This window comes from Streptomyces sp. WM6378 (assembly GCF_001279695.1).
Classification (GTDB): domain Bacteria; phylum Actinomycetota; class Actinomycetes; order Streptomycetales; family Streptomycetaceae; genus Streptomyces.
In genome coordinates, this window is sequence record NZ_LGDD01000350.1 from 55,853 (window position 1) to 113,287 (window position 57,435).

47 protein-coding genes, 1 tRNA gene and 1 pseudogene (2 of these 49 only partly in view) are annotated in these 57,435 nt (G+C 69.8%); 19 read left to right on the plus strand and 30 right to left on the minus strand.

Going from position 1 to position 57,435, the window contains the following annotated elements; all coding sequences use genetic code 11:
• Positions 1-65: the beginning of a cytochrome P450 family protein gene (locus ADK54_RS40895; protein ID WP_053730994.1), read on the minus strand. Its footprint begins 1,177 nt before the window's first position; 65 of the gene's 1,242 nt are visible here — the first part of the coding sequence; its start codon is at positions 63-65; the stop codon falls past the left edge of the window.
• A gap of 1,217 nt (positions 66-1,282) precedes the next feature.
• On the opposite strand from ADK54_RS40895, the gene ADK54_RS40900 reads away from it, so the two are divergent.
• Positions 1,283-1,798: a hypothetical protein gene (locus tag ADK54_RS40900; RefSeq protein WP_053730940.1), complete on the plus strand. Its 516-nt coding sequence runs from the start codon at positions 1,283-1,285 to the stop codon at positions 1,796-1,798.
• 63 nt (positions 1,799-1,861) lie between these two features.
• Here the strand turns inward: ADK54_RS40900 and ADK54_RS40905 are convergent, their stop codons facing one another.
• On the minus strand, positions 1,862-2,515 hold the full coding sequence (locus tag ADK54_RS40905; RefSeq protein ID WP_078967034.1) for a chaplin: 654 nt from the start codon (positions 2,513-2,515) through the stop codon (positions 1,862-1,864).
• 295 nt (positions 2,516-2,810) lie between these two features.
• Between ADK54_RS40905 and ADK54_RS40910 the strand changes: the two genes are divergently transcribed.
• A complete protein-coding gene (locus ADK54_RS40910) occupies positions 2,811-3,617 on the plus strand; it encodes a hypothetical protein (RefSeq protein WP_159048043.1) in 807 nt (268 codons plus the stop codon).
• Positions 3,618-3,632: 15 nt separating this feature from the next.
• Here the strand turns inward: ADK54_RS40910 and ADK54_RS40915 are convergent, their stop codons facing one another.
• From ADK54_RS40915 to ADK54_RS40950, 9 genes are all read right to left on the minus strand, one after another.
• Positions 3,633-4,352, minus strand: a complete 720-nt coding sequence (locus ADK54_RS40915) for an MgtC/SapB family protein (protein ID WP_053730942.1) — start codon at positions 4,350-4,352, stop codon at positions 3,633-3,635.
• 92 nt (positions 4,353-4,444) lie between these two features.
• Positions 4,445-5,968: a helix-turn-helix domain-containing protein gene (locus ADK54_RS40920; protein WP_053730943.1), complete on the minus strand. Its 1,524-nt coding sequence runs from the start codon at positions 5,966-5,968 to the stop codon at positions 4,445-4,447.
• A gap of 673 nt (positions 5,969-6,641) precedes the next feature.
• Positions 6,642-6,779, minus strand: a complete 138-nt coding sequence (locus tag ADK54_RS46535) for a hypothetical protein (RefSeq protein ID WP_159048044.1) — start codon at positions 6,777-6,779, stop codon at positions 6,642-6,644.
• Positions 6,780-6,800: 21 nt separating this feature from the next.
• A complete protein-coding gene (locus ADK54_RS40925) occupies positions 6,801-7,118 on the minus strand; it encodes a hypothetical protein (protein WP_053730944.1) in 318 nt (105 codons plus the stop codon).
• A 96-nt stretch (positions 7,119-7,214) separates the two neighbouring features.
• Positions 7,215-8,390, minus strand: coding sequence for an FAD-dependent monooxygenase (locus tag ADK54_RS40930; protein WP_053730945.1), 1,176 nt, complete (start codon positions 8,388-8,390; stop codon positions 7,215-7,217).
• Positions 8,387-15,625, minus strand: a complete 7,239-nt coding sequence (locus tag ADK54_RS40935; protein ID WP_053730946.1) for an amino acid adenylation domain-containing protein — start codon at positions 15,623-15,625, stop codon at positions 8,387-8,389. Before ADK54_RS40935 ends, ADK54_RS40930 begins: the two co-directional genes overlap by 4 nt.
• A 54-nt stretch (positions 15,626-15,679) precedes the next feature.
• A complete protein-coding gene (locus ADK54_RS40940; protein ID WP_053730947.1) occupies positions 15,680-16,780 on the minus strand; it encodes an SIS domain-containing protein in 1,101 nt (366 codons plus the stop codon).
• A gap of 70 nt (positions 16,781-16,850) precedes the next feature.
• Positions 16,851-17,792, minus strand: a complete 942-nt coding sequence (locus tag ADK54_RS40945; protein WP_234392418.1) for an SDR family NAD(P)-dependent oxidoreductase — start codon at positions 17,790-17,792, stop codon at positions 16,851-16,853.
• A 45-nt stretch (positions 17,793-17,837) separates the two neighbouring features.
• Positions 17,838-18,905, minus strand: coding sequence for a methyltransferase (locus ADK54_RS40950; protein WP_159048045.1), 1,068 nt, complete (start codon positions 18,903-18,905; stop codon positions 17,838-17,840).
• 643 nt (positions 18,906-19,548) lie between these two features.
• Here ADK54_RS40950 and ADK54_RS40955 point away from each other — a divergent pair.
• On the plus strand, positions 19,549-20,265 hold the full coding sequence (locus tag ADK54_RS40955) for a hypothetical protein (protein ID WP_053730950.1): 717 nt from the start codon (positions 19,549-19,551) through the stop codon (positions 20,263-20,265).
• 7 nt (positions 20,266-20,272) lie between these two features.
• On the plus strand, positions 20,273-22,579 hold the full coding sequence (locus tag ADK54_RS40960; protein ID WP_053730951.1) for an Rv1355c family protein: 2,307 nt from the start codon (positions 20,273-20,275) through the stop codon (positions 22,577-22,579).
• Positions 22,580-22,761: 182 nt separating this feature from the next.
• Here ADK54_RS40960 and ADK54_RS40965 read toward each other — a convergent pair whose 3' ends face one another.
• The 3 genes from ADK54_RS40965 to ADK54_RS40975 all read right to left on the minus strand — a co-directional run bounded on the left by ADK54_RS40965 (position 22,762) and on the right by ADK54_RS40975 (position 25,208).
• Positions 22,762-23,487 carry a dienelactone hydrolase family protein gene (locus ADK54_RS40965; RefSeq protein WP_053730952.1) on the minus strand — a complete coding sequence of 242 codons (726 nt, stop codon included), beginning with the start codon at positions 23,485-23,487 and terminating at the stop codon, positions 22,762-22,764.
• 406 nt (positions 23,488-23,893) lie between these two features.
• Entirely contained in the window at positions 23,894-24,562 is a 669-nt protein-coding gene (locus ADK54_RS40970; RefSeq protein WP_053730953.1) for an ATP-dependent Clp protease proteolytic subunit, read from the minus strand.
• 52 nt (positions 24,563-24,614) lie between these two features.
• Positions 24,615-25,208 carry an ATP-dependent Clp protease proteolytic subunit gene (locus ADK54_RS40975; protein WP_053730996.1) on the minus strand — a complete coding sequence of 198 codons (594 nt, stop codon included), beginning with the start codon at positions 25,206-25,208 and terminating at the stop codon, positions 24,615-24,617.
• A gap of 605 nt (positions 25,209-25,813) precedes the next feature.
• Between ADK54_RS40975 and ADK54_RS40980 the strand changes: the two genes are divergently transcribed.
• Together ADK54_RS40980 and ADK54_RS48080 are read left to right on the plus strand one after the other, a co-directional pair.
• Positions 25,814-27,082 carry a cytochrome P450 gene (locus ADK54_RS40980; RefSeq protein ID WP_324610228.1) on the plus strand — a complete coding sequence of 423 codons (1,269 nt, stop codon included), beginning with the start codon at positions 25,814-25,816 and terminating at the stop codon, positions 27,080-27,082.
• A gap of 264 nt (positions 27,083-27,346) precedes the next feature.
• Positions 27,347-27,715 (plus strand): annotated as a pseudogene (locus ADK54_RS48080) (transposase); the annotation flags it as partial.
• 470 nt (positions 27,716-28,185) lie between these two features.
• Here the strand turns inward: ADK54_RS48080 and ADK54_RS40990 are convergent.
• A tRNA-Pro gene (locus tag ADK54_RS40990) sits at positions 28,186-28,259 on the minus strand.
• 93 nt (positions 28,260-28,352) lie between these two features.
• On the opposite strand from ADK54_RS40990, the gene ADK54_RS40995 reads away from it, so the two are divergent.
• Positions 28,353-28,838, plus strand: coding sequence for a DUF309 domain-containing protein (locus ADK54_RS40995; protein WP_053730954.1), 486 nt, complete (start codon positions 28,353-28,355; stop codon positions 28,836-28,838).
• On the opposite strand, the gene ADK54_RS41000 is transcribed toward ADK54_RS40995, so the two are convergent.
• The 6 genes from ADK54_RS41000 to ADK54_RS41025 all read right to left on the minus strand — a co-directional run bounded on the left by ADK54_RS41000 (position 28,828) and on the right by ADK54_RS41025 (position 34,914).
• Positions 28,828-29,457, minus strand: coding sequence for a LutC/YkgG family protein (locus ADK54_RS41000; protein ID WP_053730955.1), 630 nt, complete (start codon positions 29,455-29,457; stop codon positions 28,828-28,830). The genes ADK54_RS40995 and ADK54_RS41000 overlap by 11 nt on opposite strands.
• Positions 29,454-30,872 (minus strand): LutB/LldF family L-lactate oxidation iron-sulfur protein, encoded by a 1,419-nt coding sequence (locus tag ADK54_RS41005; RefSeq protein ID WP_053730956.1) that lies wholly within the window; start codon positions 30,870-30,872, stop codon positions 29,454-29,456. Before ADK54_RS41005 ends, ADK54_RS41000 begins: the two co-directional genes overlap by 4 nt.
• Positions 30,869-31,624, minus strand: coding sequence for a (Fe-S)-binding protein (locus ADK54_RS41010; protein WP_053730957.1), 756 nt, complete (start codon positions 31,622-31,624; stop codon positions 30,869-30,871). The genes ADK54_RS41005 and ADK54_RS41010 overlap by 4 nt, the downstream gene beginning before the upstream one ends.
• Before the next feature lie 139 nt (positions 31,625-31,763).
• Positions 31,764-32,993, minus strand: a complete 1,230-nt coding sequence (locus ADK54_RS41015) for a cytochrome P450 (RefSeq protein WP_053730958.1) — start codon at positions 32,991-32,993, stop codon at positions 31,764-31,766.
• A 109-nt stretch (positions 32,994-33,102) separates the two neighbouring features.
• Positions 33,103-33,960 carry a class II fructose-bisphosphate aldolase gene (locus ADK54_RS41020; RefSeq protein ID WP_053730959.1) on the minus strand — a complete coding sequence of 286 codons (858 nt, stop codon included), beginning with the start codon at positions 33,958-33,960 and terminating at the stop codon, positions 33,103-33,105.
• 69 nt (positions 33,961-34,029) lie between these two features.
• Positions 34,030-34,914 (minus strand): SIS domain-containing protein, encoded by an 885-nt coding sequence (locus tag ADK54_RS41025; RefSeq protein ID WP_053730960.1) that lies wholly within the window; start codon positions 34,912-34,914, stop codon positions 34,030-34,032.
• A 157-nt stretch (positions 34,915-35,071) separates the two neighbouring features.
• Here ADK54_RS41025 and ADK54_RS41030 point away from each other — a divergent pair, with 157 nt between their 5' ends.
• Positions 35,072-35,851, plus strand: coding sequence for a DeoR/GlpR family DNA-binding transcription regulator (locus ADK54_RS41030; RefSeq protein WP_053730961.1), 780 nt, complete (start codon positions 35,072-35,074; stop codon positions 35,849-35,851).
• A gap of 69 nt (positions 35,852-35,920) precedes the next feature.
• On the opposite strand, the gene ADK54_RS41035 is transcribed toward ADK54_RS41030, so the two are convergent.
• Entirely contained in the window at positions 35,921-36,520 is a 600-nt protein-coding gene (locus tag ADK54_RS41035; RefSeq protein WP_053730962.1) for a TetR/AcrR family transcriptional regulator, read from the minus strand.
• 171 nt (positions 36,521-36,691) lie between these two features.
• Between ADK54_RS41035 and ADK54_RS41040 the strand changes: the two genes are divergently transcribed.
• Together ADK54_RS41040 and ADK54_RS41045 are read left to right on the plus strand one after the other, a co-directional pair.
• Positions 36,692-37,582, plus strand: coding sequence for a phosphatase PAP2 family protein (locus ADK54_RS41040; RefSeq protein ID WP_063802164.1), 891 nt, complete (start codon positions 36,692-36,694; stop codon positions 37,580-37,582).
• Positions 37,579-38,493 carry a DMT family transporter gene (locus tag ADK54_RS41045; RefSeq protein WP_053730963.1) on the plus strand — a complete coding sequence of 305 codons (915 nt, stop codon included), beginning with the start codon at positions 37,579-37,581 and terminating at the stop codon, positions 38,491-38,493. Before ADK54_RS41040 ends, ADK54_RS41045 begins: the two co-directional genes overlap by 4 nt.
• 11 nt (positions 38,494-38,504) lie before the next feature.
• Here ADK54_RS41045 and ADK54_RS41050 read toward each other — a convergent pair whose 3' ends face one another.
• Entirely contained in the window at positions 38,505-39,614 is a 1,110-nt protein-coding gene (locus ADK54_RS41050; RefSeq protein ID WP_053730964.1) for an FAD-dependent monooxygenase, read from the minus strand.
• Positions 39,615-39,840: 226 nt separating this feature from the next.
• Between ADK54_RS41050 and ADK54_RS41055 the strand changes: the two genes are divergently transcribed.
• Positions 39,841-40,788 carry a TetR/AcrR family transcriptional regulator C-terminal domain-containing protein gene (locus tag ADK54_RS41055; RefSeq protein WP_053730965.1) on the plus strand — a complete coding sequence of 316 codons (948 nt, stop codon included), beginning with the start codon at positions 39,841-39,843 and terminating at the stop codon, positions 40,786-40,788.
• On the opposite strand, the gene ADK54_RS48665 is transcribed toward ADK54_RS41055, so the two are convergent.
• The 3 genes from ADK54_RS48665 to ADK54_RS48085 all read right to left on the minus strand — a co-directional run bounded on the left by ADK54_RS48665 (position 40,751) and on the right by ADK54_RS48085 (position 44,620).
• Positions 40,751-40,885, minus strand: a complete 135-nt coding sequence (locus tag ADK54_RS48665) for a hypothetical protein (RefSeq protein WP_324610229.1) — start codon at positions 40,883-40,885, stop codon at positions 40,751-40,753. The two genes, ADK54_RS41055 and ADK54_RS48665, sit on opposite strands and share 38 nt — an antisense overlap.
• Before the next feature lie 126 nt (positions 40,886-41,011).
• Positions 41,012-43,681: a TIM-barrel domain-containing protein gene (locus ADK54_RS41060; protein ID WP_324610230.1), complete on the minus strand. Its 2,670-nt coding sequence runs from the start codon at positions 43,679-43,681 to the stop codon at positions 41,012-41,014.
• Between the two features lie 285 nt (positions 43,682-43,966).
• Positions 43,967-44,620: a hypothetical protein gene (locus ADK54_RS48085; protein ID WP_324610231.1), complete on the minus strand. Its 654-nt coding sequence runs from the start codon at positions 44,618-44,620 to the stop codon at positions 43,967-43,969.
• A 453-nt stretch (positions 44,621-45,073) separates the two neighbouring features.
• Between ADK54_RS48085 and ADK54_RS41070 the strand changes: the two genes are divergently transcribed.
• Entirely contained in the window at positions 45,074-45,811 is a 738-nt protein-coding gene (locus ADK54_RS41070) for an AfsR/SARP family transcriptional regulator (protein ID WP_234392419.1), read from the plus strand.
• Between the two features lie 12 nt (positions 45,812-45,823).
• On the opposite strand, the gene ADK54_RS41075 is transcribed toward ADK54_RS41070, so the two are convergent.
• Positions 45,824-46,816, minus strand: coding sequence for a DUF2156 domain-containing protein (locus tag ADK54_RS41075; protein ID WP_053730968.1), 993 nt, complete (start codon positions 46,814-46,816; stop codon positions 45,824-45,826).
• Between the two features lie 184 nt (positions 46,817-47,000).
• Here ADK54_RS41075 and ADK54_RS41080 point away from each other — a divergent pair, with 184 nt between their 5' ends.
• Genes ADK54_RS41080 through ADK54_RS41110 form a run of 7 tightly spaced genes read left to right on the plus strand, consistent with a single transcriptional unit; the run spans position 47,001 to position 53,583 of the window.
• The gene (locus tag ADK54_RS41080; protein ID WP_234392424.1) at positions 47,001-48,662 is read left to right on the plus strand and encodes an aldehyde dehydrogenase family protein; all 1,662 of its coding nucleotides are present in this window, start codon (positions 47,001-47,003) and stop codon (positions 48,660-48,662) included.
• A 10-nt stretch (positions 48,663-48,672) separates the two neighbouring features.
• Complete coding sequence (locus ADK54_RS41085; RefSeq protein ID WP_053730969.1) at positions 48,673-49,806, plus strand: acyl-CoA dehydrogenase family protein; 1,134 nt, start codon at positions 48,673-48,675, stop codon at positions 49,804-49,806.
• Positions 49,807-49,820: 14 nt separating this feature from the next.
• The gene (locus ADK54_RS41090) at positions 49,821-51,107 is read left to right on the plus strand and encodes an aspartate aminotransferase family protein (RefSeq protein WP_053730970.1); all 1,287 of its coding nucleotides are present in this window, start codon (positions 49,821-49,823) and stop codon (positions 51,105-51,107) included.
• Positions 51,108-51,114: 7 nt separating this feature from the next.
• Positions 51,115-51,633 carry a type II toxin-antitoxin system RatA family toxin gene (locus tag ADK54_RS41095; protein ID WP_053730971.1) on the plus strand — a complete coding sequence of 173 codons (519 nt, stop codon included), beginning with the start codon at positions 51,115-51,117 and terminating at the stop codon, positions 51,631-51,633.
• On the plus strand, positions 51,633-52,124 hold the full coding sequence (locus ADK54_RS41100) for a hypothetical protein (protein ID WP_053730972.1): 492 nt from the start codon (positions 51,633-51,635) through the stop codon (positions 52,122-52,124). Before ADK54_RS41095 ends, ADK54_RS41100 begins: the two co-directional genes overlap by 1 nt.
• Before the next feature lie 14 nt (positions 52,125-52,138).
• Positions 52,139-52,603, plus strand: coding sequence for a flavin reductase family protein (locus ADK54_RS41105; protein WP_159048046.1), 465 nt, complete (start codon positions 52,139-52,141; stop codon positions 52,601-52,603).
• A gap of 5 nt (positions 52,604-52,608) precedes the next feature.
• Positions 52,609-53,583, plus strand: a complete 975-nt coding sequence (locus tag ADK54_RS41110) for a hypothetical protein (RefSeq protein ID WP_053730974.1) — start codon at positions 52,609-52,611, stop codon at positions 53,581-53,583.
• Between the two features lie 36 nt (positions 53,584-53,619).
• On the opposite strand, the gene ADK54_RS41115 is transcribed toward ADK54_RS41110, so the two are convergent.
• The 3 genes in view from ADK54_RS41115 to ADK54_RS41125 are tightly spaced (at most 20 nt apart) and all read right to left on the minus strand, a layout consistent with a single transcriptional unit that may run on beyond the window.
• Positions 53,620-54,330, minus strand: coding sequence for a hypothetical protein (locus ADK54_RS41115; RefSeq protein WP_053730975.1), 711 nt, complete (start codon positions 54,328-54,330; stop codon positions 53,620-53,622).
• A gap of 20 nt (positions 54,331-54,350) precedes the next feature.
• Complete coding sequence (locus tag ADK54_RS41120; protein WP_063802165.1) at positions 54,351-56,426, minus strand: MmgE/PrpD family protein; 2,076 nt, start codon at positions 56,424-56,426, stop codon at positions 54,351-54,353.
• Positions 56,423-57,435 carry the 3' portion of an MFS transporter gene (locus ADK54_RS41125; protein WP_053730976.1) on the minus strand. 580 nt of this gene lie beyond the right edge of the window, so only the last 1,013 of its 1,593 coding nucleotides appear in the window; its start codon lies off the right edge, out of view — the gene reads right to left on this strand; its stop codon occupies positions 56,423-56,425. The genes ADK54_RS41120 and ADK54_RS41125 overlap by 4 nt, the downstream gene beginning before the upstream one ends.

Sequence of the window (57,435 nt, forward strand, 5' to 3'; positions counted from 1 at the left end):
TCGGCGGCTATGTCCGCCCCGAACGGGTCGAGGGGCACACGGGAGCCCTTCCCCGGCGTCTTCACACTCTTTTCCAGTGCGTCCGCCACCTGGCCGAAAAAAGCCGCGTGGGCGCGGGCGCTGCACGGCGATTCGGGGTTCCAGGCCAGGATGCGGGACCCGTTCTCCAGGGCGCGCCACGCCGCGTCGGACCGCAGCTCGTCGAGCGGGGCCGCGTTCGACCGGACGTCCACGAGGGCTATGTCGGGCCGCAGTTCGGCCGCCGTCGGCCATCCGGTCGTGCACCAGTTGGCGCCCGCTCCCGCTCCCGGTTCGACGAGATCCACGCCGTACTGCGCCAGGGCCCGCAGCTCGGGCCAGGCCTGTGGGCGCGCCAGGTGGACCTCGGACGCACTCGCCGGGGAGAGCGCGAGGACACACGGCCGGGGCGTTCGCGCGGCGGCGGCACGCAGCCGGTCCTCGGCGGCGAGCAGCGCGTCGCCGTTCTCCTCCGGAGCCCCCAACGACCGTGCCAGGTCGGCGAATCGGCTCCGTATGCGCGTCGGCGTGTGCGCCTGGCCCACGTCCAGGACGGCCACCGGGACCCGCTCCTCCAGGTGCTTGGCCGTCTCGGGGTCGAGCCCGTACACCTGGCCGCCGCCGTAGCTGACGGCAACGACGAGGTCCGGCCCCGGGGCGAGCAGCGCTTCCACGTCGAGGTCCGCTCCCGCGCCCAGGTAGCCGACCTCGTTCAGCGGCAGCGCGCCGGACTTCGCCGGGTCGGGTTCCGCGCCGTCGTGGAAGGACCCGAACACCGCGACGGGGCGTATCCCCAGGTCCTCCAGTGTTGCGCCGGCCTGTATGTAGGCCACCACCCGGGACGGAGGTGCCGGCGCCGCCGACATCTGTCCGCGGTCGTCCGAGAATCGCCAGGCCGTCTGCTCCATGACGTCATCCGCCCCCAATGCGGTCGCGTTGCCGGCTCGTGCGAAGCCGGTTCACCGCTTGACTTCCCAACGCGCGGGACCGTCACGCAAGTTCCCGCTCTCAGCCGTCAACTGCCGCTCGGGACAAGGAATTTCGCGCCACGGCCCCGAGTGCGGAGCACGCCGTTTCCGCCGGGCTCCCCCGGACCCGGCACAGCGGCGCACGGCCCAGCAGGGGCCGCCGCGATCCCCGCCCTGTAGTGCGGGAACCCGCCTGGGCACAACCCGTTCCACCGGGCCGCCGGGCACGGCCGTTTCGAGCCGTACGCCGAGGATGTGGGCGACGGCGGGCCCGGAGGCTTCTAGTCTGCGGGGCCATGAACACGAAACGCCTCGTAGGTCTCGGCCTCGCCGCGGTCCTCACATGCGCCGGCGCCCTGTTGTTCAGCGTGGACACCCCGGCGAACGCCGACACGGCCGATCTGACGTTCAGCACCGACAGGGACGCGGTCCTTCCCGGCTCCACCGTGGACCTGACGATGACGCTCACCAACACGCAGTCGACCGAGATCCGGTTCGTCTACCAGTCGATCCAGCCGACCTGGGACACCAGCAGCCAGGCGGGCCTCAAGTACGCACTGGTCTCCTGCGAGACGGCGGGCGCCGACTGCAAGGACGCCGCCAAACTGGGCCTCAACTACGGGGTCCCACTGGCCCCCGGGGCGAGCCGCACGGTGACCCTGACGTACCGCATCGCCGCGGACTCCGCCTGCGGGCGCACCCTGGGCTTCTCCTCGTACCTCTACTACGAGTACGGCAGCGGCCTGTTCTCCACGAGCGACACCTACGGCACGCCGGACATCCGGGTCGACTGCCCGCCCGCGCACTCCTAGCCGTCACCCGGCACGGCCGTGGCCCCGGCATCGATGCCGGGGCCACGGGCTGCTACCGGTGCGTCAGCGCGTGGCGCCGCGGAAGCGTCGGTAGAGCACTCCGCCGCCCAGTAGCAGCGCGGCCGAGGCGGGGATCGCGAGGCCGATGCCGTCGGCGCCGGTGTGGGCCAGTTCGGACCCCTGAGCCACAGGCGTCGCGGGAGCGGCCCGAACCGGTGCGGGCCCCGGGAGCGCGGGAGGAGCCGCCGGATGGTGGTGAACCGGCGTGGAGCGGTTCACCGAGGTGTTGCCGACGGCCGGGTTCAGCGCGCCGACGACGCTGACCGAGTTCCCGGAGATGTTGACGGGGAGATCAACAGGGAGCTGGAGGCCGTTGCCCGCGAGCACCCCGGGTGAATCCTTTCCTCGCCCGGAGGCGGAAGCTCCGCCGGTGTTGCCGGAGTGCGCGGAACCCGCCTTGGCGCCGTGGTGGGCGCCCGAGACGTTGGCGCACGTGTTGCCCGCGCTGGGGTTGAGCAGTCCGAGCACGTCGACGGTGTTCCCGCACACGTTGACCGGGACGTTCACCGGAAGCTGCACGGAGTTGCCCGCCAGCACGCCCGGGGAGGAGTCAGCGCTGCCGTCGGCGTTGGAGTCCGCGTAGGCGTAGCCGGTCGCTGCCAGCACACCGCCCGCGGCCACCGCCGTGACCAGGCCTTTCATGGCGACCCGTCTCATTGGTTTCCTGCCTTCCGGAGGTTGTCGCGGGCCACTCGCCCGCACCGCCATCAACGCCGGAGAGACCGGAGGGGTTATGCCTAATACGCCTTTCACCCCATCGAGTGGCCTGATTATCGATTTGAGTCGGGTGTGCAGGTTTACGCCAGTATGGGCGTGTGTATACGCCCGCGGGAAAGCGCCGCACCCATGATCGAACAGGTCCGGGGGCGGCCCCCGACCCACGTGCGTCCCATGGCAGGATCGACCGGAGGTCGGTGGGGAGTCCCTGGCCGGAGCGGTCTGGGGGTTGAAGGTGAGCGGGGACACGGAAGCCCGGGTGCGGGCCGCGGGGCCAAAACCGGCGCTCGCCGGAATTAGGCGACCCGTCGCCGCCCCGGCGCCGCGAACGCTCGGCCGAGCCGAACGCAGTCTCAAGAGCTTCGTACGTTTCCTCGGACGGAATCTGCTCCGCGAATTCCGCTCCATCGTCGCCGAGCCCGTGCGCGAGCTCGTGCGGCGCGGCCTGTCCAGCGTCCTCATCGCGATCCTGGCGTCCGCCGCGGTGCTCTCGCTGCACGCGGTGGACCAGTACCGCACCGGCGCCGTACTGGTGCGGCTCACCTCGCACGTCCGGGGCGACATCCCGATCCCGCTCGTGCTGCTGCGCACGCCGCTCTCGCTGTTCGTCCCCGCCCGCGACATGCCGGCCCTGCCGGGCATCCCCGTGCTGTTCCTCGGGTTCGCGCTGGCCCAGCTGGTGCTGGGGCTCCGGCGGACGCTGGTGGTGGCGTACGCCGTCTCGCTCGCGGGCACGATCAGCGCCCGGGTCATGATCGCCGTGGGGCCCGGTTGGTGGGGGCTGCCGCCGGAGGCGGCCCATGTCGTCGACACCGGCGCGTCGGCCGCGGTCGTGGGCCTCTTCGCCCATGTCGCCACGGTGAAGCGGGCGCCCGTGCTGTTCTTCTTCGCGGTCACCCCGACCGTGATCAGATCCTTCGAGAAGCCGAACCTGGCGGGCCGCGAGCACATCGTCGCCATCACGGTCGCCGTGGTCCTCGGATTCCTCGCCACCCGTAAGCCCAGGAGGACGGCACCCGTCGACCTGGCCTGTACGGCCTGAGGCCGGGGCGCGCTCTCACTCGTCCTCGTTGCCGCCGCGCGTGCACGCCACGACACCGGCCACATCGGCGAACCGGGCGGTCAGGACGGTCGGGTCGGCGCGGCCCACCGCCGAGATCAGCACCTCCGCCGTGTCCCCGGCGCCGCCCACCCTCAGCATCTGGAGCCCCGCGACGGTGAACCCGGCCCGCTCGCACTGCTCCATGAGCTCTTGAAGCAGACCGGACCGCTGCTCGTACGCTATCCGGAAGGTCGACGCCACGGACCGCATCGCGGGCAGCCGGTGGACCATCGGGCGGACCACGTAGGCGGCGACGAAGTACGCGGCGGTCGCCAGGATCGAGAGCAGTGGCAGGCCCGCGGCCGCGGCGGCGCCCACGGCCGCCGTCAGCCAGATCGTGGCCGCCGTGGTGAGGCCCTGGACGGAGCCCCGGTGCACGAAGATGACCCCGGCGCCGATGAAGCCGACCCCCGACACGATCTGCGCCGTCACACGGGACGGGTCGAGCTCGATGGTCCCGGCGTGCAGGACGTCGGCGAAGCCGTACTTGCTGACCAGCGTGAACAGGGCCGCTCCGACGCCGACCGTCGTGTACGTCCGCAGCCCCGCGGCCTTCTGGCGGATCTCCCGCTCCAGGCCGATGGCCGCGGAGAGCAGGAACGCCAGGCCGAACTCACCGGCCTGGAGCCAGCCCTGCCCACTCGGCTCCAGCGCCCCGGCTGCCAGCAGCACCATCTTGTGCCCCTTCCCACTCGGGCCGCGCCCACCTCACGAACAGGCTCTCTCTACCCATACAGCCACGATCCATGACGCCCCGCCCACCTGATTCAGCGGCAGCGCAGCGCGGCGTACAGGTCGAGCTTGTGCTCCAGGCGGGAGAGGTCGCGGCCGGTGAGGACCTCGATGCGCTGGATGCGGTAGTGGACGGTGTTGACGTGCAGGTGCAGGGCCTCGGCGGTGCGCGCCCAGGATCCGTTGTGCGCGAGGAAGGACTCCAGGGTCTCCCGGAGCATCTGCGAGGAGGCGTTGTCGTCGTCGGCCAGGGGCCCCAGGACGCGGTCGTGGTAGGCCGCCCGGACGTCGGCGGGGATGCCGGCGAGCAGCCCCTCCAGCGTGGTGAGGTCCGCTACGGAGCCGAGCCTCGCCCCGTCGGGCGCCTTCGAGCGTGCGGTGGCGAGGGCGTAACGGGCGCCGGTCAGGCTGGAGTTGAGCCGGTCCGGCGAGGTGACCTCGGCGCCGATGCCGCCGTGCAGCGGGACGAGGGGCGCGCAGGCTTGCACCACCGGCCACAACTCCCCCAGTTCCGCGGCCGGTTCGGGGCCGCCCTGGACCACGGCCACCGCCTCGCCGTGCGGGAGCCGGCCGAGGGCGAACGGCCGGTCCGGAGTGTGGCGCAGCGCCTCGGCGAGGGCGTCCGCCGCCACGTCCTGGTCAGCGTCGGTCCTCGCGGCGGCGGTGACGACGCGGAACGGGCCGTCGTGGGACAGCCCGCAGGCGGTGAGCGCGGCTCGCAGCGAGGAGGGATCGGCGGTCCGCGCGTCGATGAGCCGGACCAGGTCACCGGCCCTGCGCCGGGCCTCCTTCCGCGCCCGGTCCCGGCCGTACCTGTGGTCGGCGAACACGTCGGCCGTCTCGTGCAGGAGGCGGGGCGGGGCGGTGGCCGCATCGGCGAGGTGCAGGTGCCAGCTGTCGTACGCCGAACTGTCGGTGTCTATCCGCAGGGTGAGCCCGTCGGGTGCGCGGCGCAGCAGCTCCCGGGCCCGCTGTGCGGGGATCTCGGGGGCCTTGGGGGTGCGCGCGACGGTGCGCCCGGTCGGTGTCAGTACGTAGCAGTCCGGGGTGCCGAGGTGGGCGAGCGCGCGGTCGAGCAGGACGTCGGGTTCCGCGCCCGCCCGGACGAGGTCGCTGAGCTCGCTGCGGACGTTCTCGGGCAGGGCGTAGCGGTGTGAGGTGGGCCGCCTGCTGAGGTCGCCCCACTGGCGCAGATAGACGGCCTCGGTGATGGCGCGGAAGTTGGTGCGCGAGGGCACGGCGAGAAGCGGGATGCCGTACTCGCGGCACGACCGGGTCAGCTCGTCGGGCACTGCCCCGTGCGTCTCCTCGCCGGCCAGCAGGGCCGCCGCGCCCGCGGTCGCCAGCGCCGAGACGAAACGGCTGATTTTCTCCGTCCCGCCCCCGGGGCTCCACCACACCAGACCGCTCAGAACGACCTCGCCCGGCCGCAGGAAGCGGGTCGGGTCCTCCAGGTCGGTGGCGGTCACCCCGGTGATCTCCCGGACGAGCTGCTTCTCCTCGCCCCAGAGCAGTTCCAGGTCGAGGGATTCGAGACGCAGGAGGTCTTCGACGTGCATGAGTGGCTCCTTGGTGCGGGTGCCGGGCCGCTGGCACCGGTTCTCGCATTCACCAGGTGAATATGAGTATCTGCATCGTAGATGCAAGGCGAGCTGGCCGATATACCTCTTGTTTGATCCTCCAGAGATGGCTCTGCCCAATGGTGGTTTTCCGTGTGACGCACCAGTCGCGGCGGACCCGGCCCCGTTGCTTCACTCATCCTGTGAACGGGCCGCGGGCAACCGCGGCCGAGGGTGTGGATGCCCCCGGACCGTCAACGCCACTCCGCACGGCGGGGGTTCCCGATGAGCGGGGGATCAGAACCGCCCCGGAAACGGCGAAAGGCCGCATCGGAATGATTCCGATGCGGCCTTCGACTACGACTCCTTCGTGTCGGGACGACAGGATTTGAACCTGCGCCCCCTTGGCCCCCAGGAGTGAGGGCCGCAGGAACCACCTGCACATATCAGGCAGAACCAGGATGCGGGGCGTGCGTCCGCGCGCGTGCTGTTCAGGGTCGCGAGTACCGTGCGGTCCCCAGGGACGAGGTCGAAGCGGTCGAAGAACGCCGGGAGCGCCATGTGCGCCTCAAGGCGGGCCACCACACAGAAGTGGGGGCCGCGCCCGAAGGACAGGTGACGGGTGTCACGCGCGACGTCGAACGACGTGGCAAGCGAACCGTGTTGGGCGGGGTCATGCCCCGGAGACACGTACGACATCATTAATCGGCTCGCCGGCGCGCACCCGCGCCAGTTGCTCGGGGTGGGTCATGAGAGCGAGGAGGGAGTTGGTGAAGAAGTTGATGGTCGTCTGGTGTCCGGCGGTCAGCACCAGAATGAGGGTGTCGACGAGTTAGTCGTGGGTGATGGAACCGCTGGTGTGCTGCTCGACCAGCACGGAGGTGAGGTCGTCGCCAGGATCGGCGGCCTTGCTCGCGGCCGGTTCGGCCATGAAGCGGCAGAGCGCCTCCTCAGTGGCGGTCACCTCCATCGGCTGTTCGGTGGTGTCGAAGAGCGCCTGGCACAGGGAGTGCAGCGGGGCGTGCTGCTCGTCGGGCACACCGACCACGTCGACCGGTACGACAGGTCCGGCCCCAAGCAACCGCTTGGCTTCCGCTCGGGCGTCGGCGGCGAACGGGTCAAGGGTGAACAGCGGATGGGACAGATCCATGACGTGCCCCTACGAAGAGTGGGGATACCGGTGCGGCCGCGGGTGGGCACGTGTATGCCCACCCGCGGGTCGGCCATCAGCCGTCATGGGGTGTGGTCAGCCCAGTGGGGGCCAGGTGAGGACCGCTTCGTTCTGGCTGGTGAGCTTGGACAGCGGTACGAACCGAAAGTAGAGGTCGCGGGTCAGGGCGGGAAAGAGGCCCTGCAGCTGCTCGGTCTCGCTCAACGCACGGGCCGCGGCGACCAGTCCCTCCGTCCGCGGCCTGCGCTCGTCCTCGTAGCCGCGCAGCGCCGCGACCGGGTCCGCTGTCGCGCGCAGGTGCTGGGCGAGGACGACGGCGTCCTCGATGGCCAGCGCCGCCCCTTGGCCCAGACTCACGAGCATCGGGTGCGCCGCGTCGCCGAGCAGGGTCGTGCGCCCGGTGCCCCACCGCTGGAGGAACGGGCGGTCCTGGGCGGTGATGCGGACGATCGATTCCTCGGGGGTGGTGCGGATCGCCTCCCGCACTTCGTCGGCCCAGCCCGCGAAGAGGCCCACGAGCCCTTCCTTGCCGCGCCGCAGGTGTCCGGAGGCGCCCGGAGGCACGTTCTTCGTCGCCCACCAGTAGGCGCGGCCACGGCCGATGTCGGCGAGGCCGAAACGCTGTCCACGCCCCCAGTAGTGCGCTGCGTAGCCCTTGCTCATCCGCGGGTGCGTGAAGGGCACCGTGGCCAGCCAGCACGCGTAGTTGCCGGGCCGCGGTTCGTCGGCGCCCGCCACCTGCCTGCGAATCGCCGAGTTGAAGCCGTCCGCCCCGATCAGGAAGTCGCCCGAGGCGGTCCTGCCGTCCTCGAAGGTGACTTCGACCCCGTCCTCGCCGCTGACGAACCCGGCTGCCGTGGCACCGAATTCGATGACGCTCTCGTCCCCGAGCGCGTCCAGCAGCGTCTGCTGGAGGTCGGCCCGGTGTACGGCGTAGTTCGAGGCCCCCAGCCGGTCCGAGACCTCACTAAACGGAAGGGCCCTGATCGGACGGCCGCGCCGGGTGAGGAACTTGAGCTCGTCGAAGACCTCGCCACGCTTGTCGAGCCCCGGAGCGATGTCGATGTCGAGGGTGCGCAGCGCCAGAACGGCGTTGCACATCAACGACACCGCCGTGGTGCCCGGGCGCAGTTCGGGAGCCCGCTCGAAGACCTGCACCTCGACGCCTGCGCGGCGCAGTGTGGCGGCGGCTGCGAGGCCGCCGATGCCCGCTCCGACGACAAGGGCCTTGCGCGGGGGGTGCTGCGTCATTTCCCACTCCTCTTCGACGGCCGCCTCCGGCCCGGTTGGCCGGCCGTCATCGCCTCAGCCACCTTCTCGGCGACGACGTTCACGTGCGGTTCCTCCAGGAGCACCAGGTGGTCACCGGGGACGTCGACCACCTGGAGCCGTCCCGTGGTCAGGTCGCCCCAGCCGTTGGTGGGGTCCGTGTGCAGGCTCTGCGCGGCCCCGTGCATCGGCTGGAGGATCTCCGGCAGTTCCGAGGTCGCACGGAGCAGCACCACGTCCCCGTCGACCGGTTCGGGCTGGTAGGTGAGGATCGCCTGCCAGTGCGCCCTGAACATCTCGAACAGGCGACGCACGGTGGCGCGTGAGCTGCCCGCCGGCAGGACGCCCGCCTGTGTGGCGTGTTCGACGATGAAGTCGAACTTCGCCTCCTCCTCCAGGCCGTCCGGCAGAGAGACCACCGGTGCGGTGCCGCCGCGCTCCATCCACAGCAGCTCCCAGAAGAACCATTCCAGCAGCGAGTGGTCGGCGACGTCGGGCCGCTCCCCCTGCTTGACGGCGATCGGGTCGATCAGCACGGTGCCGTGCAGGGCGTCCGGGTCGCTGCGCCGCAGCTGTCGCGCCATCTCGAAGGCGATGAAGCCGCCGAAGGACCACCCTCCGATCATGTAGGGCCCTTCGGGGCACACGCGCCGCACGGCTTCCAGGTAGCCCGCCGCCATCTCGGGGATCGAGCTGAGGGGCTCGGTGCCCGCCACGGTCCCCGACGCCTGGAGCGCGTAGACCGGCTGGTCCTGCGGCAGGTGACGGGCGAGGCGTACGTAGCACAGCACATGGCCGCCCAGCGGGTGGACCAGGAACAGCGGCGGCTTGTCGCCCACGGTGCGGATCGGCACGACCGGGTCGAACCGGGCCGCGGAGCCGCTGCCCCGCAGGTGCTGTGCCAGACCGGCGACGGTCGGGGCGGCGACGAACGCAGAGAGCGGGACGTTGACGCCGTAGCGCTTCTCGATCGTCATCACCAGCCGCATCGCGGTCAGTGAGGTGCCTCCGATGTCGAAGAAGTTGTCCCGCACGCCCACCGTCGGCAGTTCCAGCAGTTCCGCCAGGACGCCCACCAGTGCCTTCTCGTGCTCGTCGGCGGGCGGGGTGGCGTCCGACGACGGCGTGGCCAGCGGCATGCGGCGCAGCAGCGCGTCGTCCCGCTTGCCGCTGGGCGTCAGGGGCAGGCTCGCCAGCCACTCCAGGTGCGAGGGCATCATGTAGTCCGGCAGCACCGCGCGCAGTCGGCTGCGCACCTCGTCCAGGTCCACGACGTCGGCGTCGCCGACGAGGAACGCCGCGAGGAACGCGTCGCCGCTCTCCCGGCGCCGGGACACCACCGCCGCCTCGCGGATACCGGACGCGGCCTCCTCCTCGGCGAGCTTGGCGATCGCGAGTTCCACCTCGGCCAGCTCGACCCGGAAGCCGCGCACCTTCACCTGGGAGTCGACGCGGCCGAGCCAGACGAGGTTGCCGTCGGGCATGACCCTGGCCAGGTCGCCCGTGCGGTACAGACGGGCGCCCGGCTCACCGGACGGGTCCGGTACGAACCGCTGCTCGGTCAGGTCGGGGCGGTTGCGGTAGCCGTGGGCCAGGCACACCCCTCCGACGTAGATCTCGCCCTTCGCGCCCGGCGGCACCGGTCGCATCAGGCCGTCGAGCAGGTGCAGCTCGATGCCGTCCACGGGCACGCCGACGGGCGGCAGGTCGGGGAAGAGGGCCGGGTCACCGGTCATCGTGTGATGGGTCAGCAGGTGGGTCTCGGTGGGTCCGTACTGATTCTCCAGGACCGTGTCCGGCCGCGCCGCACAGAACTGGCGGATCTCGTCGGTGATCCTCAGCTGCTCTCCGGAGGAGATGACCACCCGCAGGGCAGCGGGGCGGATGCCCAGCGCCTGGGACGTCTCTGCGAGCTGCTGGAGCGCGACGTAGGGCATGAAGACCCGCTCCACCTCCTCGCGGTCCAGAAGCCGCAGCAGGGCGGGCATGTCCTTTCGCTCGTCCTCGGCGAGCAGCTGCAGGGTGCCGCCGCCGCACAGCGTGGAGTAGATCTCCTGGAACGCCACGTCGAAGCTGAGCGGTGCGAACTGGAGGGTCTTGCCTCCGGCCGCTCCGCTGGCCGAGGGGATCTGCCACTCCATGTAGTTGGCGAGCACGCGGTGCGGGAGTTCGACTCCCTTGGGTTCGCCGCTGGATCCGGAGGTGAAGAGCAGGTAGGCGACGGCCTCGCCGGTGATGTCCGGCAGTTCCGGCTCGCCCCCTGGTGCCGGCTCAGCGGCGAGCAGGTCGGCGACGTACAACAGCCGGGAGGACTCCTCAAAGAGGTGCGCGTGTGCCTCGTGCGTGAGGATTCGTACCGGATCGGCCTGCGCGACCATCGTCGCGAGCCGGGCCGACGGATAGCTGACGTCGAGCGGGACGCAGGTGGCGCCTGCCTTCCCGACGCCCAGGACGGTGGCCAGTGTCTCGGGAGAGCGGTCCATGGCGATGCCGACGGTCGATCCGGGCCGTACTCCGGCGCCGATCAGGCCGTGGGCGATTCGAATCGCCGCCTCGTCGAGCTGTGCGTATGTCCACTGCCGTGTTCCGCAGGAGACGGCGATCGCGTCCGGGGTGGCTGCGACGTGCTCGCCGATGCGCCGTACGACGTTCTTGGGAGGCTCGCCGGCGGTACCGGGCTCGGCGCCGCTCCGCAGTACCGCCTCGGTCGGCGGGACGCACAGGAAGGCGAAGTCGGCGGATTCGGCGGGGCGTTCGGTCATCCGTCGGAGGATGGCCAGGTACGTCCGGCCGATGCTCTCCACCTGTGCCGCGGAGAAGGTGCGCCCGTCGCAGTCCATGCGCAGCCAGAGGCGTTCGTCCACCGGGTCGATGACCGCGTTGACGAGGATCTTGAAGTTCGTCTCCTCCCACGTCCTGAAGTCGGTCAGCTCCATGTCGGTGCCCTCGAAGAACGAGCTGAGGACGTGCGGGTTGACGTAGTTGAAGGCCGACTCGAAGATGACGTCGCCACCGCGGTCCTCCTGGATCGCGCTGAGCGGGTAGTGCCGGTGGGGATGGCTGTCCTGCTCCTGCTGGTAGACCTCGCGCGCCGAGTCGATCCAGCTGCGCGGCTGGGTGTCGAGGCGCAGCGGCAGCGTCTCGAGGAAGAGCCCGGTGATCCTCTCGGCGTCGGCCTCCTCCGGCCGCCCGCCGGTGACGAGACCGGTGGTGATGTCCTGCGTGTCGGAGAACAGCCGCAGGGTCAGGCAATGGGCAGCGAGCAGCAGGGATTTGACGGGCAGGCCGTGGGCGCGTGCCAGGTGGCGCAGCTCCGCGCCGAGGCCGTCCGGCAGTTCCGCCTGGTGGTGGATGACACCCTCACCGCCTGCGGGCTCGTAGGGCCTCAGTCCGTCGATCTGGACCAGTTCGGCGCCGATGAGCAGCCGTTGCCAGTACCGCTTGGTCTCGTCGGAGGCGAGGGCCCGCCGTTCCTCGCGTACGTAGAGGGCGGGAGAGGGCAGTTGTCCGGACGGGACGGCCACGACAGGACGGCCGGAGTGGTGGAGGAAGTCCTGGAGCAGTTCGCGAACGAGGGTGGCCACGCTCCAGCCGTCCAGGATCGCGTGGTGGAAGCTGAACACCAGCTCCACGGCGTCGTTCAGGACGTGCGCGCGGAAGAGGTAGAGCGGCGGTCGGTCCAACCGGTACTCGTGGTACCTCCGTTCCTCGATGTGCCGGGCGATCTCGGCCTGCGCCTCCTGGTCACCGAGGTTCCGCAGATCTGCGATCTCCAGCCCGCCGACGGCCTCCCGGTGAACGAGTTGCAGGGGTTCGGAGAATCCGCCGAGGTCGAACGCGGAGCGCATCACAGGGTGGCGTCGGACCAGGTTGTCGAAGGCACTGCGCAGCGCCTCTTCGTTCCAGGCCGTTTTGAGGGAGTAGCGGAAGACGTCGTGGTACACGGCCGTCCTCTCGTGCTCCCGGCTGTGGTAGAGCAGGCCGAGGTGCAGCCGGGTCGCCGGGTAGGCGTCCGCCAGGCCGGCCAGTCGTGCGCGGTCGACTCCGGACACCAGCGCGAACGGCTCAAGTGGCGTTTCCCGCACGTCCGGTGATGAGGTGGTGGCGAGCGCGGCGAGCGCCGCCACGGTGGGGTTGCGGACCATGTCGGCCAGCGTGAAATGGACGCCCGCGCGGCGTGCCTCGGCCTGGATGCGGAGCATCAGGATCGAGTCGCCGCCCAGGGAGTAGTAGTCCTGGTCGACGCCGATCTCGTCGGTTTCCAGCACCACCGACCAGGCCGCCGCGATCTTCGCCTGGATCTCGTTGGCTGGTGCTGCGGCCTTGGCGTCCACTTCGGCGGCGGGGGCGGGCAGTCTTCCGCGGTCGGCCTTGCCGTTCGCCGTGAGGGGTATCGAGTCAATCCGCACGAAGAATGCGGGGACCATGAACTCCGGCAGGACGTCGAGGAGTTGGGACCGAAGATCGGTGGCCTGCATTTCGTCGTCCGCCACGTAGTAGCCCACCAGGTGGACGCCTCGGGCGGGCGTGGTCCGGTCCACCACGATCGCGTCCCTGACGCCGGGCAGGGCCGCCAGACGGTTGCGGACCTCGCCGAGTTCCACCCGGTTTCCGCGGATCTTGACCTGGTCGTCGAGCCTGCCCAGGTATTCGAGGGTGCCGTCCGCGAGCCATCGCGCGCGGTCCCCGGTACGGTACATCCGCTCGCCCGGGGTGAACGGGTCGTCGACGAACGCCGCGGTGTCCAGCTCGGGCCGGCCCAGGTAGCCGCGTGCCACACAGACGCCCGAGATGAACAACTCGCCCGGAGCGCCTGCGGGTTGAAGGTCCCCGTGCGCCCCGACCACGTAGAGCCGGATGTTGTCGATCGGCCGTCCGATGGGTATGCGCCGTAGTTCTTCGGCCGGGTCCGACGGGCAGTCGTAGTACGTGACGTCGACCGTGCCCTCGGTCGGGCCGTAGAGGTTGACGAGCTGTGGTGCCGTGGTGCCGGCCGCCGCGAAGACCTGGTGGAACCGGTTCACGTGGGCGGGCGTCAGCGCCTCACCACTGCAGAAGACCAGGCGCAGGGAGGCGATCTTGTCGAGCAGCGCCGGGGTCTCTTCGAGCAGATCGAGGAAGGGACCGAGCATCGAGGGCACGAAGTGGGCCACGCTCACCCGGTGCGCCTGCATCGTCGTGAGGATGGCGCCGGGATCGCGTTCGCCCCGGGGCGGGAGGAGTGCGAGTCCGGCACCGGTGATCGACCACCAGAACAGCTCCCACACCGAGACGTCGAAGGTCGCCGGTGTCTTCTGGAGCAGAACGTCGCCGGAGCCGACCGGATAGCCGCGCTGCATCCACTCCAGCCGGTTCACCACGGAACGGTGTTCGACCTGCACGCCCTTGGGCCGTCCTGTGGACCCCGAGGTGTAGATGACGTATGCGAGATCGTGCGGGCCGCCGGCGGGCACGAGCGGAGCGGGTTCCGTGCCCGGGGCGGCTTCCACACGGCGCACGGGTACGGTGTCGCCCACCACGTCCTCGGACACGGTGGTGCCCAGCAGCACGGACTTGGCCCCGCTGTCGGTCAGCAGGAACCTGACCCGCTCCACGGGATGGCTCGGGTCGACCGGTACGTACGCGGCGCCCGCCTTGAGCGCCCCCAGCACCGCAACGACCAGCTGCGGGCCGCGCTCGACCGCCACGGCCACTCGGTCGCCGGTGGCCACACCGTCGCCGCGCAGCTGGTGAGCAATGTGATTCGCCCAGGCGTCCAACTGGGCGAAGGTGAGCGAATCGGCGGGATTCTCCGCCATGACGGCCACCGCGTCGGGCGTCCTGGCCGCCTGCTTCTCGAAGAGTGCGTGGACCGTGGAGTCCCGCGTGTAGTCGGTCACCGGACCGCTGCCCACTGCGACCAGGGCGGCGCGCGCCGCGTCGTCGACCATGGATATCTCCGACAGCGGACGGTCCGGCCGGTCGAGAGCGCCCTTGAGGATCGCCTCCAGGTGGGTGGCCACCGACTCGATGGGGAAGTCCGCGTCGAAGACGTCGACGGCGTAGTCCATGTCGACCAGGACGTCACTGACGTCGTCCAACTCGTTCACGACGACCGCCAGTACGTCATCGTCGTGGGCACGAGCCTGCACGACGGTTTCATACGCCACGCCCTGTACACCGACCGGGCTCGGCCAGCGCAGGTAGGCGATGGTGGTGTCGAACAGCCGCTTGCGGCCACTGTCCTGGAGTGGAACCGCACGCAACAGGTCACCCAGTGAGAATCGCTCGTGGGGTTTGAGTGCTCGTGTGGCAGCCTGCACTTCTGCTACCAGTTCGCTCATCGCGAGGTCGTTGCGCGGTTTCACCCGCAGCGGCAACGTGTTGGCGAAGTGCCCGACGGTCTGCTTCTGTGTGTCGGTGGGCCGGTTCAGCAGCGGTACGCCCAGAACGACCTCGTCGCTGCCGTGGATCCGGGAGAGGTAGACGGAGAAGGCACTCGCGACGAATGCGAAGACCGAATGCCCGCGTTCACGTATGCGGTCGATGAGAGAGCGCTCGATCAGGAAGCTGTGGCGGGCGCTCCCGCGGGACCCGGCCGGTGCGGTGCGGCGGAAGAAGGCCGGTGCGACGCCCTTCAACTGCTCCTGGAAGAATTCGCGGTCCTCCTCGTGGCCGGCCGAATCCCGGTAGCGACGCTCGTCCTCGGCGAAGTCCAGGTAGGACGGCACGGGCCGGTCGTCGAACTTCCCGGTCCGCCGCACCTGGTCGTACTCGGCGCGTACCTGGGACATGAACAGGTGAAGGCCCCAGGCGTCCGCAACGATGTGATGCACCTTGACGTAGGCGTGGACGGTGCCCTCGCTCTCTTTGAGCACCGCGATCGTGAACAACGGACGGCGTTCCACCTCGAACGCGACGTCGAACGCATCCTTGATCCACGCCTCACAGGCCGCACGCGGCTCGGCAGCTCCGGACAGGTCGATCGTCGGAATGTCGAACGTCTCGTGCTCGGCCCACTGGCGCGGAGTCCCGTCCTCGGGGTCGATCCGGAGCCGGAACGCATCATTGCGGTCGACCGCACGGCGTAGGCACTCCTTGAGCAGATCGACGTCAACCTCGCCGGTGAACCGGTTGGCGATGAAACAGTTGAACTGCGGGAGGTCGGGGAAGAGAGAATTCGCCGCCCAGATGTCCTGCTGATAGGCCGTGAGAGTGCTGCGCCCCCGGAAATTCACGATCGCTCCATTTTCCTCGGCTGTTGCTTTCGATCCCTGGGCTGCGCGAATGCGTCAGCCGGCGTTCTCCGCGTCAATCGTGGTGCCGTGGTACCAGGGGTTTCCTGCTGCCTCTGAAATGAGATTCCGTGATGCCGTCTCCCGCGCCTTTCCGAGGTCCAAGGTCAGATACTGGACGAATTCCAGAGCGGTGAAGTACTGGCGCATGAAGGTTGGTTGGTCGAGCTCGATCTCGGTCACCGTGACGTTCGCGTTCTGCGGTATCGGCGCGGCCAGCAGCGACACCAGGTTCTTGCGCTTGGCGCGGGTATAGTCGTCCTCCTCCGGGTCGGAGAAGATGAGGATGCTGTGACGACGCACGGGGTCCGAAAGCGTGGCCACCTCGCTGTGGCAGAACTCGTGGAAAAAGTTCCGCGTCGCGGGCACCATGGCGATTTCGTTGAAGTGCATTTTGGCGAGCTTCAACAGGCTCTCGTGCCACTTGGGCGAGCCGAGCATGATGATGTTGGAGTTCTCGCTCCGGACAGCGGCATCGGCCGCCAACTCACGCAGAGAGGGCGTGAAGTCGGTCTCCAAGGTCTGGGCCAGGGCGCGGACTTCCGGACCGTGGTCCTTGTCCAGGAGCCCGAGCTTCAGGAACATGTCGACCAGAATCGAGAAGTACTGGCCGACGTGGAACAGCGGGTACTCACGGTCCGGCTTGCTCAGGGTCCAGCGCGCGATGGACACACCGTGCTCCTCCCCCAGCTCGCCGAGTCGGCCGCCCGAGGTGAGCAGCAGAACCCGGTCGTGCATCGGGCTCAGCGCGTGGAAGGCCCGGACCGGCTCGTTGGAGTGGCCGCTGTACGAACTCAGGATGATGAGCGTCCGGTCGTCCTCGATCACTGAGCGCGGGATCAGGTACTCGAAGTCGTAGTCGTTGAAGACATGTACTTCGAGGTCGCTCCTGATCGAGTTGAAGAAGACCTTGATCACGTCCGACACGATGGCCGAGCAGCCCATGCCGCTGAAGACGATGCGGTTGAAATGACCGCTCCATATCTTCTTCGCGAGATCTTCCGAGATCCCGGAGATGTCGTACTCGTCCGACTTCGTGAAACCGGAGCGGTACTCCTGCTCCAGGAATTCCTGATAGCGTTCAAGGCGCGATCGCATGAGCTTCTCTTTCTCTATGGTTTCTCATGTCAGCGATTGATTCACGATCTTCAGTCGGCGGCCGAGGCCTCTACCACATGAACTGGCCACCGTCCACGATGAGCTTCTGGCCCGTTACATAGGTGGCCCCTGCGCTCACGAGAAATTCCAGAGCGTCCGCCATCTCATCGGTGGAGCCGATCCTCCGCTGCGGAATTTCATCCAGGAGCGAGTTCATGTGCTCCGGCTCGGCGAGGCGGAATCGAGTCCGCATCTCCTCCGTATCGATCATTCCTGGAATGAGGCAATTCACCCGGATACTGGGGGCCAGCTCCATGGCCAGGCACTTGGTCAGGTGGAGCAGCCCCGCTTTGCTCGAACAGTAGTTGGCACCGTTCAGCCGGGGGCGGATCGCCGTGGTCGCACCGATGTTGACGATGGAACCGCCGCCGGCCTCCAACATGTGCGGAGCAAACGCCCGGGTCATGTAGAAGGGCCCCGAAAGATTTGTGTCCAGCACCCGGCGCCAGTCCATGTCGGAGATCTCAAGCACCGGCCGGTCTATGTTCAGTCCAGCATTGTTGACCAGCACTTGGGGAGTTCCGTGACCGGTACGCACCAGGTCGGCCAGCCGCGCCACTTCATCGGGATCCGACACATCGGACTGGATGACCGAGAGACCCTTCTTCATCTCCTGCGCAGCCCGGTTGGCCGAATCTTCGTCACTGCGAAAAGTTGCGACCACTCGATATCCCATCCGAGTGAGCCTGCGGCTGAATTCGAGCCCGATTCCCTTGGTTCCACCGGTAACTACAGCCAGTTTGTCAGGCGATTTCATTCGAGCTCCGCATAGTGGGTTGTTCATTCTTTCCCCTGCCGTGGCGACAGCACGGCGGCCGGCGAGGTGTACCCCGCCGAACCGACCGCCGACCGCCAGGGCGCTGCCGCGGCTCGCGCCGGTGGGACCGTGGCAGGACGAATGGATGGCGCCGGGCAGGGGCCGGCGGCGAATCCGCCGCACGGCCTGACGCATGCCCCTACCGAACAACGCGACAACTGCCCTCAGTTGTGGGACAGCTCAGCCGACCTCGGGCTTACGGGCGCGCAGGATGACGTCGAACCGCCCGGGATATTGCCGGTCCATCGGCTCGAACCCCGCTTCGGTGTACCACTGCTCGAATTCCTGCGGCGTGTAGATGCGGCCCTCGGGCGACGCAATCGTGTGCACGTACGCCGACATGAACGCGGCGTGGGCGGGACCGGTCTCGTCGTCGTCCTGGGCGCAAGCGACGATCACCAGGTGTCCTCCCGGCTTCAGCGCCCGGTAGGTCTTCGCGAAAAGGTCGCGAACCTGCTCCGGCGACCAGATCTCAAGGAATCGAGAGAATACGACGCAGTCGTGGGAAGTGGGGAACTCTTCCTGCCAGATGTCGGCTCCGACTGCGTGAACACGGTCGGCAAGACCCGCCTTGGCGATCTGCTCTTCCGCCATCTTCGCCACGTTGGGGAGTTCGAGGATGGTCGCCTGGAGGTGCGGCCAGCGCTGGGCGAAGGCGATGGCATTTGTTCCAGTGCCGCCGCCGACGTCCAGTACATGCTGGTAGGAGGAGAAGTCCACGGAGTTGACGAAGTCCTCGACCACCGAGCGGCTCTGATGTTCCATCATGGCGGTGAATATCTTTTCGAGGTTCTTGTCCTCGCCAAGCAGTTCGTAGAGTGTGGTCGCCGACGAGCCGGCGAGCAGCTCGCGGTCCAGCCCCAAGTTGTCGTTCTCCACCAGCGATTCGTAGAGCCAGCCCATCGGGCGATACAACATCTCGTGGGTGTAGCGGATGATGACCGGCATGAATTCGTCCGGATCGCCCGCGAGGATATCGGTCGCGGCAGTGTTGTGGTACCCACCGTCTTCCTTGCGCACGAGCTCGAATGTGCTGCACCCCAGCAGCAGCACGTGACCCGCGCGTTCTTCCAATTCCAGTGCCCGGGTTATCTCTTCGAGAGTACTGCCGGGCCGCTCCTTGAGCAGAGCAAACAACTTCAGGCGCAGTGCGGCATGCAGGAATGGGAACCGAAAGCTGGTATAAACCAGCTTCCACAGCTCGTCCAGGGCGGTCGCTGACGGTTTGGTCATGATGATCTCCTTCACGGTGCTACGAGCCTCGGGCGTGCACCCTCGGCCGTGTCGTGTCGTGGCGAAATCCAACAACGTCCGGTTTAACCGATTGGCGGCATTGAGACAGACAGCGGAAGCAAGATCCCCGCAGCGCGAACCACCCCCGTCCCGGGGACGCGACACCAGGTGGGCGGGGGTAGATTGCCGCCTTCACCTGCATCGTCGAAAATTTCCTCCCCGTTGACGCGTCCTGCCCGAATGACGAATCCGTCCAGGTCGCGATGCACCACGAGGCAACACCAAACCCGAGAACCGCACAAGACCATTTACGTCCCACCGCCTCTCGTTGGTGGCGTGAATCGATCGCTTCCACCTCTGCACCCCTTCATTTTTGGCCGAAGGAGTCCAAATCCTGGCCCCGGCCCGAGCGATCAAGGGGCTGAAAATTGCCCCTTGGATAGAACGGCAGGTAGCTGGATCATCTTTCCAAATCGGACAGGGCGCCGGAACCGCGGCGATTAGAGTCGAGGACCCGTTCCGGAATATGGCTGCGAGACGCGCAAGCGTCGAAGACGACCAAAAAGTATTTGGTCGGCCATGGGGCGTCCTGTACTTTTTGATGCCGTCCGCAGCCACATCCATGATCCGGATACGACCCAACCCACGAGGATCCTTGATGTACCTCCGGCTACTCGACGCACAGTTCAACGATCCCGCCTACGACGCCTATCTCGAAGCCCAGCAGCGCGCATACTCCGCGACCGGCTACGAGACGGTGACGAAGTACGGAAGCACGGACCCGCGCACTACTCGCGACCCATTGAGTTACCTAGCTGTTTTCGACGAGACGGCAGGCGACGAGGGCGGGAGGCTCGTCGGCGGTATCCGCATCCACCGGAAAATAGCGGGCCAGCTGCCGTCCGAGATCCACCTCGCGAGCCAAGATTTCAACGATGCCTTGGCGGACGAAGTCGCCGCCGGCGAGTCGGTGGCAGAGATCTGCGGCACCTGGGCGGAAAACGACTGGAGGGGCCGCAACCTCTCGTCCCTGCTGTCCTTCGCCTCCGTCGTGGCGGCTCAGCGACTGGGGGCAACCGTGATCTGTGGCAGCGGCCCCACTAAACGAATCAAGGGATACGAACGGGGCGGTCTCCGTTTCCGGCATGACCGCCCCCTGCACGACCGCCCCTTTCCGGGCATCACGGCGTACTACTTCATCAACCGGGCCGAGGCCATCCGCCATCGCGAGGAGCGATTCACCAATGCGGCGGTGCTGCTGGACCGCGCCCTGGACGAAGCGCCCCTCATCCCCACCGACGTGGCCCGCGCCGTCGCCGAGGAACTCGGCCTCGGGCACTCCACCTCCTCGGCATCCGTAGGCAACGCACGTTAGGAGATCAATGAACCTGGAAGCGCGTCTCGGCACCCTCACCCAGACCGCCGGCAACATTGCTCCATGGCGACCGAGGCTGTACGCACCGGTCGAGCCCGAGCAACGTTCTGCCCTGACAGAGCTCCTCGAAAGCGGTGCCGTCGATTCCGTCCACGACACGTGCGCCGATCAGCTGGCAGAGCTCCTCTCCGCTCGGCGCCCCGACTGGCGTCCGGACGCCGACGAGTTGGCCTCTGCCGTCACTGACCACCTCGGCGGCAGGCCCCCGGCGGAGTACGGCACATGGGCGTGGTACGCCTGGTCGCGGCAGCTCGTCCACGTCCTACCGCCGGCCGAGCACCGCGAGCTCCGTCAGTCCCGCAACCGCTACAAGATCACCGCGGAGGAGCAGAACCTCCTGTCGCGGAAGACCGTGGCCGTGGTCGGCCTCTCCGTGGGCGCCGCAAGTGCGGTCACCCTCGCTCAAGAGGGTGTGGGCGACCGTTTCCGGCTCGCCGACTTCGACCTCCTCTCCCTCTCCAACCTCAACCGGCTCCGCGCCTCGGTCGCCGATGTCGGCCTGCCCAAAGTCGTCATCGCTGCACGGCAGATGTACGAGATCGACCCCTACCTCGACATCACTGTCTGGCCGGAGGGGCTGACCGAGGAGAACACCGACGCCTTCCTCGCGGGCGGTGGCCGCACCGACCTCCTCGTCGAGGAGTGCGACGACATGTACCTCAAGGTCCACGTCCGTGAACGCGCCCGCGCGCTCGGCATCCCCGTCCTCATGGAGACCAACGAGCGCGGCATGCTCGATGTGGAGCGGTTCGACCTCGAACCGGAACGTCCCCTCCTGCACGGCCTTCTGCAGGGAGTGGCGGCCGCCGGAGTCAAGGCGATGTCGACCCGCGAAAAGCTCCCGCACCTCCTCCGCATCCTCGGTCAGGACGAGCCCTCCGAGCGTCTGGTCTCGTCCCTCGTCGAGACAGGCAAAACCATCTCCTCATGGCCACAGCTCGCCTCGGGAGTCAGCCTGGGTGCCGCGCTGGTGACAGATACCGCTCGCCGCCTCCTGCTCGGTCAATTCACCGCCTCGGGACGGTACTTCGTCGATCCCGGCACGCTGATCCGCGAGGGCGCGGAGACCCCCTTGGCACCAGCGGAGCCCGCGTCCGAGCCCACTGCGGAGGTGGCCTCCCCTCCCCTCCTCCTGCCGCCGCCCGGCAACGCCGGCGCCACCCTGGGTGAAGAAGGCACCCGCCGCCTGGTCGCCCACGGCATCCAGGCGCCGTCCGGCGGCAACAGCCAGCCCTGGCAGTTCATAGCCCATGACGAGGCGTTGGACTGCCGCATCGACGCCGCACAGCCGCAGACCTTGCTCGACTTCGAAGGCTGCGCCACCCATCTGGCCATCGGCGCGGCGGTGGAGAACATTCACCTCGCGGCCGAGGCCTCGGGCTGGGCCTGCCATGCGCAGTACTTCCCCACCGCGGCCGACCCCGGCCTGGTCTGCCGACTCACCTTCTCCAGCGCTGCTGACGTCCCGCGCCCCGCACTGTTCGACTGGATCGAGCACCGCACCACCAACCGCAGTCCCGGCCCGGTTCGCCCACTCGTCAAGTCGCACGCCGCAGCGCTGACGGACTGCGCCGCCGAGAGCGGCGCCCGACTCCACCTCGTCACCGAACGCGATCAGTTGGACGAGATGGGCCGGGTCCTGGGGGCGGGCGACCGGCTGCGCATGCTTTCCCCGCAACTGCATCGGGAAATGATGAACGAGCTGCGCTGGGACCCCGAAGAGACACGGCGCACGCGGGACGGCATCGACGTCGCCACGCTGGGGCTGGACGACGTCGACCTGGCAGGCGTCCGTCTGGCACGACGATGGGCCGGTCTGGCTTTCGTCCGCCGGATCGGCGGCGGCAAAGCCTTCGAGGAGAGTGCCGGAAAGGCCCTTGCCGCCTCGTCGGCCGTCGGCTGCCTCACCATCCCGGGCAAGGGCTCTCACGCCTTCGTCAACGGCGGCCGCGCCCTGCAACGGCTCTGGCTCACCGCCACCTCCCTCGGCTTGGGATTCCAGCCCCACACCTCCCTGCTCTACCTGTTCGCCCGCGTGGAAGGTGGCAGCGAGACGGGACTCGACGCCACCGAGACCGACGTTCTGCGCACTCTGCGCACCAGGTTCACCGCCGTCATCCCCAGCAAGCCGGACGAGGCCGAACTCATGCTCTTTCGGCTCTCCTACGCGTCGCCGCCAGCGACCCGCTCACTGCGCCGCACCGTCGACTCGGTGCTTCAATTCGGAGGCCCGCCTTCGCGGAGCGGGGCCTGACGTGGCTCCGGCACGGCCTCGGAACGCTGTTGGTGATCTTCAGGTGGCCATGTTTCGGCGGCGCCGAATGCCGAGAGCGTCCACAACAACGCGTGAGCCATAAGGAGGTTCGCCCTTGTTGACCCGGCCGCGGGACAAGACGCCTGCTGGTTCGCGGCCCGCAACCGGCACTGCTGGAAGGATCACTCCGTTACGGGCAGACACTCGTCGAGCAGACCGACGACGTCACTCCAGGCACGTCGTGCGTGTCGAGGGTGGTGACCCACTCCGGGGCGCACGGGCTGGTTCACCGGGGGGTGGTGGAAGGCGTGCAAGGCGCCGCCGTAGACCACGAGACGCCAGTCGACACCCGCGGCCAGTATTTCGGCGGCGAAGGCGTCCCGTTGCGCGGGCGGCATGATCGGGTCTTCCGATCCGACCCCTGCCCACACAGGACAGCGGATGCGCGCCGCCTCACCCGGCCGGCCCGTGGTCAGGGCGTTGACTGTCCCGATCGCACGCAGGTCGACACCGTCGCGCCCGAGTTCCAGCCCGATGGCGCCCCCGGTGCCGTAGCCGATGACGGCGATCCGGTCGGGATCGGTCCGCGGTTCGGCACGCAACACGTCGAGCGCCGCGTGACCGATCCCCCGCATCCGGTCGGGATCTGCGAGCAGGGGAGTTACTCGGGCCATCATCTCTTCGGGGTCGGTGAACCACCGTCCGCCATGGATGTCGAAGGCGAACGCCACGTACCCCATCTCGGCCAGGGCGTCGGCCCTGCTGCGCTGGAAGTCGTTCAGCCCGGTCCCCTCGGGCCCGACCAGAACTGCGGGCCGGCGGTCGGCGCCGGCCGGGAGCGCCAGGTGCCCGACCATCGTCAGACCGTCGGCCGGGTAGGCGACCGAGCGTGTGGTAACCGTGATCATGGGAACGGACTGTAGCGACCGCCGGGCCAGGACGATCGAACCGACAGAGCCGACCGGACAACGCTGGTGCCTCTCTGAAGTGCGACGATGGCCGACAGGTCGCCGATCTTGGTCCCGGCATGTCACCAGCATGGAGTACAGGCCGCTGTTGACCTCGGCAACGGTCGATGTCACGACTTGCCGCGCCCTGCGCCGACAGCCCCGACGACTGCAGGACATGGGAGGGGTCCGTCCAGCACGACGGCCGTCGTCGGCAAGATCGTGACGATCACCGACGACGGCCGTCCAGAGACCGGGCCCGGCATGTGCCGCTTCCCTCGTATACGTGGAAGCTGATCACCTCGACGTCAGTACTCTCCTGGGCCTGCCTTCGCAGTCGAACCTCAGGCCCCTGCATCCTGCTGCATCAACGCACACCCGCGATGGTGCGAGGAGCGACCACCTGGTCGACGAGTCCGAACTTCAGTGCCTGATCGGCGGTGAGGACTTGGGCTCGGTCGACGTCCTTGTTGATCTGTGCGACGTCCCGGCCGGTGTGCTTGGCGAGAAGCCCTTCAATCAACTCCCGCTGACGCTGGACCTCACGGCCCTGGATCTCCAGGTCGGACACTTGGCCCTGGGTGCCGTCGCTGTGCGGCTGCTGGAGGAGGATCCGAGCGCTCGGCAGAGCCAGACGCTTCCCGGGGGTACCCGCCGCCAGGATCACGGCGGCCACCGAACTGGCCTGCCCGAGACAGACCGTCTGGATATCGGGCCGCACAAATTGCATGGTGTCGTAGACAGCGGTGAGCGGAGTGAGGTCACCGCCGGGCGAATTGATGTAGAGAGAAATGTCCCGGTCAGGGTCCTGTGACTCAAGGCACAAGAGCTGGGCCATGATGTCGTTCGCCACGACGTCATCGACCGGGGTGCCGAGGAAGATTACGCGCTCCTCGAAGAGTTTCGCGTAGGGATCGTACTCCCTGGTGCCCTGCGACGTACGTTCCACGAAACGCGGTACGACATAACGGCTTTCCGGGCGCAAGTGACCGGACCCGAACGGGGGCGAGGCTGATGTGGGCGTAGAAGTGCTCACTGGGCGTGGTCCTCCCGAGGTGGATGGATGTGCTGGTCCGCGGGGCAGAGGACTAGCCGACAGCGCCAAGACCCGGATGATCCACGGTCATCACCTCGTCGATCAGGCCGTATTCCTTGGCCTCCTGGGCAGTGAACCAGCGATCCCGGTCAGAGTCACGGGTGATCGTCTCGGTGTCCTGGCCGGAGTGGCGCCCGATGAGCTCAGCCATTTCCCGCTTGGTGCGGACCAGCTGGTCCACGTAGATCTTGATGTCCGAGGCCGAGCCGGCGAAACCGGCCGAGGGCTGGTGCATGAGGATCTTGGTGTGCGGCAATGCGAACCGCTTCCCCTTGGTACCGGCGGTGAGAAGGAACTGGCCCATGGAGGCACAGAATCCCATGGCAATGGTCACGACGTCATTCTTGATGTATTGCATGGTGTCGTAGACCGCCATGCCGGCGGTAACCGAGCCGCCCGGCGAGTGGATGTACAAGTAAATGTCACGGGTCGGATCCGCGGCGAGCATCAGCATCTGCGCGGTAATGCGGTTAGCGATGTCATCGTCGACTTCCTTGCCGAGGAAAATGATGCGGTCCTCGAGAAGACGGTTGTAAACCGCATCCACGCTGACCCCATCACCGGCACCGCCGCGGGCGTAAGGCATCATCTGGCCTGCTTCGAGAGGCAACTGCCGAGAGCTCATGCGATTCCACTCCTCTGTCGTTGCGTGTCCGCTAAAGGGCCTGGACTGAGTCCGTTCAGCTGCCATCTGACCCTCGCGCTTAACGAAGCTAACACGCACTCCGCCCCCATCCAGGGGGAGTTGAGAAGCCGTTCGCTCAGAGCGGAGGGTGTGACCGAGCTCCAATTGGCTTGAAACCAGGCAGAGTTCAGCCCCGCGGGTGGGGTTGACAGTGGCGGAACCGAGACGACGTCTGCAAAAAATGGTGCATAAGGAAATAATCGGCGCTTGAATCAGGCCAGGAGCAAAGCGGTTGCCCTGTCCCCTGTGGACAGCGCAGCCGATGCGGCGGAACCCCACGTCGAAGCACAGGGACGGAGTTGACTTGTCCGCACAGGCGCGTTGCCGACGCACTCGCGTATGTGGCTCTGGTAAGCGAATTCTGTTGATGTTTTTTGTCGGTTTGGTGAACGCGGGGCCAGTGGAAAGTAGTTGTGCGGGTGGGGGTGCGGGATTACAGTGAGCGGCCGTGCTCGGAGTGGTCGGCGGGGGCCGATAACCCGGGCCTGAGGGAAGGGAATTCCGTCGTGACCGAGACCGAGAAAGCCGCCGCCGATCCCGCGATACCCAACAGAACAGACCGGCCCGACAGCCTCGGCGGAATCGAGGTGCTCGCCTCGCTCAGCCCCGACTTCGACGCCGACCCGTACACGGCCTACCGCCGGCTGCGCGAGCGCGGTCCGGTGCACCAGGTAGTGGGGCCCGACAGGGGCGTGGTGTGGCTCGTGGTCGGGTACGAGGCCGCGCGTGAGGCCTTCAGCTCCCCGCTGCTCAGCCGGGACTGGCAGCGCGAGTATCGGCAGCCCGGCTGGAGCCCGCCGTACGCCCTGAACATGCTCGGCAACGCCAACATGCTGATGAGCGACCCGCCCCACCACACCCGGCTGCGGAAGCTGGTGGCGCAGGAGTTCACGGCCCGGCGGGTCGAGAGGATGCGGGGGCGCGTCCAGGAGATCACCGACGAGCTGCTGGACCGCATGACGGCGGACGGAGCGCGCCGCGCCGACCTCATCGAGGCGTTCGCCTCCCCGCTCCCCATGATCGTCATCTCCGAACTGCTCGGCGTCCCCGGCCTGGACCGCGCCTCCTTCCACGCCTGGTCCAACGAGACCCTCGCGCCCACCAGCCCCGAGGCGGAGAAGGAGGCGTACGAGCAGGTCATGCCGTATCTCACAGGGCTCATCGCCGCCAAGCGCGAGAGCCCCGGGGAGGACCTGCTCAGCGCCCTCGTCCACACGGTCGACGAGGGCGGCGACCGGCTCACCGAGGACGAGCTGGTCTCGTTGGCCTTCCTGCTGCTCGTCGCCGGGCACGAGACGACGGTCAACACGATCGGCAACGCGGTGCGCGCGCTCCTCGCGCACCCCGAGCAGCTGGCAGCCGTACGGGCCGATCCGGCGGGGCTGGCGGCGGGGCTGGTGGAGGAGACGCTGCGCTACGACGGGCCGGTGGAGACCACCACGCCGCGCATCGCCCTGGAGGAGACCGAGATCGGCGGCGTACGGGTGCCGCGCGGTGCCATCGTGCTGATCACCATGGCCGGCGCGGACCATGACCCGGCGCGCTTCCCCGATCCGGAACGCTTCGACGTACGGCGGCGCGAGGCCCGGAGCCATCTCTCCTTCGGACACGGGATCCACTTCTGCCTGGGCGCCCCCCTCGCCCGCCTCGAGGGCGAGGTGGCGCTGCGCGCGCTGCTGGAGCGCTGCCCGGATCTGACGGCGGACGGGGAGCCGGGGGAATGGCTCCCGGGGATGCTGATCCGGGGGAGGCGGAGCCTGCCGGTGCGGTGGTGATACGTCCGCCGCGGACCGGCTGACGGGCGGGTGAGCGGTCGCGGCACGCCGTTCGTGCAGGTCAGCGCGGACTGTCAGCTCCAGCGGGTGTGGCAGCTGATCCCGACGCCCGCCGAGGGGCCCGAGGTGGTGTGTGCGGGGGCGGAGCCCGCCGCGCTGTTCCGTTCCGCGGACGGGGGCGAGACCTTCGAGCTCGTACGCGGCCTGTGGGACCACCCGCACCGCCCCCGGTGGGTGCCGGGCGGCGATGGGCTCGGACTGCACACCATCCTGCCCGCCCGAAGCCGGTGCATCGACGCGGGCAAGAGGATCACGGTCCGCAAGCGCAGCATCGTCATTGACACCCTCGGCCTGCTGCTGGCAGTGCTGGTCACCGCTGCCAGCGCGCAGGACTCCACCGCCGGCCGCACCCTCCTGGAGCAAACCGCCGCCGACCACCCCACCCTGCGCAAAGCCTGGGTCGACGGCGGCTACCGCAAGCACTTCGTCGACCACGCCGCCACCCTCGGCATCGACCTCGAAATCGTCCAACGCACCCCTGGGGCCAGAGGGTTCACACCGATCCCGAAACGGTGGGCGGTGGAGCGGACCTACGGCTGGCTGATGCTCCACCACCGCCCGGTCCGCGACTACACCAGTACAGCAAAGCCGCATCCCGGGATGAAACAGCAGGACGAAACGACCTCTTGCACCTCCGGAGCCCACCGCGCGGTAGGGGCAACCGGACATGCCCGGGCGGCGGCGGCCTTCTTCTCGTTGCTGGCGTCAAGGCTTGCGGGGCGCTCCACGGCGTGCACTTCAGTGAAACAGGTCGACCAATCCAACAGAAACCGACGACATCTCGAAGAAACTGCAGGTCAGACGCATTTCACGGTCGGTTCAAGAATCGCCGCACACTCAACGTGCGAAGTCATGGGAAACGCATGGGCGACTCCACGAACCGCCCACTCTGCGCCTTACCGTCCACCCCGTGGCGCACCTTGACCGGGTCAGAGGGCGCCACAACCCCCGCCAGCCGCCCTGGTCCCAAGCGATCCCCGAAAATGATCAAGGGGCTGTTTCAGATTGCTCTGAAACAGCCCCTGATCTACGACTCCGTCGAGTCGGGACGACAGGATTTGAACCTGCGACCCCTTGACCCCCAGTCAAGTGCGCTACCAAGCTGCGCCACGTCCCGGTGCCCGTCTGACCTGGGGTTTCCCCCGGCCGTTCGTGCATGAGAACCATACCGCACTCTGGGACCGCAGCAGGAACGGGGGACAATCGGCACATGGACAGTTCCGCAGACCGCGATCGTGATGCCGAGGGGCGGGCGCGCAACGCACGGCCCAGGGACGGGCTCGGCCGGCCGCTGCCCCATGACGCCGAGGGGGTGGCCCGCCAGCCGGAGGGCGTGACCAGGTCCCCCGAGGAGACCGTGCGGGAGGCGCAGCGGTTGCTCGACGCGGGGCTGCCGTTCCACGCGCACGAGGTGTTCGAGGACGCGTGGAAGTCGGGCCCGGCCCAGGAGGAGGCGCTGTGGCGGGGGTTGGCACAGCTCGCGGTGGGTCTGACGCATGCCGCGCGCGGCAATGCGAAGGGCGGGGCTTCGCTCCTCGATCGCGGCACGGGCTCGCTCGCCGAGTACGCGGCGCGCGACGGCGTACCGACGTACGGGATCGATCTGGCCGGGCTCGCCGTGTGGGCGCGGGAGTTGGCGGGCCGGCTGCCGGGCCCGGTCGACGCGGCGGCCGAGGCGCCCCGGATCACCCGCTGAGCAGGATCACTTCGAGGGTGCGGGGGCCGTGCACGCCCTCCACCCGGTCGAGTTCGATGTCGCTGGTCGCGGACGGGCCCGAGATCCAGGTTAGCGGGCGGCGCGGGTCGAGCCGGGACATGGCCTGCGGGACGGAGGCGACGACCTGGTCCGGGACCCGTACGACGCAGATGTGGTGGTCGGGCACGAGGGTGATCCGGCGGCGGCCCTGGCCCGGTCCCGCGTCCAGGACGATGGTGCCGGTCTCGGCGATGGCCAGGGCGCAGCCGGTGACCACGCTGTCGACGTGGTCGAGTTCGGCTGCCGTGGACCGCGGGGTGTCGCCGACGCGTACGGACGTGACACCCGACAGCCACTGCGGCGGGAGCCCGTCCGGCACCAGCACGCTCCGGGCCTCTCGTGCGGCCAGCAATTCGGCGATGAGGGGCGCCACCCCGGCCGTGACCGTGCGGTGCACGACGGCTCGGTAGTCGGCGAGGTTCTCGTGCAGCAGGTCGAGTACGGCCACGGGGTCGTCCGGGGTGTGGCTCGTCAGGTAGTCGCGGGTGGCGGCGGGGGTCGCCGGGGCGTTCTCGACGGCGGCGCGGACGCGGGCCAGGATGCGGTCGCGTGAGCTCATGCGCGGTTCTTCTTCCACCAGTCACGGAAGGGTTCTTCGGGGAGTTCCGGCATGTCGCGGCTGTCGGTCCAGGCCTTCGCGCCCGGCGGTCGCTTCGGGTGCAGCGCGCGGGTCCTCGCCGCCGCCCGCTCCCCCGCCGCCATGACGGCGGGGCGGTCCATGGCCCAACTGGCCGCCTTCATCGCCGCCTTCTCCAGGCGGTGCCCCCGGCCGCCCCGGCCTGCGACCCTCTCCCGGAGGTGGACCAGGACTTCCGGGATGTCGATGGCGACCGGGCAGACCTCGTAGCAGGCGCCGCACAGCGAGGAGGCGTACGGCAGCGAGGCGTCGATCTCGCTTGTCGTGCCCCGGAGTTGAGGGGTGAGGATGGCTCCGATGGGGCCCGGGTAGACCGATCCGTAGGCGTGGCCGCCGGCCCGTTCGTACACCGGGCACACATTCAGGCAGGCCGAGCAGCGAATGCAGCGCAGGGCCTGGCGGCCGGTGTCGTCGGCCAGCGCGTCGGTGCGGCCGTTGTCGAGCAGGACGAGGTGGAAGGTCTGGGGGCCGTCGCCGTCGGCGGTGCCGGTCCACATGCTGGTGTACGGGTTCATCCGCTCGGCCGTCGAGGAGCGCGGCAGGGTCTGGAGGAACACCTCAAGGTCCTGCCAGGTGGGGACCACCTTCTCGATGCCGACGACCGAGATCAGCGTTTCGGGGAGGGTCAGGCACATGCGGCCGTTGCCCTCGGACTCGAAGACGACCAGGGTGCCCGTGTCGGCGACCATGAAGTTGGCGCCCGAGACGCCCACCTTGGCACGCAGGAACTTCTCGCGCAGGTGCAGCCGGGCGGCCTCGGCGAGATCGGCGGGCGTGTCGGCGAGCCCGTCGGGGGCGGGCCTGCCCCAACTGCCCATCTTTTCAAGGAAGATGTCGCGGATCTCGCCCCGGTTGCGATGGATGGCCGGGACGAGGATGTGCGAGGGCCGGTCGTCGCCGAGCTGGACGATGAGCTCGGCGAGGTCGGTCTCGTAGGCATGGATGCCTTCGGCGGCGAGCGCCTCGTTGAGGCCGATCTCCTGGGTGGCCATGGATTTCACCTTGACCACCTCCGTTTCCCCAGTGGCTTTGATCAGCTCGGCGACGATGCGGTTGGCGTCCTCCGCGTCGGCGGCCCAGTGGACGGTGCCCCCGGCCGCGGTGACGGACTCCTCCAACTGCACCAGGTAGCGGTCGAGATGGCGCAGGGTGTGGTCCTTGATGCGCTTGCCCGCCTCCCGCAGTTGCTGCCAGTCGGCGAGTTCGGCGACCGCCTTGGCGCGCTTGTCGCGGATGGTGTGGGTGGCGTGGCGCAGATTCCCGCGCAGGGTGGTGTCGCGCAGGGCGTCGCGGGCGGCCCGGGGAAACGCGGGCATGCCGACGAAGGTGCCGCTCATACGTGGGGCTCCGCTTCCGTGCTGAGAAGGATCTCGGCGATGTGCAGCGCCCGCATCGGGGCGTCCTGGCGGTGGAGGATGCCACCGAGGTGCATCAGGCAGGAGTTGTCGGCGCCGCACAGCACCTCGGCTCCGGTGGCGGCCGCGCTGCGTACCTTGTCGGTGCCCATCGCCGCGGAGACGTCCTGGTTCTTGACGGCGAAGGTGCCGCCGAAGCCGCAGCATTCCTCGGCGCCGGGCAGTTCGCGCAGCTCCAGGCCCTTGACCGCCTCAAGCAGTCTGCGCGGCCGGTCGCCGAGGCCGAGCAGGCGCAGGCCGTGGCAGGAGGGGTGGTAGGTGACGGTGTGCGGGAAGTACGCGCCGACGTCGGTCACGCCGAGCACGTCGACGAGGAACTCGGTCAGCTCGTACACGCGCGGTACGAGAGATTCCGCGACCCGGCCGAGCTCTGCACCCCGGCCTTCGACGGCCGCTTTGCGGGCGATGCGGGGATAGTTGTCGCGGACCATCGCCACGCAGGAGCCGGAGGGGGTGACGATGTGGTCGTAGCCCTCGAAGACCCGGCCCATCCGGCGCACCAGGGGCTCGGTCTCGTGCCGGTAGCCGGTGTTGAACTGCGGCTGCCCGCAGCACGTCTGCCCGGCCGGGAAATCCACTTCGACCCCCAGCCGTTCGAGCAGCTTCACCGTCGCGATGCCGGTGGCCGGGTACACCGCGTCATTGACGCAGGTGACGAAGAGTGCGACTCGCATGGTCGGAGGATATGCCGCGCAAGTGGTTCACGGTAGGACCGTGATCAGCGGAGATTACGGCTGAATCGGGGCAGCCGCTGAGGAAGCAGTCCCGCATACATCGGACAACTACCCTGCATACGAAGGCAGTTGACGTCCCTCACCACACCAGGGGAAGTTCCTCCGGCGAGCGGTGGATCATCGTGGGGCGCATGACGACGGGTCTTTCCTCGGCAAGCCGCAACCCCGGCAGCCGCGAGGTCAGCAGTTCCAGGGTGACCCGGAGCTGTTCGCGGGCCAGCGCGGAGCCCGGGCAGCCGTGCACGCCGTACCCGAAGGCGAGGTGGCGCGCGGGTGGGCGGGTGATGTCGAAGACGTCGGGGCGTTCGTGGCGGCTCGGGTCGCGGTTGGCGGATCCGTACGCCACGAACACCACGGCCCCGACGGGGAGTTCGGTGCCGGACAGCACGACCGGGCGGGTGGTGATGCGGCGGAAGCCCTGGATCGGGCTGTCGTAGCGGGCGGCCTCCTCGACGGCGGCCGGGATCAACTCCGGCTTCTGGCACAGGAGTTCCCACTGCGTGGGGTGGTGCATCAGGTGCAGCAGCGTCGAGCCGATCAGGGCGCTCGTGGTGAGGTGCCCGGCGAGCAGGAAGTTCTGCAGGTGGGCGACCATCTCGTGGCGCTCGTCGAGCGTGAGCTCGGTGGCGGGCGAGTCGCCGCCCGGCGCGAGCGCGCTGATCAGCGTGGTGCACAGGTCGTCCTGGGGGTGGGCGTGCCGTTCCCGTACGTAGGTGTCGAGGAGGTGCTGCATCTCGACCACGTCGCGGGCCGCAGCGAGCTGGTCCTCCTCCGGCAGGGGCCGGAAGAGGAGCTGCTCGGCGCGGTAGCCGCCGTGCACGGCGAGCGGCACGTCCGCCTCGTCGAGCCCTATCAGACGCCCGATCACCTGGCCGGGCAGTTTGAGCGCGTACTCCGCCATGAGGTCGGCCGAGCCGTGGCCGGCGAAGGCGTCGATCAGCGCGGTCGCGCGGTCCACCGCGTAGGGCACGACCGCGGCGACGCGGGAGGAGGTGAGGCCGTGCACGATCGGGGCGCGCAGCCGCTGGTGGAGGGCTCCGTCGGAGCTGACCACGACGGGGCGGCCGCCGAATCCCCGGCCCATCTCGGCGAGCACCGTGGGCCCCGGCAGGACGTCGGGGCGCAGGGCGTTGGCGGAGGAGAACGCCTCGGGGCGGCGCAGGACTTCGCGTACGTCCGCGTCCCGGGCCACCAGCCAGGCGTCGAGCTCCGGCACGAAGGTCAGGCCCTCGGCGTGCCGGGCCCGCGCATAGTGCGGATAGGGGTCGCGCTGCAGCGCGTCGAGCCGAGCGTGCTCATGCCTGTCCACAGGCCCATCGTCTACGACGTCCGGCCACATCGGAAGAGCGCCGTACGGGCAGAACGCGGCGCTTTCGCCGCCGGGGCCCCGCTGGGGCCCGGCGGCGGGCGCGTGCGCCTCAGGCGATCCGGTCGAGCACCCCGATGAGGCGGGTGACGGTCGCGGCCATCGCCTGGCGGCCGACCGTCAGGTAGGTGCGGGCGTCCACCGCTTCGGGGTGGGCGGCGAGGTAGGAGCGGATGGCGTCGGTCATGGCGATGTTCAGCGCGGTGCCGATGTTGACCTTGGCGATGCCGCCGGCCACGGCGGCCGACAGCGCGTCGTCCGGTACGCCGGAGGAGCCGTGCAGGACGAGCGGGACCCGCAGCGCGTCGTCGAGCCTGGCGAGGAGGGCGTGGTCCAGTTCGGCGGTGCGCGAGGTCATGGCGTGGGTGCTGCCGATGGCCACGGCGAGCGCGTCGACGCCCGACTCGGCGACGAACTGCCGCGCCTCGTCGGGGTCGGTGCGCGCGCCGGGCGCGTGCGCGTCAAGGGGCGCCTTGCCGTCCTTGCCGCCGACCTCCCCCAACTCGGCCTCGATCCACAGCCCTTGGGTGTGCGCCCAATCAGCGGCCGCCCTGGTGGCGGCCAGGTTGTCCTCGTACGGCAGGTGGGCCGCGTCGTACATGGCGGAGCTGAAGCCGGCGTCGGCGGCCTGGCGCAGGAGTTCGTCCTGCTTGACGTGGTCGAGGTGGAGCGCGACCGGTACGGAGGCGGCTTCGGCGGCCGCGGCGGCGGCGCGGGCGAGCGGCAGGACCCGGCCGTAGCGGAACTTGACCACGTTCTCGCTGACTTGGAGGACGACCGGCGACTTGGCCGCCTCGGCGCCCGCGATGACCGCCTCGGCATGTTCCAGCGTGATGATGTTGAAGGCCGCGACGGCGCGGCGTTTGGCGGCGGCCTCGGCGACGAGTGTGCCGGTCCGGGCGAGTGGCATCAGTGCTTCCCCTTCACCTGTGTCACGCAGTTGGGTGTCGCAGCGTTCGGTCTCACGTCTCGCGCCCGCTCACGCGCCGTCGAGGATGACCGAGCGGGTGAGGTGGCGCGGCCGGTCCGGGTCGAGTCCGCGGGCGGCCGCGACGGCGACGGCGAGGCGCTGGGCGCGGACGAGTTCGGCGAGCGGGTCGAGGCGGCCCTCGATCCACAGCGCACCGGTCGCGGCCACCTGCTCGGCCAGTCCTTCGGGGGCTTCGCCGAACATCCAGGTGGCGGTCGTGGTGGTGGAGATGCTGATGGGGCCGTGGCGGTACTCCATCGCCGGGTAGGCCTCGGTCCAGGACAGCGACGCCTCGCGCATCTTGAGGGCGGCTTCCTGGGCGAGGCCGTTGGTCCAGCCACGGCCGAGGAAGCTGAACTGGGTTGATTCCACGAGGCCTTCGGGCAGCGGCTCGGCGAGCGCGGTGCGGGCGTCGGCGACGGCCTGCTCGGTGTGCAGCCCGAGGTGGGCGCGGAGCAGCGTGAACGCTGTGGTGGCGAAGCGGGTCTGGACGACCGACTCCTCGTCCGCGAAGTCGAGCACCACGATGTCGTCGGCGGCCCGCATCACCGGCGTGGCGGGGTCGGCCGTGACGGCGGTGGTACGGGTCCGGCCGCGCACCTGCGCGAGGAGGTCGAGCACCTCCGTGGTGGTACCGGAGCGGGTCAGCGCGACGACCCGGTCATAGGCGCGCGAGGCGGGGAATTCGGAGGCGGCGAAGGCGTCGGTCTCGCCGAGGCCCGCGCTCTCGCGGAGCGCGGCGACGGCCTGCGCCATGAAGAAGGAGGTGCCGCAACCGACGACGGCGACGCGCTCGCCGGGGGCCGGCAGGGCGTCCTTGTGCTGGAGGGCCAGTTCGGCCGCCCGCTTCCAGCATTCGGGCTGACTGCTCAGTTCGTTCGCGACATGGCTCATGCCGGGCTCCCACCCTCTGAAATCTGACACTCTCTGGATCTGACGCGCCACATGCTTGTTTCTGCAAAATATAGCTCGATTTCGAGCACGATCAAGCATCGGGCCGTGCGCTAAGGTCATTACGTACGGTTACCGGTACGAAGAATGGAGGGCGCGGATGTCTCGCGATGCCCGCTGGCAGGCGCTCCTCGAACTGCTCGTGGAACAGGGCCGCCTGGACGTCGACGAGGCGGCGACCGCCCTCGGGGTCTCGGCCGCGACGATCCGCCGCGACTTCGACCAGCTCGCCGAGCAGCAGATGCTGGTGCGCACCCGGGGCGGCGCGCTCGTCCACGGCGTCTCCTACGAGCTGCCCCTGCGTTACAAGACGGCGCGCCAGGCCTCGGAGAAGCAGCGCATCGCGAAGGCGGTGGCGGATCTGGTCTCCCCGGGCGAGGCGGTCGGCCTGACCGGCGGCACCACGACGACGGAGGTCGCCCGCGCGCTGGCCGTGCGGCCCGAACTGGCCACCGGATCACCGGCGTTGACGATTGTCACGAACGCGCTCAACATCGCCAACGAGCTGGCGGTGCGGCCTCAGTTCAAGATCGTGGTGACCGGCGGGGTGGCCCGTCCGCAGTCGTACGAGCTCACGGGGCCCCTCGCGGGCGGGGTGCTGAACCAGATCACGATGGATGTGGCGGTGCTCGGCGTCGGCGCCTTCGACGTGGCGCACGGGGCCTCGGCGCACGACGAGGACGAGGCCGGCATCAACCGGCTGCTGTGCGAGCGGGCTCAGCGGGTCGTCGTGGCCGCGGACTCGACGAAGCTGGGCAAGCGGACGTTCGCCCGGATCTGCGCGACGTCCCAGGTGGGCACGCTGGTGACGGACACGGCGGTCTCGGAGGAGATGGTGGCCGAGTTCACCGAGGCCGGGGTGACGGTGCTCGCGGTCTGAGCGGGGAGGGGCGGCAGCCCCTCCCGGAGCACCTCCAACTGGCGTGCGAAAGCGCCGAGTTGGGCCCGGTCAGCCGATCCGCAGCGCCGGGAGGATGACCGACTCAAGGAGTCCCGGCAGCGTGTCCTCGCCGCGGAAGCGGTCCTCGAAGAGGCGCTCGACGCGCAGCATGCCCATGATCATGGGGGCGACGTACCCGATCGCCGGGTTGTCCGCCGCCACCTCCCCGCGCTCGACGCCGCGCCGGAGCATCGCGTCGAGGGCGGCGATCTCGGGGTTCAGGACGGTCTCGCGCAGGGCTTCGCGCAGGTCCGGGTGCTTGATGTAGGCCTGGCCGACGGCTTCCATGAGCGCGGTGTCTGGGCCTTCGCGCCGGCCGACCGCCCGGGCCGCCTCGCGCAGGTCCCCGGCGAGGGTGCCGGTGTCGATGCCGGTGAAGAACGAGCAGCGGTTCCTGCCCAGCGCGGCGGTGACGAGCAGCGACTTGCTCTTCCACTGCCGGTACAGGGTGGCCTTGCCGCACTTGGTGCGCGCGGCCACGCCCTCCATCGTGACGGAGTCGTAGCCGCCCTCTCTGAGCAGGTCGAGCACCGCGTCGTACAGCTCCAGCTCGCGCTCGGGGCTGATCTTGCTGCGGCGGGCAGCGGCCGTGGCGGCCTGCGTCGACATCGTTCCCTCCGGAGAAAAACAAGGGGTGCTCCTGCACGTACGAGAGTAGGCTCCGCTCAATCGAGACGCAAACGTATCGAGACGTTTGCGTCTCGATGAGTTTCGATCTAGCCTTCCTACGTTTGCTTGTGTTTTTTCCACGTATCGATCCAGGTTCAAAGGGGCCGGAGAATGTTTGCCGGTATAACCACGGGGACGCGTCGCCAGACCCGTCCCGCCGGACCGGAGACGACCGCTTCCCGGCCGCCCCTGGTACGCGAGCTGCTGCTCGTGACCGCGCTCTTCCTCGTGTACAAGTTCGGCCGCCAGCTGGCCAACGGACACGAGGCGAGTGCCTTCGACAACGCCGACCGCGTCTGGAGCTGGGAGCGCGCGCTGCACCTGCCCGGCGAGGGCTCCGTGCAGCATCTGCTGCTGCACGGCGACACCCTCGTCAAGGCCGCGAACACCTTCTACGCGACGGTGCACTTCCCGGCCACGGTGGCCTTCCTGGTCTACCTGTACCTGCGCCGCCCGGGCCACTACCTGTGGTCGCGCCGGGTGCTCGCGGGGCTCACGGCCGCCGCCCTGGTCCTGCACATCACGGTCCCGCTCGCCCCGCCGCGCATGCTCACCACGGCCGGACTCGTCGACACCGCACAGGTCTACGGGCCCTCCGTGTACGCCGCGACGCCGGACAACGACGCCATGGCGAACCAGTTCGCGGCGATGCCCTCGCTGCACTTCGGCTGGGCGCTGATGGTCGCGATCGGGCTGATCATGGCGACCCGGAGCCGCTGGCGCTGGCTGTGGCTGCTGCACCCGGCGCTCACCCTGTTCGTGGTCGTCGGCACCGCGAACCACTACTGGCTGGACGCGATCGTGGCCACCGTGCTGCTGGGGGCGGTGCTGTACTTCGTGCCGTCGCCGAAGCGGCCCGCAAGGTTGCCTGCGGCATCCAAGGCGGGCCGGCAGGCGCCCGCCTCGGAGCAGGCATCCGGGGCTCCGCAGACCCCCGCCCCTCAGCCCGCTCTCGCGTCCCAGCAGGCACCCTCGCCCCAGCTCTCCGAGGCCGCGCTATGAACGAATCCGCGCTGCTCGCCATCCTGCTCTCGCTCGCCTCGGCCGCCGGCTACGCGCTGGCCGCCGTCGGCCAGTCCCGGCTCGCCGCTCAAGGCGGCGGCGGCCTCGGGCAGTTGCTCACCCGGCCCCTGTGGTGGTGGGCGGTCGGCCTCAATGTGGCCGGCGCCCTCATGCACGTGGCCGCGCTCCACTACGGCCCGCTCACCCTGGTCCAGCCGCTCGGCGCACTCACCCTGGTCGCCGCGCTGCCGCTCTCCGCGTACTACGAGCGGCGGCGCGTCACCCGGCGCGAATGGCGCGGCGCGGCGTGGACGCTGGCCGGGCTCACCGGCCTGATCGCGGTCACCGGTCCCGCGAGCCCCGGCGACGCGCTCAGCCTGCGCGAGGCGCTCGCCATCGCCGCGGCCACCGCGCTGCTGCTCGCCTTCCTCGTCCGGGCCGGGGCGCACTCCGCACGCGGCGGCGGCCTCGGCCATGCCACCGCGTCCGGCGCCGCTTCGGGCGTGGCGTCCGCGCTGACCCAGACCGTCACCGCGTCGCTGGCCCGCGAACTGCCCGGGGGCCCGCTGAACTGGTGGCAGACCGCCCTGATCGCGGTGCTCGTCGCGACGTTCGCGGTCGGCGGGCTGCTGCTCTCGCAGGCCGCCTACCGCGGTGGCCTCGCCGCCCCGCTGGCCGTCGTGAACCTCGCCAACCCGGCGGCGGCCGCGGTGATCGGGGTCGCGCTGCTCGGCGAGAGCTTCCACGGCGGACCGCTCGGCTGGCTGGTCGCCGCCGCGTCAGCGGGCGTCGCGGCCCGCGGCGTGCTCATGCTGACCGGCGCGACGCCCGCGGAGCTCCCCGCGCCTGTGCCCGCGCCCCTGCCCACCGACCTGTCGGCCCCCGAGCCGGCCGTCCGCATCACCGCCTGAGGGCACCCGCCTCAGACGTCCAGCGTGATCGCGTCCTTGGCGCGCGCCACGGATTCCTCGGCGGCCGGACCACCCGGGTTCTCGGTCGCCAGCGCCTGATTGAGCTCCACGAAGGGGCGCAGGCGCGCCTCGTACTCCGCGAAGGCCGCACGGTGCTCCCCGCCCGTGCGGCCGAGCGCGTCCGCGAGGACGTACGCGCCGACCAGCGCGAGGCCGGTGCCCTGGCCGGAGAGCGGCGAGGCGCAGTACCCGGCGTCGCCGAGCAGCACGGCCCGCCCGCGCGACCAGTGGTCGAGCCGGATCTGGGCCATGGCGTCGGAGTAGAAGTCGGGCGCCTCCCACAGCGCCTTCAGGAGCCGTGGCGTCTCCCAGCGCAGCGCGCCCATCCGCTCGGCGACCTCCCGCTTCAGCGCTTCGGAGTCCCGGTTCGCGGGGTCGAAGGGGCCGGACGCGAAGCCGAAGGTGATCCTCAACTCGCTGTTGTCGCGCACCGGGTAGATCCCGTACCCGGCGTCTCCGTCGCGCTGCCAGAGCTGCCAGTTGTCCAGGCCGAGGAAGTTCTCCGCGCTGAAGATCGCGAGATGCGTGCCGAGGTGGTGCAGGAAGTCCGCCTCGGGCCCGAAGACGAGCCCGCGCACGGTCGAGTGCAGCCCGTCGGCCCCGACCACGAGGTCGAACGTACGGGATGTGCCGTGCTCGAAGTCGACGCGGACGCCGTCCTCGTCCTGGTCCAGCGCGGTGATGCGGTCCCCATGGATGAACTCGGCCTGCCCATGGGCGAGTTGCTCCAGCATGCCGATGAGGTCCTCGCGCAGCAGCTCGACGTCCCCGCTGTCGAGGCGGCCGCTGCTGAACGTGGCCTCGGTGGACCGGTGGAGCTCGTTGCCGTCGGCGTCGAGCACGGACATGCCCCGCATGCGGGTGGCCGCCGCGCGCACCGGGCCGAGCAGTCCCATCCGCTCCACGACATCCAGCGCCACTCCTCGGATGTCGACCGCCTGGCCGCCCGGCCGAAGCCCCGGGGCACGCTCGACGACGGTCGGCGCGAAGCCGCCCCGACGCAGCCAGTACGCCAGCGCGCAGCCGGCGACTCCGGCGCCGGAGATGAGGACGGTCTTCATGGCGAACTCCTTGATGAGCGAGATGAGTAAGATGAGCGACGCAAATACGGTGTACGCGAACTGAATGTACGACGTACTCGCACCTCCACCAACCGCCTTTCCCCTCAACTGAGCTAGGACAGAAAGCAGTCCGGCCCGGCGTTTCGCTGCTAGCCTCTGCACTAGTACAGGCAGCGCGGCCGTCCAAAAGAATTCCGCGGCCGCCGACGGGAAGGACGTACGGGGCATGGCCGTGCAGAGCGAACCGCCCTACCTGCGGATCGTCGCCGAGATCCGGCGGCGCATCACGAGCGGCGAGCTCGCGCCGGGCGACCGGGTGCCCTCGACCCGGGGCATCGTCAAGGAGTGGGGAGTCGCGCTCGCCACGGCCACCAAGGTGCTCACCACCCTGCGCCTCGAAGGGTTCGTGGAGACGCTCCCCCGGGTCGGCACCGTGGTCAGGGACCGCGCCCCGGTGCCGCCGGCGAAGGTACGCACGAGGCCCGAGCAGGATCTGACGCGCCATCGGATCGTGCGGGCCGCCATGGACATCGCGGACAGCGAGGGCCTGGCTGCGCTGTCGATGCGCGGGGTGGCGGCCCGGCTCGGGGTCGCCGCGATGTCGCCGTACCGGTATGTCGGCAGCAAGGACGACCTGGTGCTCCTGATGGCCGACGCTGCGTTCGGCGAGGCCCGCTATCCGGCCGTGCCGCCGCACGGCTGGCGGGCGCGCCTCGAACTCGGCGGCCGGACGCTCTGGTCGCTGTTCCGCGCGCACCCATGGCTGGCTCAACTCACCCCGCTCACCCGGCCGTTGCTGCTTCCCAACCTCATGACGCACGCCGAGTGGGCGCTGGCCGCGCTCGACGGGCACGGGCTCGACCCGGTCGCCATGATGGACGTGCACGTGCTCCTGTACGGCTATGTGCAGGGGCTCGCGGTCGGCCTTGAGCAGGAGGCGCAGGCCGCGGCCGCCACCGGGGTGAGCGAGGACGGGTGGATGGAGCAGCAGGCCGCGGCGCTCAACTCCCTTGTGGCGTCCGGGAGATACCCGGTCTTCAACCGGGTCACGGCGGCGCTTGCGGACGGGTACGAGGTGCGGTTCGACGAGCTCTTCGAGTTCGGGCTCGGCCCGCTGCTCGACGGTTTCGCGACCGTCATCGAGGGCGGGCGGCCTGGACCGGCGCCGGGGTGAGCCCCTTGGACAGCGGGACCAGCCAGTCGCCGCTGACCCGGGCCTTCTGGGCGAAGCCGCCGTCGTGCCGCTCGCCGACGCCGTAGCCGTTGAGCACCACCTTGTCGCCGGGCGCGAACGAGGCGTGCCTGGACGACTCTTGCCCCAGGTTCCCCTCCGCGCGCGGAGGGGCCGTACCGGACGGCTCACGGTACGGCCCCCGACCCGGTGGCGGACGGTCAGGTCACGCGATCTCGACGGAGAAGCCGTGGCCGGTGGACTGCGACGGCGTCTTGACCTCCGTCACCCCGGTCGCGGGATCGAAGTACCAGCCCGTGCCCGCCGCGGCGAGCTCCGCCGCGGAACCGTAGCGGTGCAGCCGGTTCCCGCCGAGGGCGACGACCGAGGGAGCCGCCTTGGTGTGGACGGTGAAGCGGTACGAGCGCGTGGCCGGCTTGCCCTGGTAACTGCCCACGCTGGCACCGACGTTGACGACCGCGGCGCGTCCGGCCGAGGTGACCTGGACCCGCTGGGTGGCCGAGGCGCCCTTGGCGAACTGCCGGGTGACGCCGTCGTCCTCGTACAGCGTGTAGGAGGACGAGCCGAGCTGCGGGTAGATGTCGTAGTCCAGCTCGCCCTTGTCCCGGGTCTGCCAGGACGTCGTGCCCTTCGGCCACATGGGCACGATCGAGCCGCCCTTCACGAACAGCGGGAGGGTGTCGAGCGGGGCCGCGTAGTTGTCGATGGTCGTCGGGCCCCGGTAGGTCCTGCCCGTCCAGTAGTCGGTCCAGGTGCCCTTGGGCAGATAGATGCCGTTGCGGACGCTGGTGTCGCTGTAGACCGGGGCGACCAGGAAGTCGGGTCCGGCCAGGAACTCGTACTTGGCGTTCGCACCAAGGGTGCCCGGATCGTCCGGGTACTCCAGGGAGAGCGGGCGGACCGCGCCGACGCCGGTCTTGGTGGCGTCCTTGGAGAGCCCGTACATGTACGGGATGAGCCGCTCCTTCAGCTGCAGGTACTTGCGGTTGATGGAGGCGTACGGCTCGCCGTCGAGCCAGGGCTGCTGGTCGGCGGCCTTGCCGGTGGTGAGATCCTTGGCCCAGCCGTCCATCGTCATGATGGCGGGCAGGAAGGCCTTCCACTGGAGGTCGCGGGTGTACATCTTCGGGTCGTGGCCGAAGATGCTGCCGACGTCGCCCGTGTTGTACGCGATGCCGGAGAGCGTGGCACCCGCGTAGGTGGGGATCTGCCAGCGCAGGTAGTCCCAGCTGAGCTTCTGGTCACCGCTCCACAGGACGCCGCAGCGCTGCGCGCCGGACCAGGACACGGGCAGCCACACGAAGCCGCGCGCGTCGCTGTTGTCCTCGATGCCGGCCTTCGCCTGGTCGCAGGCGTTCAGGGCGAAGCCGTAGCCGTTGCCGACCCAGGCGACGTCCAGTTTCGCGACCCGCTGGCCCGCCTTGACCTGGTCGGCGAGTTTGCCGAGGCCGTCCTGGGTCCACAGGCCGAGCTGGGCGTCGTGGGCCTGGAGGCCCTTGCCGGTCTCGGCGAGGTTCTCGTAGCCGCAGCCGTAGCCGTCGTTGACGAGCATCCAGCCGAGCGGCATCTGGTTCTGAGTGTAGCCGTCGGCGACCTTGAGCGCGTCCAGGGTGTGCCGCTCGCCCCGGTTGGCGTTGTGCAAGTAGCAGTCGGAGTCGCCCGGTTCGAGCCCGTACACCGGCGGCATGAACGGCTTGCCCACGAGCGAGGTGTACTTGCCGATGACGGACTTCACGTCACCGGTGAAGTAGTAGGCGTCCAGACGCCGTTCCTGCTGCCCGGTGCGCACCCGAGGCCCGAAGTCGTACACGCCCGGTGTGAAGGTGTTGCGGAACACCCCGTATCCGGCGGACGAGATGTAGAAGGGCTGGGAGTTGTTCCAGCCGCCCTCGTTCCAGTTGGTGTTGTTGCCCACGTGTCTGACCTGGTCGCGGTGCGAGAAGCTGCCGTTCTGCTCGCCGCCGCCGAAGAACTGCTCGTCGGCGCCGCGGGTCAGGCTCTGCCGCATGCCGCCGGAGGTCCAGCGCAGCGGGTCGGCCTCGGACCAGATCACGGTCCTGTTGTCGCCCTTGTACAGCGCGAAGCGCAGCGGCTTCTTGTAGACGCGCAGGACGACGTCCTTGCTCCGGACGCCGTAATAGGAGCCCGCGTCAAAGGACTTGGTGTCCTTCTGCGGCTTCGGCTCGGTCTGGATCATGTGGCTGTCGGGCGGGTCGGTGAAGGTCCCGTCCGGGGCGGCGCGCAGCCTCATCGTGTCGTCGGCGAGGAAGTCGACGCGGGCCTTGAGCGCACCTGCGGCGATGTCGTACGTGCCGTCCTTGCCGCCGAAGGCCGTGAGGTTCCCGGCGTCGGTCGGCTCGGGCAGATACGCCTTGCCCGTGAACGAGTTGTGGTGCACGTCGTACGGGACGACGACCACGTGGTACGTCCCCGACGCCTTCGGGATGACGGTCGCCTCGGGGTCGGCGGTGCCGGCGCTGGAGGCGACCTGCTTCCCGGCGTCGTCGTAGACGTACATGTCGAAGTCGTCGGTGGGGGTGGCCCATTGGATGGAGACGGGCACACCGCCCTCCGGGTTGTCGTCCCACTGGCCGACCGGCGGCTTCACCGTCAGGTCGAAGCGGGCACAGACCGCCCCGTCGGGGTCCTGCGCGGGCGCCGGGCACTTGTCCGGCGAGTCGACCGTGCCCTTCTCGTACACCGGGCTCTGCCAGGTCAGGGACTTGGTGCCACTGTCCAGGACGCCGCCGGGCGGCGTCGCGCCCTCGGCGTGGGCGGCGGGGACGGCCAGGGCGGTGAGGCCGAGCGCGAGCGCCGAGAACACGGCGACGGCGGGCCTTCGGGGCGGGTGGGAGCGATGCCAGGGGGTCCGCAAGGGTTCGTTCTCCGTTCGTACCGAGCAACAGCCGGGCGCGGCGTGCGCGTTCATGCTTGGAACAGTGGAGTTTCGAGCATCAAGATTCACCTTGGGGCGGGTTCATGTCAACGCCTGTGGCGCTTGAGGTACCCGACTTCCCTGCGGATCCGGCAGTTGGGCACCTGCCGGGTGGCCGGCCGTGCGCCGGTTCCGCCGACGGCCACGGACGCGGATCCCGTTACGTTGCCGGCCTCCGGCCCGGGCCCCTTGCGGGAAACGGCGGGCGGAGGCCGGCACGGGTGGTCACGGCAGGACGAACCAGTCCATCCCGAGCGCCGCGGCGAGGCCCACCACGAGGAGCCAGGAACCAAGGCGGGTGCGTCCGTTGCGACTCAGCTCGATGACCACACCGCACAGGATCAGGGCAAGCCCGTACACCCCGACGACGAGCACGGAGGAACGCGTCGCGAGCCGCACGACGAGGATCACCCCCATCGCCGCCATGAGCACCCCGGCGGCGACCATGCGAATACGGCGGGCCTGCCGCGGGGCCATGCCCTGCCGCTCGGCCTCGTCGGCGGCGCCTTCGGAGGGCTCGGGCGACTCCAACTCCTCGGCGGAATAGGCGAGTTGGTGGCTCCGCGCCTCCTCGGAGTGTGCGGGTTGCTCAGCGCGCCCTGAGGCACCCCGAGCCTCGGACCCGGCAGCCTCCGGGGCTTGAGCAGGCTTCGGGATCCCGGCGCGGCCAGCACCTTCGGCCGCCTCGGGGGCACCGCCCGCTTCCGCGCGCTCCGCATCCCGGTCGGCACCCTCGGCTTCCCCGCCCCGCCGCTGCGAGGCCCGCTCGGCCGTGGGCCGGTTCGGGGCCTGGTTCGGTACCGTCGCTTCCGCCGCGCGGGACGCACCCCCCGCTTCCGGGGTCGCGTCCACCGCTTGTTCCTGATCCGAGGTGCTCATGAGCCCGGATCGTAATCGCTCACCCCGTTACGGTGTTCCACCCAGGTCACGGCCGCGCCACACCTCGACGTGAGCCCCCTCACAAGCCGTCACCCGCCGGTCGCGCGCGGGGCCCCGCCACCTGCGGCGCTCCCGCTGCGTGCGGATCACCGTGCGACAGCGGACGACGCGCTGTCAACTCACCGTTATCTTCACGGACGTTGACCCCAATAGCAGGGCGAAATACTCTTCCTCCATGTTCTCTACGGGGGTAGAGCACTGCTCTTGGCAGCGATGGGCGAGAGGTCGACGGGCGAAGAACGCCGATCATTGTGCCGATCCGCGGCCCGGTCGATTCACCGGGCACACCTGATCCACTGGCCGGGCCCGCACGGCCCGTCGTCGTGGATTCCGCTTTTTTGCACGCAGCACGGGGGAAGCACGTTGAAAGTTCGCCTGCTCGGGTCCCTTGAATTGACCGACGGACACATCACGTTCAAGATTCCCGGCGAAAAACTCAGGGCGATCGTGGCCGTACTCGCCCTTTCGCCCGACCGTCCGGTGTCCCGGAACGACCTCATCGACGAACTGTGGGGAGAGGAACTCCCGCGCAACGCCGAGAACTCCTTGCAGGGTCATGTGGCCCGGCTTCGCCGCGTCATCGAATCCCGTACGGGCCACGACGGTCTGCGGGAACTGATCCGCACGTCCAGTTTCGGCTACGCCCTCGCGCTCGCGGAGAGCGACGTCGACGCCTCGCTGTTCGAGGCACTCGTCCGCGAGGCGACCACCCTTGGCCGGAGCGACCCGGACCGGTCGGTGCGGCTGCTCACCGAGGCGCTCTCGCTGTGGCGCGGGCCCGCGCTGCTCGACGCCGGGCAGGGCCTGATCAGCCGCATGGCGTACACCCGGCTCACCGAGATCAGGCTCACCGCGTACGAGCACCTCTTCGACGCCGAGCTCGCCCTGGGGCTGCACCGGGAAGTCATCACGGAGCTCCAGCAGTTGCACGCGCAGTACCCCTTGCGGGAGCGGTTCTGCGAGCAACTGATCACCGCCCTGTACCGCTCGGGGCGCCAGGCCGAGGCCCTGGACGCCTACCACCGCACCCGGCAGCGGCTCTCGCACCACCTGGGCCTTGAGCCCGGGGAGGCGCTGCGGGCCAGGTTCCAGGGCATCCTGCGCCAGGAGCCGGTGCCCGCCGGACGCTGAACACCCCATATTTCAGAGGGAGTTGGTAACCCGAAGGAGCTGCCGGATCGCGCCCGCCCTGGCCCTCCCCTGGAAGGCCAGGTACTCGGGCAGGACCAGTTGGGGCGCCCATTTCTCCTTGTACGCCAGCTGGCTCGCGGCGGGGTACACCTTCGCGCCGTGCGCGCCGAGCTGCCGCAGGAACCAGGCCGTGGGCCGGCTGGCGGAGGGCGCCTCGTGTTCGGGCGCGAGTCCGGTGAACGGGGTGAAGCCGAGGTGCAGCCACTCGGCGCCCTCCGCGCGGAAGGCCTCCACGGCTGTCAGGTTGATCGCCTCAAGGACGCCGGGCGCGGCCCCCGGCAGCCGGCGGCTGAGGTCGTGCAGCAGGCCGGCGCGCTTGCCGAAGGCCGGAGCGTACGAGATGTAGGCGACGAGTTCGCCGCCGATCCGGCCGGCGAACAGCCGGCGGTGCGCCTGCCCGGGTCCGCCGAGCTGGCCCACGAGGAACTCGATCTCCTTGACGTGGCGCCCCTTGCCGCGCAGCCACTGCCCATCGACGGTCCGGACGCCCCCGGCGATGCGCTCGTACGGCACTTCGGCCACCTCAAGCCCGCTGCGGCGCGCCCGCGACACCTTGTTCCGCAGTTTCACGAAGCGTGAGCCCTTGAGCCCGAATTCGGGAAGGTGCAGGGAGTAGGAGGCGCCGACCTGATTCACGGTGAATCCGCAGCGCTCGTAAAGAGCTACGTCCTCGCTCTGCATCTGGACGGCCACGACCGTGCTCCGGCGCGCCCGCGCGAAATCGAGGAATCCGCGCAGGAGTTCCTCCCGCGTTTGCTCCGGCGCGAACGCTCCGCCGAACTGCATCAGATACTTCCCGGCACTCCGATAGGCGATCACACCCGCACTGTCGGGCACGGTGAAGTACTCGTTTCCCGTGTTCATCGCCAGAAACGCGCTGGGATTGTCCGCGTAGTCCTGAAGTTGCTGCAGAACGTCGTCAATGGCAAGGACATGACCGGTCATCGAAGCTCCTCCCCTGGCCGTCCGGCGAATCGTCCCACCATGCCGCGCCGAATTCCCTGAAGCCGCCGTCTCAGTGCCGTCTCAGGCGCTTCTCAGGCAGGGCTGAGAAATTTACCGCGAAACATTCGAGCAATTCCGCCACGCGGTGTGGGGCGGACGTAAACGGGGGCCTGGCGTGACCGGAATATCAGCGAAATCGCGTGCACTGCTGCATCCCGACGACGTGCTGCTCGCCAAGGGGGCGCGCTCCTACGGCTCGTACGTGGCGGGGAAGAGCGTGCCGGGTGAGGAGTGGGTGTACGTCGTCGACTCGGCGGCCCTCCTCGACGACGCGTTCACCAGTCTCACGCTCAAGCGGAAGCTGGAGAAGGGCTGGACGCCGATCGGGCCGCTGCCCGGCTCGATCGTCGCCCGCGTGGCCAAGGCTTCCGTCGGCACCGTCGAGGAGGCCCTCGAAGCGGCCGCGGGCGCCGCCGCCGAGTGGGGGGCGACGCCTCTGGACGTACGCCTCGACGAGGCCTGCGGCCTGCTGCGTGAGCGGATCGCCGAGCGCACCGACGAGATCATCGAGGTGCTCGTCCAGGAGGGCCACCCGCTGGCGCTGGCCCGCTGGGAGGTGTCCGGGATGCTCCAGTGCTGGAGCCCGGAGTCGATCGGGTTCTACCACTCGCAGATGATCCAGGAGTTCCGGCACGGGGTGCGCGAGATCTCCGTGCGCCGCAGGCCGGACGGGGTGGTGTGCCTCAACCCGCCGCAGAACGCCCCGATGGCCAGCGCTCTGCTCGGCGTGTACTCGATCTTCGCGGGCAACGCCCTGGTGGTGCGGGCCCCTCGCAGCGGCCCGCTCGGCGTGATGTACGCCCTGCAGGAGCTGGTCGCCCCCGTGCTCGACGAGGTGGGCGCGCCGCCCGGCACGCTCGGCGTGGTGTGCGGGGACCCGGGGCCGATGCTGAACTCCTGGCTGGCCAGTCAGCACGTCGACGACATCATGTATTTCGGCGGCAGCGAGAGCGGCATCCGGTTCCAGGAGCGCTGCATCTCGGCCGGAAAGAAGCCGATTCTGGAACTCGCCGGCAATGACATCGTGACCGTCTGGAAGGACGCCGATGTCGAGCTCGCCGCCGAGGCGCTCACCGAGGGTTTCTACGGTTCCGGCCAGCTCTGCATGATTCCCAACCAGGTGGTGGCCCACCCCGACGTCGCCGACCGCTTGGTGGCCGAACTGGCCCGCCAGGCCCAGCGGATCAGGCCCGGCCGCGCCAGCGACGAGGGGGTGCTGCTCACCCCGGTGCTGCGCAACGAGAAGTTCTTCGACTGCCTCGACGACGCTCTGGCCCACGGCGCCGAGCTGGTCTGCGGCGGTCATGCCATGGAGCTCGACGGCACGCGGGACGCGAACGGCATCTTCCTGGAACCGACCGTGGTCCGCTTGAACGGGCTCACCCGGGCGCGGCGGGTGCAGGCGGTGCGCCACGAGACGTTCTTCCCGCTGCTCCCGGTCGTCGTGGCCGAACCGGCCGGGGACGACGAGCTGTTGGCGTCGTTCATCGACTTCGTGAACACCAACTGGTACGGGCTGCGCAACTCGCTGTGGGCCAAGGACCGTGCGGTGATCGACCGGTTCGTGGCCCGGGTCACCGAGGGCGGGCTGCTCAAGGTCAACGACTCGCACATCGGGTTCCTGCCCTATCTGCCTTCGCACGGCGGCACCGGTCTGACCGGCGGCGTGTTCGGCGAGGCCAACTACCCGATGCTGCGCACCACCCATGTGCAGGGCGTCAGCGTCGCACCCGGCGGGATCCGGCCCCGCGACGCCGTGTTCGGCACCGGCAGCAGTGCGGCCTGAGGAGGATCCGATGCGTTCGACACAACGGGCCGCGGAGGTCTGCGAGCGATTCCTGCCCGGACTGCTCGGCAAGCTCGCCGACATCCCGCTGAGCGAACTGGAGGCGCCGGGCAGCCCGGCCCTCGCCCACTTCAAGGCGTGCAAGGGGCCGAGTCTGGTGATCCCGGAGGCGTACCAGGGAGGCGGTGCCACGCCACTGGAGGCGCTCGCCGTGGTGCGGGCGATCGCGGCCCTCTCGCCCTCGCTGGCCGTGGGCACCACCATGCACCACTTCTCGGTGGCGACGCTGTTCACGCTCGCCGACAGCATCAAGAGCAGCGGCATGGAGTGGGCGCTGCTCGAAGGCATCGCCGAGCAGGGGCTCCTGGTCTCGTCGGGCTTCGCCGAGGGGCGCCCCGGCCAGGGCATCCTGTCGCCGACCATGACCGCGGCGAAGGCCGAGGGCGGCTATCTCATCAACGGATCGAAGAAGCCGTGCAGCCTGGCGCACTCCATGGACCTGCTCACCGCGTCCGTGGCGCTGCCCACCGACTCCGGACCCGAGATGGCCGTGCTGCTGGTGCCGCGCGGCACTCCGGGCCTCACCGTGCACCCGTTCTGGAAGAGCTGGGCGCTGGCGGGCGCGGAGAGCGACGAAGTACGGCTCACCGATGCCTTCGTGCCCGAACAGCTCGTCGTGCGGCCGGAGTTGGGGGGAGCCGGGGAGCTGGACGAGCTCCAGACGGTCGGCTTCATCTGGTTCGAGCTGCTGATCTCGGCCTCGTACCTGGGCATGGCCGGCGCCCTGGTGGAGCGGGCGCACGCCTCGGGCCGGGGCAGCGCCTCCGACCGGGCCGAGCTGTTCACGGCGTACGAGAGCGCAGGGCTGCTCCTGGAGGGCGTGGCCCGGATGCTCGGGGACGGTGAACGCGGCAACGAGGCGCTCGCCAAGACGCTGGTGGCCCGGTACGCGGCGCAGGACGCGCTCGGCGTGGCCGTGCGGCGGGCGGTGGAGGTGCTCGGCGGCATGGCGTTCATCGGCTCGTCCGACGTCGCCTATCTCGCCGCTGTCTCGCACGGGCTCGCCTTCCACCCGCCCTCGCGGGCGAGCTTCGCGGCGCCCTACCTCGACCACGTCGACGGCCGCCCGCTGCGGCTGGCCTGAAGGGGGTGGAAGCGATGACGGTCACGACAACGCCGGTCAGGGAACTGCCCGACCGGGATGCCCTCGGCCGCCTGTACCGGGCCCGGCTCAGCAAAGGACGGGCAACGCTCGGCGAGATGTTCGGCGGCCATGTGGAGGTGGCGTCCGAGGGGGCCTGGGTCACCACGGCCGAGGGGCGCAAGTTCCTCAACTGCGGGGGCTACGGCGTCTTCATCACCGGCGCGAAGCACCCCACGGTGATGCGCCACGTACGGGAGCAGTTGGAGCGGCATCCGGTGTCGACGCGGCTCTTCATGGAGCCGCAGATCGCCCTCGCCGCCGACGCCCTGGTGTCCGTCGCCCCGCCGGGTCTCGAACGGGTGCACTTCGCGGGTTCGGGCGCCGAGGCGGTGGAGGCCGCGATCAAGGTGGCCCGCACGCGCGGCCGCACCCGGCTCGTCTCGATGGCGGACGGCTACCACGGCAAGACGATGGGCGCGCTCAGCCTCACCGGCAAGGACGTCTTCCAGGACCCCTTCCGGCCGCTGCTCCCGTCGGTCACGCATGTGCCGTACGGGGATGTGGACGCCCTGCGCAAGGAGCTCGCGGCCTGTCCGGGCGAGGCCTGCGTCTTCGTCGAACCGGTGCAGGGCGAGGCGGGCGTCGTCATTCCGTCGCCCGGCTATCTCGGCGCGGTCGAGAACGCCTGCCGCGAGTACGGAGCGCTGCTCGCCGTCGACGAGATCCAGACCGGCCTCGGCCGGCTCGGCACCTGGTGGGGCTGCGGGCCCGAGGGGGTGCGCCCCGATCTGCTGCTCGTCGGCAAGGGGCTCAGCGGCGGCGTGGTCCCGGTGTCCGCGGTGATCGCGACACCGGAGGTGTTCGGCGCCTTCGACCGCGACCCGTATCTGCACACCTCGACGTTCTCGGGCGCGCCTCTGGCGATGGCCGCCGCGCGCGGCGCGATCGCCGCGCTGCGCGAGGACAACCTGGTCGGGCGGGCACGCATCCTGGGCGAGGAGATCCTGCGGGTCGTCGGCCGGATCGTACGCGGCCACTACGGGACGGTCGTGCGCGAGGTGCGCGGGCGCGGACTGATGCTGGGCATCGAGTTCACGGAGCCGGGCCCGGCGGGCGACCTGCTGATCGAACTGATCCAGCACGGCGTCATCGCCAACCACTCGCTCAACTCCCACCTGGTCCTGCGGCTCACCCCGCCCGCGATCCTGTCCCGCGGCGATCTGGACTTCCTGTACGAGTCGGTGGACCGGGCCTGCCGGGCCCAGGCCGCCCGCTACACCCCGATCCCTGAAAGTGGCTGAGACAACCATGCGCAGCACGCAACTGAAGGTCCGCGTCGAGGCGGTCTGCCCCAACGCGGCGTACGACCGCATCAAGGACTACGCCCGCTACCCCGAACTCACTCCGGTCGTACGGTCAGTGACGGTCAGTGAGGTGACGGACGAGGAAATACACAGCGACTGGGAGGTGTACTTCCGCAACGGCATCCTGCGCTGGACGGAGACCGACCGGTTCGACGAGGCGAAGCTGCGGATCTCCTTCCGTCAACTGGAGGGCGATTTCGCCGAGTTCACCGGCACGTGGTCGGTGACGCCGGACGGCGAGGGGTGTCTGGTGGACTTCGCAGCCGAGTTCGACTTCGGCATTCCGAGCCTCGCGGGCATTCTCGACCCTGTCGCGGCGCGCGTCCTGAAGGAAACCATCGGCGTGGTCGTCACCAGCCTCTTCGAGCGGGCCCATGTGGTCGGCGACGACCCGGTGGCGCGCTCGGTCGCCCGGGCCGCCGGGGGCGCGGCCCACCGGGACCTTCCCGGAGCGGCCGCCTGATGGACGCGAAGAACCTCTTCGAGACGCCGGTGACCTATCGCCTCGTCCGCCTTGAGTGCGCGGTCGGGCTCGCGGTGGCCGCCGCGCTGCTCCTCGCCCACCTCGGCGAGGTGCGGTGGGGGGTGGCGGCCGCCTTGTTCGTGTACATCGACCTGGTCGGCTACATCCCGGGGGCGATCGCGCACCACCGCAGCCCGGGCGGCCGTATCCCGCACGCCTATTACGTGCTCTACAACGTGATGCACAGCCTGGCCACGCAGACGCTGGTGGCGCTGGCGTGGATCTGGCTGTTCGGCGCCGAGTGGGCGCTGCTCGCGCTGCCGATCCACCTGTTCGGCGACCGGGCGATCTTCGGGAACTTCCTCAAACCGTTCGGCGTGAGCTTCGAACCCGTGGCGCACCCCGCGTACCAGCGCTTCAGCGGCGAGTACGCGGCCGGAACCACGGGCCGGGAGCGTCACGCGGTACGCCTCGGCGCGAGGTCGTCATGACGGCGCCGGGGAGCGTGTCCACGCGTACGGGCTGGCGGTTCGCGTCGGGGGTGTCCGTGCTGACCTGCGGGGCGGCGGACCGGGCGCACGGGGTCACGGTCAGCACCCTGTCCGTGGCCTCGGTCCACCCGCCGATGGTCTCGGTGGCGCTGCGTCGGGGCAGCCGGGGACTGGGGGCCCTGCTCACCGCGGGCCGCTTCGTGGTCAACGGCCTGTCGGTCCAACAGGCCCCGCTGGCAAGGTACTTCGCCCGCAAGGACCGCAGCGAGGGGCTGGCCCTGTTCGGCCCCGAGGCCGAGTCGGCGTGGGAGACGTACACCGCCGACGGGGTGCCGCTGCTCGCCGGAACGGTCGGCCGCCTGGAGTGCCGGATCGAGCGGACCGTGCCCGTCGGTGACCACGAACTGCTCATCGCCCGCGTGGTCGGCTCGTACCTCGGCAGCGGCACTCCCCTGCTCAACATCGACACCAGGAGATGAATCCGATGACCGACACCGAGAGCGCTCTCGGCGCGATTCCCGCCGAGGCCGACCGGGAGCGGGCGCCGTCCCTCGTGGACGGGGCCATGCGCCTTGAGCTGACGGCCGCCGACTGCGGCCTGCGGTACTGGCTGCGGGCCGTCCCGCAGGGCACGCTGCGCGGCCAGGTACTGGGCCACGCCGACGACGTCCGTCCACTGGCGGTGACCAGCGAGCCGGGGCCGCTGAACGACGCCCTCACCCAGGAGCTGGCGTTCCGCTCGATCGCCGAGGAGAAGGCGACCCGCGCGATCTCCTACCTGGTGGCGCTCGCACCCGATGTCGACAGCATGGAGTTCTACGCCACCCAACTCCTGGACGAGGCACGGCATTCGATGGTGTTCCGTTCTCATCTGACCTCCCTGGGCGTGGCCGAGCCCGAGCTGTGGCCGACGGTGGAACGGCTGGCCGGCGCGGACCGCGAGGCCGTGCTGGCGCCGCTGGAAGCGCTCGGGCTGCGGGTGCTGCGCGACGAGAGCGACTTCATCGGGGGCGTGGTCGTCCTGACCATCCTGGTCGAGGGGGTGCTCGCGCCCGCGGCGGAGCTCAGCGAGCGCAAGTGGCGGATCTTCGACCCGGCGGCCGCCGACATCGAGCGGGGCGCGGCCATCGACGAGATCCGGCATCTCACGGTGGGCAGCTCGATCGCCCGCGAACACCTCCTCACCCATCCCGGCGACAAGCCCCGCATCCTCGAACTGATCGAGCGGGGACGGGAGTTGTGGAGTTCGCTCCCCGCCACGGACATGATCTTCCGCCGCGAGTCCCTGTTCCAGGAGGGGCTGCGCAAACACGCCGAGCTGGCCGGCGACTACGAGATCTGGCCGGGCCGACGCCTGGTGGACACCGATGTCGAGGAACGCATGACGACCGCGCTCGGCTGGGCGGACGCCATGCAGCGCCGCCGCCTGGAGTACATGGGCCTGGTGGAGGCCCTGTGACGCCCCCCCCGCACCGTAGGCAACTGGGCCCGTTCTTCAGCGCGTTCGGGCTTGGTCCGCCAGGGCACGTACGACCGCCGCGGCAGCCACGGCGTGCCCTCGGCCGTTGAGCCGGCCCGGATGCGCACTCCACAGCCGCTTGGCGTCGATGCCCTTCTCGTACGCCATCAGGTCGATGTGCAAGGCTCCATGACGGAGCGTCACCACCGTGACCCGCTCGACGAGAAGACGCTGCCGGGTGCGGATCCGGTCGCGCTGGGCGTCGGCCACCTGGCCGGAGCCGGACCAGTCGAAGGGGCTGACCACCGCGGCGTCCCGGCAGGTCGCCCCTTTCAACGAGGCCAGGATCCGGCTGAGTTCGGACTCCACCACATCGGGGTCGAAGCTCCGGGCCCGCAGATCGGCCCCGCCACAGGCCAGTACCGCGAGGTCCGCCTCGAAGGCCAGTGCCTGCGCGAGCTGCCGGGACCGCACCTCGGACAGGACCAGATCGCGCCGGGGGCGCAAGGACAGGCAGGCGAGTTCGGGCGGCCCGGCCTGCCTGAGCAGGCAGGCCACCCGCTCGGGCCAGGGTTTCGCCCGGTGATCGCGGACCACGGCGACGGGCGCCGGGCGCGCCTCGCAGCCGCCGAACACCACGGCCCGCCGCCACGGCAGGCCCACGAGCAGCTCCTCGGCCTCGCCCGGTCGCAGAACCTGCGGATCAAGACCGTGCGGATCGGGACCGTTTGGATCGTGATCCTCCATGACGTTACCTCGCTCATCACTCAACTTGCACCCTCATCAAGGGAGTTGATCCGAGCAGCGTGCCCCGGCAGTTGCTCCTCGGCCCGCATGCGAACGATCTCTCCCCATGGGACGACCCCGCCGAACACCTCCTCCCCGGCCCCGTTCACGAGCCGCACCCGCACGTCGGCGGACCGGCGCCGGTCCGGGGTGCGGGCGAGCAGACCGACCAGCTCCGCGGCGTTCCGCCGGACGAGCTCGGCCAACACGGCCCGGTCCGCCGCCGCGATGAGCGCGTCGATCGCCGCGGGGTCGGCGGCCGCGCAATTGTCGAGCACCGGCGCCGCCGCCCCGTCCAGCACCTGCCGCGCGGTGTCCGCCAACAGGCGGTCACCGAGGGCGAGATGAGCGAGCGCCCGGTCCGCTTCGCCCCCAGCACCGCCACCCGGTTCGGCGCCGCCGCCGATGCCGATCCGGGAGGCCATGGCACGGAACAACCCGTCGTACGCCGACTCAAGGCCGGTCGTGTCCCACATGACCTCGGACTTCCGGAGCCGTGACGGCTCGGACTCCCCCGTCCAGGCATCGGGGCTCGCGGCCGCCGGTCGCCCGGAATGAACCCGCCGAGGCACCCCATCGCCCAGATCACCCAGCGCCAGCTCGACGAGACGTTGAACCCCCGACGGATCCAACTCTGCCAGATTGTCCACGAGTTCGATGACTTCCGGCTTGCCTCCACAGCGCAGGAACTTGCGGCGGGCCAGTTCCTCATGGCCCGGCCCGTCCGTACTGCCCGCCGCACCCACGGCGGCGCGGCGCTCGGCCCTGAGCTCGCGGCCGTCGCGCAACCGTACGGTGACCCGGGCGCCCAGGTCCTTCGTCGCCCAGCGGAAGTCGTCCGCCGGGGCCAGCCAGTCCGGCGGCAGCGCGTCGACGGCTTCCCGGCCCGCCGACCCGGCCCAGCCTGCGGCCCGCCGCCCCGCGCGCCGCAGCGCCTGCCCCAGCGGGGCCGTGCCGAGCAGCGCAGCCCGGCTCAGCGCGGGGTCGTGGACGGTCCGCACCTTCGCGGCGAGCGCCCAGCGCTCCGGCCGGGCCACGTCGGGCGGCGCGAGGTCGGCGGGTTCCAGGGATCCGGTCAGCAGGGCGGTCGCCACGTTGTAGGGCACGGAGAAGTTGAGGCCGGCGACGCTGGAGCGGGGACCGATCGACTCGGAGCGGGTGAGCCGGTCGAGGCCGCTGGTGAAGAGCGAGCCCTCGACCACGACCTCGGCGATGTCGTCCGCCGTCAACTCCCCTATTTCCGAATGGAGTTGAGCCGCGCAGTCGATGGCAGCACCGAGGTAGGCGCTGCCGGGGTGGACCTTGTACGAGAGTGTCTCGGTGTACCAGAGCGTCCCGAGACCGCCCACCACCTCCTCGGGCAGCGGCAGGGCGGCGAACCGGTGCAGGAAACCCTGGGGGTGTTCGAGGACGTCCGCCGGGCCGCTGAGCCCCGCGCGGGCGCCGTCGCAGGCGCCGAGGCCGATGCGTACCGGGACGGCGGCCGTGTACAGCTTGGCGTCGGTGGTGAGGAAGCCGCGCGGGAGCGTCCAGGTGGGGGTGGTGAAGGCGAGTCCCAGCGCGTTCACCCAGGTGTCGGCGCGGGCGCCCTCGGCGCGCAGCCGGCCTGCCACCGCGCCCGCGAGGTGGGTGTGCCCGGCGGTCTGGCCCCGGAACGGGCCGAGCGTGGCGGCGGCGGTGATGCGTGCCGCGCATTCGTTGGCCGCCAGGATCGCGGTGGCGAGCCGCCGCCCGTCGAGGCCGAGCGGCCTGGCGTACACCAGGGGGACGTTGACGCAGGAGTGGGAGAGGTGGCCGGCGTACGCGGTGTCGTCGAAGTCCAGGCAGATGGTGGCCATGGCCAGGGAGTGCGCGGCGCGCTCGGGATCGTCCTGGAGGGGGCTCCCGTACGCCTGGCCGATCTTGGCGCCGAGCGGATGGCCGTATCCGGCGCGGGCGGCGGCGAGCTGGCTGAGCAGCTGGCTCCTGAGGTGGGCGACGACTCGGTCCGGGGCCTCCGTGGCATCCAACTGGCTTGCCCAGGAGGCGAGTTGGGCCAGCAGCGGGGACTCGCTCATCGCCGCCTCCCCTCCATGGCGGCCTCGGGCCGCGCCGCCTCGGCCCGCTTCGGTGCGCTGTCGCCACCTCGGCCGCGCAGGAGGACCAGGGCGCACAGGCCGCCGACGAGGGTGCCCGCGGCCGCGACGTCCATCACCAGGTGCATGCCGTCGATGAAGACGGGACCGACGGCGTCCATGACGGTGCGGCGCGTGCCGGGGGGCAGCATGGCCGCCTGCGACAGGTCGCCGCCGCTGAGCTGGTCGTAGGCCCGGTCGCGGACCTGCTGCGGGAGGGGGGCCGCCGAGAGCGCTCTTGGCAGGGCGTCCCGCAGGTGGCGAAGGAGCAGCGCGCCGGCGAGCGCGACGCCGAACACCGCGCCGACCTGCCGGAAGGTGTTGGAGATGCCGGATGCCGTGCCCGCCTGCTCGGGCGGGACCGAGCCGAGCAGGGCGACCGTGGCCGGGGCGCCGGTGAAGGAGACACCGACGCCGAGCAGCGCCAGGGCCCACCAGTAGCCGCCGAATCCGGTGTCCACGTCCAGCGCGGTCAGGCCGTAGAGGCCGGCCGCGGACAGGACGGATCCGGCGACGATGGGCCACCGGGACCCGGCCCGGGCCGCGACCACGCTCGCGGCGAACGAGGCGATCATGATGGGTACGGTCAGTGCGAGGAAGCGGACGCCGGTCTCCACACTGCTCAGCCCCTGGAGGCTCTGCAGCACGAGCGTCAGCAGGAAGATCGCGGCGAACAGGCCGAAGAGGCTGAGGAAGTTGACGGCTCCGGCGACCGCGACGACCGGGCTGCGGAAGAGTTTCAGGGGGAGCATCGGGTCGGGCCTGCGCAGTTCCCAGAACACGAACAGCACAAGCGTCACCGCACAGAGCGCGAACGATCCGACGATGAGCGCCGAGGCCCAGCCCCTGCTGTTGCCCTCGATGAGCGCGTAGGCGAGGGCTGCGATCGCGGCGATGAACAACGCCTGCCCCACCAGGTCGAGTTGGCGGGCGCGCGGGGCGCGGTTCTCGG

Excerpts from the sequence above, each read along its gene's own strand:
- ADK54_RS40900 (WP_053730940.1), top strand. The coding sequence starts at position 1,283 with ATGAACACGAAACGCCTCGTAGGTCTCGGCCTCGCCGCGGTCCTCACA.
- ADK54_RS40905 (WP_078967034.1), bottom strand. The coding sequence starts at position 2,515 with ATGAGACGGGTCGCCATGAAAGGCCTGGTCACGGCGGTGGCCGCGGGC.
- ADK54_RS40915 (WP_053730942.1), bottom strand. The coding sequence starts at position 4,352 with ATGGTGCTGCTGGCAGCCGGGGCGCTGGAGCCGAGTGGGCAGGGCTGG.
- ADK54_RS40920 (WP_053730943.1), bottom strand. The coding sequence starts at position 5,968 with ATGCACGTCGAAGACCTCCTGCGTCTCGAATCCCTCGACCTGGAACTG.
- ADK54_RS40925 (WP_053730944.1), bottom strand. The coding sequence starts at position 7,118 with ATGGATCTGTCCCATCCGCTGTTCACCCTTGACCCGTTCGCCGCCGAC.
- ADK54_RS40930 (WP_053730945.1), bottom strand. The coding sequence starts at position 8,390 with ATGACGCAGCACCCCCCGCGCAAGGCCCTTGTCGTCGGAGCGGGCATC.
- ADK54_RS40940 (WP_053730947.1), bottom strand. The coding sequence starts at position 16,780 with ATGCGATCGCGCCTTGAACGCTATCAGGAATTCCTGGAGCAGGAGTAC.
- ADK54_RS40945 (WP_234392418.1), bottom strand. The coding sequence starts at position 17,792 with ATGCGTCAGGCCGTGCGGCGGATTCGCCGCCGGCCCCTGCCCGGCGCC.
- ADK54_RS40955 (WP_053730950.1), top strand. The coding sequence starts at position 19,549 with ATGTACCTCCGGCTACTCGACGCACAGTTCAACGATCCCGCCTACGAC.
- ADK54_RS40960 (WP_053730951.1), top strand. The coding sequence starts at position 20,273 with ATGAACCTGGAAGCGCGTCTCGGCACCCTCACCCAGACCGCCGGCAAC.
- ADK54_RS40965 (WP_053730952.1), bottom strand. The coding sequence starts at position 23,487 with ATGATCACGGTTACCACACGCTCGGTCGCCTACCCGGCCGACGGTCTG.
- ADK54_RS40975 (WP_053730996.1), bottom strand. The coding sequence starts at position 25,208 with ATGCCTTACGCCCGCGGCGGTGCCGGTGATGGGGTCAGCGTGGATGCG.
- ADK54_RS40995 (WP_053730954.1), top strand. The coding sequence starts at position 28,353 with ATGGACAGTTCCGCAGACCGCGATCGTGATGCCGAGGGGCGGGCGCGC.
- ADK54_RS41000 (WP_053730955.1), bottom strand. The coding sequence starts at position 29,457 with ATGAGCTCACGCGACCGCATCCTGGCCCGCGTCCGCGCCGCCGTCGAG.
- ADK54_RS41005 (WP_053730956.1), bottom strand. The coding sequence starts at position 30,872 with ATGAGCGGCACCTTCGTCGGCATGCCCGCGTTTCCCCGGGCCGCCCGC.
- ADK54_RS41010 (WP_053730957.1), bottom strand. The coding sequence starts at position 31,624 with ATGCGAGTCGCACTCTTCGTCACCTGCGTCAATGACGCGGTGTACCCG.
- ADK54_RS41020 (WP_053730959.1), bottom strand. The coding sequence starts at position 33,960 with ATGCCACTCGCCCGGACCGGCACACTCGTCGCCGAGGCCGCCGCCAAA.
- ADK54_RS41025 (WP_053730960.1), bottom strand. The coding sequence starts at position 34,914 with ATGAGCCATGTCGCGAACGAACTGAGCAGTCAGCCCGAATGCTGGAAG.
- ADK54_RS41030 (WP_053730961.1), top strand. The coding sequence starts at position 35,072 with ATGTCTCGCGATGCCCGCTGGCAGGCGCTCCTCGAACTGCTCGTGGAA.
- ADK54_RS41035 (WP_053730962.1), bottom strand. The coding sequence starts at position 36,520 with ATGTCGACGCAGGCCGCCACGGCCGCTGCCCGCCGCAGCAAGATCAGC.
- ADK54_RS41040 (WP_063802164.1), top strand. The coding sequence starts at position 36,692 with ATGTTTGCCGGTATAACCACGGGGACGCGTCGCCAGACCCGTCCCGCC.
- ADK54_RS41045 (WP_053730963.1), top strand. The coding sequence starts at position 37,579 with ATGAACGAATCCGCGCTGCTCGCCATCCTGCTCTCGCTCGCCTCGGCC.
- ADK54_RS41050 (WP_053730964.1), bottom strand. The coding sequence starts at position 39,614 with ATGAAGACCGTCCTCATCTCCGGCGCCGGAGTCGCCGGCTGCGCGCTG.
- ADK54_RS41055 (WP_053730965.1), top strand. The coding sequence starts at position 39,841 with ATGGCCGTGCAGAGCGAACCGCCCTACCTGCGGATCGTCGCCGAGATC.
- ADK54_RS48085 (WP_324610231.1), bottom strand. The coding sequence starts at position 44,620 with ATGAGCACCTCGGATCAGGAACAAGCGGTGGACGCGACCCCGGAAGCG.
- ADK54_RS41075 (WP_053730968.1), bottom strand. The coding sequence starts at position 46,816 with ATGACCGGTCATGTCCTTGCCATTGACGACGTTCTGCAGCAACTTCAG.
- ADK54_RS41085 (WP_053730969.1), top strand. The coding sequence starts at position 48,673 with ATGCGTTCGACACAACGGGCCGCGGAGGTCTGCGAGCGATTCCTGCCC.
- ADK54_RS41090 (WP_053730970.1), top strand. The coding sequence starts at position 49,821 with ATGACGGTCACGACAACGCCGGTCAGGGAACTGCCCGACCGGGATGCC.
- ADK54_RS41095 (WP_053730971.1), top strand. The coding sequence starts at position 51,115 with ATGCGCAGCACGCAACTGAAGGTCCGCGTCGAGGCGGTCTGCCCCAAC.
- ADK54_RS41100 (WP_053730972.1), top strand. The coding sequence starts at position 51,633 with ATGGACGCGAAGAACCTCTTCGAGACGCCGGTGACCTATCGCCTCGTC.
- ADK54_RS41110 (WP_053730974.1), top strand. The coding sequence starts at position 52,609 with ATGACCGACACCGAGAGCGCTCTCGGCGCGATTCCCGCCGAGGCCGAC.
- ADK54_RS41115 (WP_053730975.1), bottom strand. The coding sequence starts at position 54,330 with ATGGAGGATCACGATCCAAACGGTCCCGATCCGCACGGTCTTGATCCG.
- ADK54_RS41120 (WP_063802165.1), bottom strand. The coding sequence starts at position 56,426 with ATGAGCGAGTCCCCGCTGCTGGCCCAACTCGCCTCCTGGGCAAGCCAG.